The organism is Haloarchaeobius caseinilyticus (assembly GCF_051207395.1).
GTDB lineage: Archaea > Halobacteriota > Halobacteria > Halobacteriales > Natrialbaceae > Haloarchaeobius.
This window is the reverse complement of record NZ_JBPJZC010000005.1, coordinates 339,797-393,799: the sequence shown is the minus strand read 5'-3', so window position 1 is coordinate 393,799 and position 54,003 is coordinate 339,797. Positions and strand designations below refer to the sequence as shown.

Sequence of the window (54,003 nt, the reverse complement as noted above, 5' to 3'; positions counted from 1 at the left end):
GAATCCTCATACGTGGGTGGACGCACCCCGACTGGGGTGTGTCCGAGGCACCCCGTCGCCCGGGGCGCCCTTCACATTATGTACGAATACCCGGTCAATATAAAAGGCCTACGAATCGGGAGCGCCCTGACACGCGAGGACACGACACGACGGAACGTGGGACAGTCACGCGAAAACACATAGTGAGTGTACAATTTCTGTTTTTTGTTTCAGGCACGTGCGCGTGCGGAGGGATGAATATTCAGAACGGGGAGGAGTTAGAGAACGGAGAGCCGCCGAAAAGCGTTAGTTGAGTCGCTCTACGTCGTATCCGTGGTCTTCGATGGCCGTGACGATGCGAGCGGTCTGTTCGTGCCCGCTAGTCTCGATGTGGAAGTCGAGGTACGCCTCGCCGATGTTGAGGTCGTCGACCTCCCGGTCGTGGCGAACCGTTCGGATGTTCGCGCTGTGGTCGGCGATGATGCCCGATACCTCGCTCATCCGGCCGGGTTCGTCGTGGATGAGGACGCGGAGGCGGATGAGCTGTTCACGCGCGGTCAGCGCGTGCGTGACGACGGTCCGGAGCATGGTCATGTCGAGGTTCCCGCCGCACAGAAGCGGCATCACCGTCTCGTCAGAGACGTCGAGGTCGTCACCGAGGATGGCGGCGACAGAGGCCGCGCCCGCCCCTTCGACGACCTGCTTCGCGCGTTCGAGCAGGATGAGGATTGCCCGTGTAATGTCGTCGTCGCTGACGGTGACTACCTCGTCCACGTAGGCGTCGATGTGTTCGTACGTCAGTGGCGCGATACCGCCGGTCGCGATGCCGTCGGCGATGGTGTTCACGTCGTCGAGCGTCTTCGGTTCGCCCTTGTCGAGGCTGTCGGGGACTGTCGCCGCGCCATCGGCCTGCACGCCGACTACGCGCACGTCGGGCGCGAGGTGTTTGAACGCGGTCGCGACGCCCGAGATGAGCCCGCCGCCGCCGATGGGGACGACGACTGTGTCCACGTCGGGGCAGGCTTCGTACATCTCGATGCCGAGCGTGCCCTGCCCCGCGATGATGTCCGGGTCGTCGTAGGCGTGGATGAACGTCGCGTCGCTGTCGGCTGCCATCGACTGGGCGTGCGCCATCGCGGCCTGGAAGTCGCGCCCGTGGAGGACGACATCGGCTCCGTAGTCTCCCGTGGCGTCTATCTTCGTCTGCGGTGCCGTCTTTGGCATCACGATAGTCGACTCGACACCGAGTTCGGTCGCGGCGAGGGCGACACCCTGTGCGTGGTTCCCCGCACTGGCTGCGACCACGGCGTCGACGCCGTCCCCATCTGCCAGTTGCGCGATTTTGTTGTACGCACCGCGAGTCTTGAACGAGCCAGTCCACTGGAGGTGTTCCATCTTCAGGTGGACGTCACCACCGACCAGTTCGGACAGCGACCGACTGTACTCGACCGGCGTGCGCTTGACGACCGAGTCCTCGTCGAGTCGTGTCCGCGCCGCGCGCACGTCTTCGATTCCAATCATGGTTCCGCGTTCGGCCGTCGACCGTTTAACGGGTTCGGCGTCCGCGCTCGCTGCGCGCCGGCCGTCGATACAACCGAAAAACGAGTCTTCAGACTGCAGGGCCGGTGACGTCGCCAGGTTCGGGCTTCTCGGGAAGCCCTTCAGACACGCCGACACCGCGCGCGTAGAGGTACGAGGTGACGGTGATGAGGTAGAACGACACCAGTGCGGCGAAGAAGAATCCGAGCAGCGGAAGCGCGGTGAGGAGGCCGGTCACGGCCCCACCGACGATGCCGACGAGTATCGCGAGCAGCCAAGCGGTGGCGTACGTCGAACTGGTCGCAGCCTGTTTGAACTCACCGAACGCGAAGGCCTTGCCCAACTTTCTGGCCTCGGCGAAGTGGGTGAGTGCGATCGGCTGGAAGTACGCGACGAGCGCCAGCACGAACAGCCCGATACCCAGCATGACGATACTCGCCGTGGTGAACTCGAGGTTCGTAATTGCCCCGGTAGTCGAATCGATGGTCGGGTTGGCCATCGCGATACCGAACGTCAGGAGCAGTATCGGCACGAGACTGTAGACGAACGTAATGACCATGGCCTTGAGCCCGTCGATGCCTAGTTCTTTCCAGTGGTCGAACTCGGGCATGTCGTCGTCGGTCCGGGCGTGCCGGAAGAGTCGAACGTAAAAGCCCAGCAGGAAGACGAGCGGGACGATGAGAATCCCGAGCAGTATGAGTAGTGTGCCGATAGCGAGGGTCTTGGACGAGTCCTCCGATCTCCCGATGTAGGCGAACGCTTCTTGTATCATGTATCTCACCACTGGCCAGCTACGGGTACCTCGCGGTGAGTACCGACACGTGACCAACGTAGTATGTAGGCGCGCTGTGTTTATTTCTTCTATCTATAGTGCATTGAAAGTAGCAAGCGAACGTTGCATCGAACTGGATAGAACGGCGACGACGAACTATCGACCAGTCGTATCAAAGGGGTATCCTTCAGTAACCTACTTGCCGACATACCGTGTATCGAGAGGCATGGACGTCACCGAGGACGGCAAGCTCGAAGTCTGGTGTGCTGGCGAGGAGTGGTGTCCAGTCACCACGACCGCGTCGTTGATCGGGAAGAAGTGGCACCCTGTCATCGTTCATCGACTCCTGAGCAACGGACCACAGGGGTTCAACGACCTGAAAAACGACGTCGACGGTATCTCCAGCAAAGTACTCTCGGACAGCCTCGACGACCTCGCAGAGAAGACGCTCGTCGAGCGAACCGTCATCAGCGAGAAACCGTTTCGAGTCCGATACTCGCTCACCGACCGTGGTGAGTCACTCGAATCCGTCATCATGGAGATGGCGAAGTGGGGAACGGAGCATCTCGAACATCCAGACGAGTCGTCCAACTGACTGCCGAGACACGTCGGCTGAACGGTGACGCAGTGAGACTCACCAGCCAGACGGTGGCGAGACTGGCCGACGAGTGCGCAGAACCGCATCAAACCGCATCAGACAGACTCGACACGTTCTCTGAGTGCCCGTGCCAGCAGTGGATGTAACGAACCGCGGCCGTCGCCGTCGAGACGGGCGAGCGGTTCGCCACCGAGGCGGTCGTCGAGCGTGCCGAGTCGCTTCGTGATGGTCCGTTCGGTGTACCCCGTCCGCTCGGACAGTGTCGCGACAGAGAGCGGTTCGTCGGCCGTCGCCAGTGTTCGGGCGATGTCGAACTCGGACTGGACGTACGCGGTCCCCATCTTCTCGGCGAGCGCTTCGACCGCTGGCGGGACATCGTCGACCATTGCCATGACACATAGGTACACGCCATTCGTAGTAAAAGTCCCGTGCCGGCGGGAGAACGCAGCCGTCGCAACAGAACACTACAGCAGCCGCGGCAGAGCGCTGCCGTCGTTCGTCACTCCGCGTGGAAGTCCCGGAGAATCTTCAGGTCAGTCGCAGTCTGTGCGAACTCCGAGAGTCGCCGCTCGGACCCACAGTGCTTGCAGGTAAACGGCGTCTTCGGACTCGCCAGTTCGACGGGGTCGGACTCCCAGGTTTCCCCACACGCCGAACACTGCAGCTGAATCCAAGCTTTTCGCATGTACTGACATTCGCGCCGACCAAGGAAAACGGTTGCTCGTACCTGTACTGCGCGGTAACCAGTCCTGCGTTGTGGCCCAGTCACGCTACGAATCGGTGCAGAACCGCCTCCCGAGTGGCCGCACCGCACACCTCGTTTCCGGTGTAATCAGCGCGGTCAGCATCGCCCCTCCAATCAGCAGACGTGGTACCGGTGGCTGCCGACTGATCACGCTCGGAAACGACCGAGTGATAGTCGGATGGGGAACAGACGAAACGAGCTATCGCAGCCACCGACAGCCAGACACCGTGTTTCCGGTGAAGACGAGGCGAATTCGGTGGCGAAAACGAAGCACGGCTCGCTGGTGGAGTCGAGAGACGCCATCGTCGACCACAGATGCCGTCGACGATCGCAGAGACGACAGGAGCGATGAACACACCTCGTTTCCGCTGAAACCACCCGAGGGAACCGTGTACGTCGGGCTACATAGCCCTCATTCTTCTTCCGTTTCGGTCAGTACTTTGCGGAGGACTTCGGGGTCTTCCAGCAACTGGTGTTCAGTGTAACTCCCCTCGGCGCTGCCGCCGCTGTGGCGCGACTGCTCGATGATATCGAGGAACGCGTGTTCTTTCAGCAGGTCACGAACTCGACGGAGCGAGAGCGCCGACGTCCCGGCCTGTCTGCAAATTTGCTCGTACATATCGTAGATACGGGTGGTCCTGAACCCACCTTCGTCGGGTTCGTTGAGTGAGAGGACCGTGAGCGCCTGCAAGACGTACCGCGAGTGTGGCGTCGACCCTCGAATGAGTTCACGGAATCGGTCGGTCTCGGCGCGCTCGCGCGCCTCGGTGACGAACCCTTCCCGGACCAGTTCTGCACCCTTCGACTGCGCGATTTCGCCCGCATAGCGCAGCATGTCGATAGCCTTGCGCGCGTCACCGTGTTCCCGGGCGGCGAGTGCAGCAGCGCGTGGGATGACCCCGTCGTCCAGCACGCCCTGTTTGAACGCGTCGCCACGAGCGGTCATTATCTCGCGGAGTTGGGAGGCGTCGTACGGCGGGAAGACGTACTCACGCTCACAGAGGCTAGACTTGACGCGCTCGTCCATCCGGTCTTTGTACTTGATCTTGTTACTGATGCCGATGACGCCGATTTTGCAGTTCGTAATCTTCCCGGCCTCGCCGGCGCGCGAGAGTTGCATCAGGATGTCGTCGTTGTCCAGTTTGTCGATTTCGTCGAGGATGACGAGTGACACGTCGTACAGCTCGTCGAGGATGACCCAGAGTCGCTTGTAGTACGTCGACGTGCTGATGCCCTTATCCGGCACCGAGATGTCGGTCACCTCGGGGTCGTTCAGCGACTTCGCGATGGTCTGGACCGCCTGTGTCTCGGTCGAGTCCTGCGCGCAGTCGACGTAGGCGTACTCGGCGTTGACGCCCTCTTCACCGGCGGTCTCGGTCAGTCGGTTCGAGACGTACTTCGCACACAGCGACTTTCCAGTACCAGTCTTCCCGAAGATGAGCACGTTGCTCGGGCTCTGCCCGAAGATGGCCGGGTTGACCGCGTTCGCCAGGTTCGATATCTCCTCGTCTCGCCCGACGATTCGCCCCTCGTCCGGCAGGTGGTTGATCTCCAGGAGTTCCTTGTTGGCGAAGATAGCATCCTCCCGGACGAACAAATCATCCGCACTCGTCATTTCTGTTGACACCACGTTTCCGGTGAAACGACTTGGCTGTTTCCCAACCGGTGGTGAGGTCGGGCCCGAGACGGCCTGGTCGAAAGGCGGGAGACACACACACCGGGTTTCCGGTGAAACGGGCTCCGAAGGAGGAGAGGGGTTCCAGATGAAATAGTGGTTGTGTCATGTTACCCGTAGACTGCGTCGGGGTGGTACCCGAGACACACACACCGGGTTTCCGGTGAAACGGGCTCCGAAGGTGGGGAGGGTTCCAGATGAAACAGCGGAAACAGTGGAAGCAGACGAACCACCCGAAGTACTCGAAATGCTGGTCGGCCCCACTCACGAAGGGGCTAGTTCACCGTCGAACTTGGGTACTACTGGTCGAGGTCCCGTATGGGATACCGCTCGATAACCATCTTCTGACGGATTGACCGTACGTAGAACGTGTCTGAGTACGGTGACCTATCGACGACCGAACTTGCGTCGGCGAAATTCGATCTGCACCGACATTGTTCCATCTGCACCGACATTGTTCCATCTGCACCGACATTGTTCCATCTGCATCGACGTCCTTCCATCTCGTTCAAAGAGAGTGACGGTCGATGACGAGAAGAAGGGAAGACTTCCACTGTGTCGTTTGCACGACCAGCGAAAGTATTCGCTTCTACGTTTGCGAAAGGGTCAATGGACTTTTCACCCATTAACTATTTAAGTCTAACTAACTTTCTAGTCGGTTTCTAGAGCTGTTTTGGTGGAAACAACGAGTCCGCCTCGGCTGATACCGTGCTGTTACCGGTAGATTTCGCCGCCTCCTGCCACCCTCCCCCTCCCTCGCAACCGATTTCACCGGAAACCCGGTGTGTGTGTCTACTCATCCTCTCCGCCCACTCGTCTCACCACTCGACCCGGGTAACCGGTTCAGAAACCGCTTTCAGAAACTGCTGTTCGTCGCCTCACTGGTTTGGCCCTATTGTCTGCATTGTCTCGTGCGGTGTGTGTCTCACTGTTTCGGCCGCCCTCTCCGCCTCGTTCGTACACCGACCCCGTCTTGCTCATCGACTCAACGCACGGTTTCATCGGAAATGAGGTGTCCTCCACCTCCGACTCTTTTCTTCGGTACCTCTCCTCCGGCCCGTGTTCCATCGGCCGTGTTTCACCGGAAACCCGGTGTGTGTTGGTACACCCATGGTCTTCTCTCTCACCGGGTTCGTCGACCCCGTCGTTTCACCGACCGTGTTTCACCGGAAACCCGGTGTGTGTCTGTTCAGCAATGTCCCGCGAGTTTCCCGCACGTACTTCCGCTGCTCACGTGGTTGGTCACCCAGCGGAGCCGGGCTACTCTAGCGGAGCCAGACCACTGATAACTTTCACCGGAAACGTGGTGTGCCCGCCCGTCCTCGTTTATTTCACCGGAAACGTGGTGTCCAGTCATCGATACGACGCCGCCGAACTGGCGCAGCAATTCGTCGTTCTCGACTGATTCAGTCAGACGTCCGGTAAGATTCACCGGAAACGAGGTGTGTCACCGAACGTCTCTCGTCTCGCCACACTTCTCTCGTTCCACCACTGGAGTGGTGCGATTCTCCGCTGGACTCGTGTCGAGTGTACTCGTCCCGATTCGTCTCGATTCGTGTTGGCTCGTGTCGGTGGGAGCCTCCGCGACGCCGACAGTCGAGGAATGATCGGGCGACGGTCGAGCGATGGCCGAGCACCGATGAACACATAGCGAGAATGTTTATTATCCGGGGTCGTGGAGACGTACCTGTATCCGTATCTATGGCGCTGCTCGATCTCATGGGGGACCTCGAAGGCGAACGGCGGACGCTCACCGTCGTGAATCGGACGGAGGTCGACCTCGTTCAGGAGATGCTCGAAGACCTCTTTACCGACCAACCGGTCGCGCTCGATGAAGTACACATACCGGACGAGCTCGACACCGACCGAATCGTCGTCGGTGCCGGCATCGGCGCAGCCACCACGACAGCCGTCGATGACGAGACGACGCCAACAGTCGATGACAAGTCGACGCCAACAGTCGACAGTGGTAGTGAGCCGGCTTCGACTCACAGTTCGTCGCTCGAATCCGTCGCGGACACGATTCTGTTCGTGAACTCGGACACCTACATCAGTGGTGCGAGAGCTCTCGACCAGGTCGAGACGCCAGAAGCGTTGCTCTCACTCTCAGACATCGTCTTCTCGGTCGTCGGCTACCCTGACACACGAAAACAGAAGTTCCTGCTCATCGAGCTATCGCGGTTCATCGAAGCGCGGGCCTGGCAGGAAGGTGTCGGTGAACTCCACGCTGGCTTCCAGTACCTCTCTCGTATCGAGGACGAGCGCGGGACCGAGAAGGTGTACGAAGCACTCGGCGAGACGGACGTCGCCGTCAACCTCTACGGTGTGCCGGACTGGAGACCGTCGCCGGCCTCGTCCATCGCCATCCACGGTACCGAGGACGACGAGGAACTCCGCCGGTCGTGGTTCGTGGTCTATCAGCACCCGACCGACGAGTCGCTCGACGCCGCGCTCGTCTGCTACGCGACGGGCCAGAACGAGTGGAAGGGGTTCTGGACGTTCGACGCCGACCGGGTCGCCGATGTCGCGGGCTACATCGAGACGGCGTTCCAGTCCGAGGACGGGTCAGCCGGCAAGGATGCGTCCTGAGTGCGGTCTGGAGCGGAACACAGACTGAGACGCCACCTATCACCGACATCCCCGACTCATGCCTAATGACTTCTACGACCATGTCCAATGACTCCCACGACCACCCGTTGTTCGCGGCCGTGTACGACCCGCTCACTCGTCCCTTCGAGTCACGACTCGAACCACATCGTCGCTGGCTGATGGCGGACCTGTCGCGTATCGAGTCGACGACGCCTGATTCGATACTCCGGCCCGATTCGACACTCCGTATTCTCGACGTCGGTAGTGGGACCGGCGCGATGTTTCCGTTCTACGCCGCAGCCTCCTCGTCCGCCACATCGCGCGGTCTCTCCGTCGTCGCCGTCGAACCGGACGCGCACATGCGCGAACGGGCCGAGCGCCGCGCACGGGAGTGTGGTCTCGACGTGACGCTCGTCGACGCCGGGGCCGAATCGCTGCCACTCGCAGACGAGTCGGTCGACGTGGTCGTCGCGTCGCTGGTTCTCTGTACGGTTTCGGACCTCGACGCGGCGCTCGACGAGTTTAGCCGAGTCCTCCGTCCCGGCGGTGAACTCCGCGTGCTGGAACACGTTCGAGCCGACGGCCGACTCGCTCGCGGACAGGAACTACTCACGCCGGCGTGGAAGCACGTCGCGGCTGGCTGCCACCTCGCCCGCCCGACCGGGGAGGTATTGCTCGCGGACGACCGGTTCACGGTCGTCGAGTACGACACACTCGACGTCGGTGTGCCACCGGTCGCGCCGTTCGTTCGGGGACGGTTCAGACGCCGTGGGCCTGTACGTGCTGGTGGCGACGGTGACAGTACCGAAAGCGGTCGAATCTCTCGCTTCGTCGATACGCTCTTGCCGTCGCGGTGACGACGACTGGATATGGTCCGGGACACGACCGTCCGCGTCCTCTCGATTCCACCGTCGTTCGCCCGCGAGGCCACCGAGTACGCGCTGCGCGACGTGTTTTCGCACTTCGACCCCGACGCTGTCTTCGTCCCGAGCCACGCACCGGACCGGCGCGCGCAGTCCGCGCTCGCCCGGGTCGCAGACGACCGGCCGCTGCTCGTCCCGGGTGACCCGACGCGCGGCGGTGGGCTCGTCTCGCTGCCGCCCACGGATAGTGGAGAACGACACGACGAATCCGATTCCGGCTCTGAACGCGGTCCCGACTCCGACCCCGGTTCCGACTCCGGCCCCGGTCCCGAGCCTGAACCTGGTTCCGAACCCAAGTCCGTATCCGAACCTGAACCCAAGTCCGTATCCGAACCCCGGTCTGAAATCGAACTCGACGAGTCTGCGATTCGTCCACAACTCTTCGTCGCTCCGGACGTGGAGACGTTGTCGACCGTCTCCGACCACGAGCGTGAGGGCTCGCTCGACCCGCGGACCGAGACGTACGTGCTGAGCAACCTGCTCGACGTGTCGCTCGACACGACGACGCTCTCTGCATCACTCGAAGGCCAGCCTGTGTACGAGGCGGCGCTCGCCGACGCTACCGGCCACTACACCCACGTCTCCGGTGTCCTTCCGAGTGACTACAGACGTGACTGGGATGGATTCGTCGTCCACGGCGCAGGCGGTGGCGAGGGTGGCACTGGCGGCACCGCCGGCGGCGACAGCTATCAACTCACGTGTCTCACGCTCGCCGCCGACGGAACGGTCTCGACCGAGACGGTTCGCACGACGAGGCTCGGTCTCCGGGCGCTCTCCGGTGTCGGCGCGCGCCGGGCGAGAGCACTCCGCAGTGCTGGCTTTCGCACCCGAGAGGCAGTCGCCAAGGCTTCCCCGGCCGACATCGCGGCCATCGATGGTTTCGGCGAGTCGGTCGCTCAGTCCGTCTCACAGGCGGCCACCGCGATGGCCGAGGGGCGGGTCGTCTACACGGGCGACGGCGCACTTCCCGAGGCCGACCCCGTCTTCATCGACATCGAGACGGACGGACTCGCCCCGAGCGCCATCTGGCTAATCGGCGTCCTCGACGCGGCGACCGGCGACTACACGAGGTTCAGACAGCGCGACCCCGACGACCCGGGTGAACCGGTCGAGGCGTTCGCTGCGTGGTACGCGGCGAACGCTCGCGGGCGGCCCGTCGTCGCGTACAACGGCTGGGGCTTCGACTTCGAGGCACTCCACGACCAGATAGTCGACCACTGCCCGTCCTACCGCGACCTGTGGACCGCGACGTATCGCTTCGACCCGTACGAGTGGGCCGTAAAGGACGGGAACGCTATCCTGCCCGGTCTCACCAATCGACTCGGCGACGTGGCGACAGCGCTCGGCTGGGACGGCGACGACACCGGTCTCGACGGCGCGACCGTCGCTCGCCGATATCGGGAGTGGGTCGCAGACCCCGTCAAAATCGACCCAGACTGGGACGCGTACGAGACGTACTGTGAAGACGACGTTCGTTCGCTGGCGTACGTGTACGACGCTATCGACGACGCTGGCCGACTCCTCGGCGGCGGGCGGTCACGCCAGCGCGATGCGGGGAGACAGGGGTCGCTCACGGAGTGGTAGTCGATTCGCGGTCCGTTAGTCGATTCGTGGTCCGTCTACTACTCGGCCGTGCTCACCCTGCATTACCCACAATATTTTCACGATTCCGCGAATTTTCGACGCCTCAACGCTTCTCTGTGTGGTGAGAATTAAGGGCAACGAACTGAAATGGGGGGTATCGACGGCATCGAATGAGTTCCGACACGCCACAGCGAGACCGGCCCGTCAGCGGGCGAACACTCGCCGACTCCTACCCAGGCTACGCCGACCAGATTACGCACGTCGCCACGCAGGCGGCGCAGTCGGCTGTCCGCGTCCCGGCCGACGACGTTCTCGGCGAGCCACTCGCGAGCAGCCTCCCGTTCGACCCGTACTCGCATCAGGCGACGGCGCTCGACCGGCTCGAAGCCGGTGAGAACGTCTGTGTGGCGACTTCTACGTCCTCGGGCAAGACGTGGGTGTACGCGCTGCAAATCGCTCGGAACCACCTCGCCGACCCGAACTCGACGTCGCTCCTCGTCTACCCGACGAAGGCGCTCTCTCGCGACCAGGAACGACAGCTGAACGACCTGTTCGCCGACCTCGGCCTCGACCTCACGGTCGCGGTGTACGACGGCGACACGCCCTCGGACCAGCGAAAGCACATCCGCGAGACGGCCGACGTCATCATCACGAACTTCGCCGGCGTCAACGTCTACCTCGGCCATCACCGCCGCTGGTTCGACTTCTTCGCGAACTGCGACCTACTCGTCATCGACGAGTCACACACGTACACCGGTGTCCACGGGATGCACGTCGCGTGGACCATCCGCCGACTCCGGCGCGTCCTCGCGCACCACGACAGCGACCCCCAGATAGTCTGCACGAGCGCGACCATCGGCAACCCGGCCGAACACTCCGCTCGGCTCACGGGCAAACCGTTCGCCGTCGTGGATAACGACGGCAGCCCCCACGGGGCCCGTGACATCGTCTTCTGGAACCCACCGCTCGACACCGACGACCTGCCGGCGGACGCCGACTGGGAAGAGTACATGCGCGCCCGGACGAGTGCTGGCGAGGAAGCGTCGGCCATCACAGCCCACCTCGGGCTCAACGGGGTGCAGACCCTCGCCTTCACCCGGTCTCGACAGGGCACCGAAATCAGCGCGAAACAGGCGTCACGCGTGGCTGGTGGGCACCCGAAAGGCGGCCGCGGTCGTCTCGACGTACAGCCGTATCACGCGGGCCACGGCAAGGAGACTCGCCGCGGCACCGAAGCACAGCTCAAATCGGGGGACCTCGACGCGGTGTTCTCGACGAACGCGCTGGAACTCGGCATCGACATCGGGAGCGTCGACGCCACGGTCATGACGGGCTACCCCGGCACGCGACAGTCGTTCTGGCAGCAACTCGGGCGCTCCGGGCGGGGCGACGCCGACGCACTCTCCGTCCTCGTGGCCCGCGCCGACGCCATCGACCAGTACATCCTCGACAACCCGGAGTACCTGCTCGGCGACGCCGTCGAGGACGCGGTCATCGGGCTGGAGAACAATCCAGTCTATGCCCAGCACGTCCGTTGTGCGGCCCACGAACTCCCGCTCACGACCGACGACCGACGCTGGTTCGACGGCGAGCGACTCGACCGCGCGGTCGCGATGTGGCTCGATGCCGGCGAACTGGTCGGCGACCTCGGCCACGGCGTCACCTACGACGGCGGCCCGCGCCCGCAGATGGACATCTCGATGTACAACGCGGGCAACGTCCAGTTCGATGTGCATCGCGTCGACGGCGACATCGACATGGAACCCATCGACCGCGAGCGGGCCTACCGCGAGTTCCACGAGGGCGCACTCGTGCTGCACGACGGCGTGGAGTTCGAAGTAGTGGACTTCGACGAGTCCGGCCCGAATCCCTCGGTCACGCTCCAGCGCGCCCGGACGAACGAGTACAGCGAGACGCGCTCGTCCACCGAGATTCACGACTTGGAAGTCGAGGACTCGACCGACCTCGGCGACGGCTGGCGGGTCTGCTGGGGTACCGGCGTGGTCGACGTGCACTACAGCCACTATCGGCGGCGCGAGATTCAGACCGGCAAGGTCACACAGGAGATTCAGCCGACCGGCCTCGGCCCGCTGTCGATGCGCACGCAACTCGTCTGGGTCGAACTTCCGCACTCGCTACAGGAGCAGTGTGTCCGACACGTCGTCGAGGACTACGAGGACCTCTCCGGGGTGGAGAGCGACCGCGTGTTCGCCGGTGGGCTCCACGGCGCGGAACACGGCATGATCAAACTCGCGCCGCTGGAACTCATGATGGACAAATCGGATCTCGGCGGTATCTCGATGCTTCGGCACGAAGAGACCGAAGGCCCGACGTGGTTCATCTACGACGGCGTCGCCGGCGGTCTCGGCTTCGCGAAGGCCATCTACGACGTCGTCGGCCGCCTCGCCCGGACGACCCGAAACCGGGTGTACGGCTGTTCCTGTACTGGAACCCGCGGCTGTCCCGCCTGCATCATGGACAGCCAATGCGGCAGCGACAACGACCCGCTGCACACCGACGCGGCGGTGTACGTGCTGAACGCGTTGTTGGCGCGGTTGGGCGTGTGAGTTCGATACTGAAAAACGAAACTGTCGTGGAGGACGTATCCAATCTGGTGTCCGTTATTCTTCTACGACATCGATTTCGACGTCTCTGAAGACATCACGAATCGGTTCGATATCTTGATGCTCCCGTTCGAGATGTAGTGTGAGCTTGCTAATCCGAAATTCTGGGTGGAGTAGCGTGATTTCGTCTCTGTCTATACGGTTACGCGATAATCTGACCTCTGTTATCTTCTGCACTGGAATCTCGTCAGGGAGTTCCACATAAACCGCGAGTATGAGTTGAAATATGAACATCAACCCGAACACCCCAGCAGTCAACAGTGCTGGATTCACCCCGAGTGCCCTATCAAAACCAGAAATCCGTAGTAATATGCAAACCATCACTACTGACACCAATAATTTTCCCAACTGGCGAGAGTCCGTCCAGTTCTCTATCGCTGCGGCCTTCTTGTTGTTGTCGACCCGTAATGTTCCATCGTCGACCCAGAGACGACCACCTACTATACTGATTTCGTCCACACCACCCCGTATCATGTCTGAGAATATGTATTATCGGCCATTTCTGGCCGCTTTCTGCGTTGGTGTTCCTCCGCCGCTACTACGTAGTATACGGCTGCCCAAACTCCACCCTTCTCACCCTGACGCAAAGCCACTTTTGACGATTCCTCGTCAAACACTATTAGTTTCCGACAGCAATCCACACACATGGCTGGCTCTCCATCACCGCCCGTCCGGTCGTTCGATGGGCTCGGCGACGCAGTCCCGCGCTACGAGTCGTTCTTCACCGTCACCGAACACCGCGAGCGCGGTCGCGAACTCGCCGACGAGTACGACCACGTCACGTACGAGGAACACGGGGAGAGCGCCGACGGTGAGACGCTATGGACCGTCACGGTCGGTGAGGGCGACCGGAGCGCGCTCCTGTTCGGCGCGCCCCACCCGAACGAACCGATGGGCTCGATGACCATCGACTTCCTCACCCACGAACTCGCCGCGAACGACGACTTGCGGGCGTCACTCGACTACGAGTTCATTTGTATGCCGGTCGCCGACCCCGACGGTGTCCGGCGGAATCAGGGCTGGTTCGACGGCCCGTTCACGCTCTCGAACTACGCACAGAACTTCTACCGACCGCCGCCGGACGAGCAGGTCGAAGCCACGTTCCCCATCGAGCACGAAGACTACGCCTTCGACGAGCCGATACCCGCGACGACGGTACTGGCCGAGGTCATCGACGAGCACAGCCCCGAGTTCATCTACAGCCTCCACAACACCGCCTTCGGCGGGTGCTACTACTACCTCACCGAACCCCTCGAACCGATTCACGACCTACTGCTCTCGATTCCGGGCGACTACGACGTGCCGCTCGACCGGGGCGAACCCGAGGCCTTCGACACCGAGGTCTACGACGACGCGATTTACGAACTGTTCACCTTCGACGACATGTACGAGAGTGTCCGGGGCGACGGGCCGAGCCTCGAAGAGGTACTGTTCGGGGGGAACGCCTACGACTACGCCAGCCGACGCGACGGCGACAGCGACGTGGTCCAGTTCGTCGCCGAGCTACCGTACTTTTTGGACCCACGGGTTCAGGACCAGACCGAACTGGACCGCAGTCGAGAAGCCGTCATCCGCGAAGGGGTACAGCACAGGCGGACGCTACTCCGAGAACTCCGCGCCGCGGCCCAGTCCATCGCAGAGTACCTGCCAGACACTGCGATGGCGGAAGAGGCGGTCGGTGCCATCTACCACTTCGACCGTGTGTGTGACGACAAACTCGAATGGGCAGCCGAGGCCGAGGAGACGAACGAACCGGCGACAGTCGCCACGCACGTCGACGAGCGATTCCTCCGGCAGTACCACCTGCTCACGTACCTCGGGATGTTGCTCCGCGTCATCGACCAGGCCGCGATGGGTGCTGACGAAGACGTACGCAGCCGGTTGATGGACACGAAAGCCGCGCTCGAAGCAGTTCTCACCGACCGACTCGGGGAGATGCAGTCGAATCTCGACTACGAGACCATCCCTATCTGGAAACTGGTCGCGATTCAGGCGCGTGCCGGACTCGTCTGTCTGGACTACCGCCAGCACCGTTCCGAGGAGTGAATCCGGTCGCTTCGATGGCGGCCACTCGACGTTCAAAGGCTTCGCGGTAGCCGTCGCCGCTCACCGCTTGCCCTACGTTTTCGCCGACGGCGACCGACGTTTCTCTCCCCTGTCCCCTCTCCTCGCGCTCCTCACCCCTGACCCCTCTCTGCCGCCACAGCCTCAGCCCTAGCGCTCGGGCCTCGCTCCCGGTACGCCGCGCGTCGCGGAGACTGCTCCAGCGACGGCTAGCAGGGGCTTCGTGGGTAGTGTGCGAAAAAATGTGTGCCCGAACGTGGGTGCCTCCCACGTCGTCGAGGTGTGCCCACCTCGAACCGTATCCGGCCCCTCGTACCTGTCGGCAGCGGGACCGTGCGTATGTACGACTGTTTACGCTTCTGCGGTTTCCATCTGGTCGACGTACTGTGCTTCCCACTCCTGGCGCGCGTCGATCTCGCGGCGACCGCGGCGCGTCAGCGTGTAGAAGTTCGTACGGCGGTCGAGTTCACCCTTCTCCACGAGGCCCTTGTCGACGAGGGTGTCGAGGTTGGGGTAGAGTCGGCCGTGGTGAATCTCGGATTCGTAGTACTCTTCGAGTTCGTCCTTGATTGCGAGCCCATGCGGGTCGTCGAGGCCAGCGATGACGTACAGCAGGTCCCGCTGGAATCCAGTCAGGTCGTACATACATAGCCAAAAGTATGCCGTTGAAATGAACGTTTTGTTTCTTGATTGATTTTGGGGGATTCGATTGCCGGATGTTTTACGACGAGTGGTTTCGACACTCTCCGGAGTATCTGGACTGAGACAATTAGGTCCAGAAGTCTTTAGAGCGGAATAATGGACTATCTAGAATTTCTCGAATTGGCGAAAATCGCACGACGTGACGGTCACCAGTCGCCGGAGCCGCTCTTGGACAGTCGTTACACAGGCGTGGGAAGTTGGGCCGTAAAAAGACTCTGATTGGATTCTGTCCTTACTGACACACCACTTTCGACAGGCGTGGTAACTTTCCACCCCGAACGTATCGGTCTTCAATTCGAGGACTATCCCGACAGTCGTGAAAATACGAATACAGAGTAGCCAAATCGTTCTGCAAAATCTACTACTCTACGATATGACTCTGTTGTATCTGTAGAGATATTACGACAAACGTCGATTCTTCGGATGGAACGGTCACCATCTGTGGCGACGGTTCGGGAATCGACGTGCCGTATTCAGAGGATGCAGTTGTGGAACGCGGTAGAGTTGGCCGGTCCACCTCCGTCGTGTTCCGATGTTTTTGCTACCGTGTCGTCGCGTGGCAGCATCTCGCTGTCGCCCGTCGCAGCCATACTCACGTACACTTCGCAGTCACTGGGGTCGCAGTCACGAAGACTGTGCCTTGCTTGCTGTTTCGTAGCCAGTGATGTTCTCTAACTTGGTCTCTTCCCAGGTGTGTCGAGCCATGAGGTCGTCGACACCTGTTCGTGTCAACTCGTAGTAGTTCGTGCGACGGTCTTTTTGTCCTTTTCGAACGAGTCCCTCGTCGACGAGCACATCGAGGTTCGGATACAGCCGACCCTCGTTGATGCGCTTGCCGTAGTATCGTTCCAGTTCTCGTTTTATCGCCAGGCCGTGTGGCCTGTCGAGACTGGCGATGATGTAGAGGAGATCCCGCTGGAATCCACTAAGGTCTTGCATCCACTTCGATATTAGTCACAAGTATATTTATCATCTACACACAGTGTCAGCACACCGAATAACACTCATGTATCTCAGTTACGATTGATGTAGTGAGTGACCTATTGCTGACTCCGCGATGCAATGTTGGTTGTTAACAATTCACTATCCAAACCGGCGTTCTCAGCGACGGATTCGCCAGACTACGGCGTGGTATGACACGACTTCTCACAATTTTAAAAACTCAAATCTAAGCGATTAAATCCCAACTTATTATTGGAAATGTGACTTTCTGTGAAATAGATTTAAGGCAAACCCCCCGATATCCCCAGTGTAGCTCAGTTTCAGACTGAGACTGAGAACGCCGTGGTTACCCAGTTCCCCCCGGGTAACCGGTGCAAACAACAAATGAGCAGCAAGCGAACTTCACGCAGACGAGTACTGCAAAGTATAGGCGGCGGTGTGGTCGCCGCAGAAATAATCGGCACGGCCGCAGCCCGAGGGTCGGGCACTACACGCAAACGTCGTGTCGTCGGAACCAAAGGACTGTTCGGTATCGAGGCGGCGAAGAACGAGGCTGATTCTGTCGACAACGAGATTGACTTCGGAGACCGCGGTGACGTCATCGTCGGTTCGTTCTCCGACGAGGCCGTCGCTCGCCTGGAGAAGAAGAGCGACGTCCGATACGTCGAAGACGACATCGAGGTCTACGCGCTCGAACAGACCAAACCGTGGGGCATCGACCGCGTCGACGCGGACGTCGTCCACGGGAACGGCAAGACCGGTGAGGGTGCGCACATCGCCATCCTCGACACGGGTATCGACTCCGACCACCCCGACCTGCAGGCCAACGTCGGTGAGGGTTACGCAGTGGAGGAGTGTTCCGGTGGCGACTGTAACGAGGACTGGGACGACGACCACAGCCACGGCACGCACTGTGCCGGTATCGCCAACGCGGTGGACAACGGCAAAGGTGTCGTCGGCGTCTCGACCGAAGCGACCCTGCACGCGGTGAAGGTGCTCTCCGGTGAGGGCTCCGGGTCCGCGAGCGGTGTCGCGGAGGGCATCAAGTGGGCCGCAGACCAGGGCTACGGCGTCCTCAGCATGAGCCTGGGCGCGTCGTCTGGCTCTTCGACCATTCAGGACGCGCTCCAGTACGCACAGGAGCGAGACTGCGTCATCATCGCCGCAGCAGGGAACGCAGGCCCGTGTACCGACTGTGTGCACTACCCCGGTGCGTACCCCGAAGCGATGGCGGTCGGGTCGACGGCTGAGGGCGACGCGATGTCCGAGTTCTCTTCGACCGGTGAAGAGGTCGAAATCTGTGCGCCCGGGTCCGACGTCCTCTCGTGTGTCAAAGACGGTGACTACAAGAAGTACTCCGGCACGTCGATGGCGACGCCCCACGTCGCCGGTGCGGCCGGACTGCTTCGCGCACAGGGCCTCAGCGCCGAGGAGACGCGAAAGCGACTCACCGAGACGGCCGAGGACCTCGGCCACGACTCGAACGAACAGGGTGCCGGTCTGCTCAACGTCGAGAAAGCCGTCGGCGACGGCGGTGGCGGCGACGAGCCGGACGAACCCGACGAGCCCGAACCGACGCCGCTCGGCGTCGAGACTGGCTCGGTGACGGAACTCGGCGAGACCGAGGCGACGCTCGGCGGTAACCTGACCGGACTCGGCGACTCTTCGTCCGCGACGGTCGGCTTCCGCTACTGGGAGTCCGGCGACCGCGAGGGCACGGAACAGACCGTCGAGGTCGGCTCGCGCGACGCCACCGGCGAGTTCTCGCAGGCGGTCACGGGCCTCACCGCAGAGGTCTCGTACCAGTTCCTCGCGTACGCCACCGACGGCGACAGCGAGGTTACCGGCGCAGCAGTCGAGTTCACGACGGGCAGCGGCCTGAACGTCTCGACCGCCCCGGCGACGAACGTCGGCGGGAACACGGCCACGCTCGTCGGGAACCTGCAGGGTCTCGGCGACTTCGACGAGGCCGACGTCGGCTTCCACTACTGGGCAGAGGGCAAGAAGAAGGCGACGCTCGAAATCCGCGAGGTCGGCGAGCGCACGAGTCCCGGCGAGTTCACGTTCGACATCAGTGACCTCCGCACGGACACGACCTACGTGTTCGTCGCGTACGGTGACCCCGACTGGAGCGAGGCAGAGGACTTCGGCAGTGAACTCACGTTCACGACCGGTTCGACGGACGACCCGGACGAGCCCGATGAGCCGGACGAGCCCGACGAACCCGACGAGCCGGACGAGCCGAACCCGGACGCGCCGTTCGCCGTCGAGGCGACGGGCACCGACTGGGTCACCCGTGGTGCAGCGAAGCTCGTCGGTGAGCTCACCCGGATGGACGACGGTGTCGGCCGCGTCCAGACCGAGTTCCAGTACTGGATGAAAGGGAACAAGTCCTCGACGTTCGCTGTCGACGACGCCGACACCCTCTACCGCCCCGGCGAGATCGACGAGATGGTCTGGGGCCTGCGCCGCGGCGAGACGCACGTCAGCCGCATCCGCGCCTGGGACGACAACGGCAACGAGGTCTTCAGCGACGAGTTCGAGTTCGTCACGCAGAGCTAAGAAGGGAGAACGAAGGGAGTTTGCAGTAGGGGAGAACGGTCACCCTCGCGGGCAGAGTGAGGCGGTGCAGCCGCCTCGACGCGGACGGCGTCGCCGTCCGCTCGAATCGGTCTGGCCACGTCGGCCACTCCGGCCACGCTACCATCATCTCGGCCACCGCGCCGATTCGTGCCACACGACGTGGCAGCCGCGAGAGACCGTATTGCGTTACACGATTACGGCTGTAACGCGGGGGTAGGTGACGTACCACGGATATAGCTGCTCTTTTAAATTTTAGTCGCGCGTAGTATACGCTGAGGGACGGTTCCCGACGTGGAACGGCCCTCGCGGACCGAGTACGGTGAGCAGTTCATGGTATCGACGAGTGCACGGCCACAGGAGATTCTCTGGAAGTACCTGGGGTCGTCACTCGCTCGTGTGTTCGGGTGGGTCGCGTTCTGGCTCGCAATTATGTTACCGATTCCCCTTTGTTTCCTGATGGTACTCGGCATTACGACCCCAACGACGCTGATTGCGTTTCTCGGGACACTGGTGGTGAACGTCGCCGCACTGGTCGCCGGGCATCGACACGCCAAACAGTAGCGTATCGGTTCGCGGCTCTCACAGGCGGTAAGTGGTCCCACTGTTCCTTTCGGCGGCGTTACTATTCGTGTTATCCTTGTGTAGTGAGTAGAATACACACGGAGAAGCTATGACTACTAAACGTTACGTGGGAGTGATTTCGACCGACCGAGAGCCGCCGGTTCTGCCGATGCTCGTCGGTGGGTTGGCTGGTGGTGTCGTGATGGGACTGTTGTTGCAGTACTCCACAGAGACCATGACGATGGTGGGCGGACTGGCAGGACAGGAGAGCGTGACGATGGGCTGGCTGGTCCACCTCCTGTTGAGCCTCGTCTTCGCCATCGTGTTCGGACTGGTGCTGACCTACACTCCGATGCACCGGTATCTGGCGTCGACGTTGGCCGTCGGCGCGCTGGGGATGACGTACAGCATCGGCCTCTGGTTCGTCGGTGCGGGTGTCCTCATGCCGATGTGGCTCGACTCGATGGGCGTGATGGCCGACCCGACGATTCCCGCACTCGACGGGATGGGCCTGCTCGTCCACCTCGTCTACGGTCTCGTGTTGGCAGGCGCGTACATGTTGGCTTACGTGCGCTCACAGCCCGAACCGTCCAAACTGACTGGACAGGCCTGAGTCGGTCGTGCGCGGTCAGACGGTCGTCACTCCGGCGTGACTCGGTCGTGAGACGTTTTTCGATTCGTGTGGCTGTCCTACTATTCGTGCGGCTGTTCCACTACTCGTATCGTTGTCTACTACGCGTGCGGCTGTTTCACTACTCGTGGTACTAATTCTGGCCTTCGTGTACACGCCCGGTGCCGTGGCTCGGTTCGACGACGCTAGTCCATAGTCCACGCCTGCACCACGATTGCTGTCCGATTACGCCGCGCTGGCTGGCATCCCCCCGACCTGAAAGAGGAGGTTGAGGGTATCGGCGCTGTCGTGTATCTCTGCGATCTTCCCGTCGACGACCGTGGCGAACGCCACGCCACGCATCTCGACCGAGCGATTCGATGCTGGGACGCCGAGCAAGTCTGCTTCGTGAGTCCCACGCATGGTGTAACGGGCGGCGACGACACCGCCGTCGGCGACGATGTCGTCGAGGCCGAATCGGATATCTGGGAAGGCGACCCGGAACTGTTCGACGGTCTCCCGGTAGGCGTCGACACCACGCGACGGTTGGGGTGGCCCGGGAAGGAAGGAGACGACGTCCTCGGCCAAGAGGTCGTCGAGGACAGTGAGGTCACCCAGTGTCCATACTTCCTCGTACAGTCTTCGCACCACGTGCTCGACCGCTGCCGTGGTGGCTTGTTGTTTCGTCATATTGTACATCGACTCACGATGCGACGCATCACGTTGCTACGCGCTATCACTGCGGAGTGAGCCTAGCTACACTAACGCTGCTCGACATCTTAGCTATTTTTTATGTCTATCTGGCAACTCGGTCGCTGTCCGCTCACTGTTCGCTAGCGGACCACGGCGAGTTCGACCAAGATTTGTACGCCGGAGACGACGCCGAGGGCGACGACACCGGTCAGGAGCAACAGCGCGACCGGCGTCGTCGACAGTTCCTCACTATCGAAGCTTCCGGCGACGACGAAGGCGATGACGGCGTGCAGCAGGACGAACGGCCACGCGGTCTGTGTGACGCTCGTCACCGCCGCAGGAAGCAGCCAGCCGGTCAGGGCGAGGACGCCGTGTTCGACCGCACCGGGTTCGTACGCGACCGTCCCGAAGCCGAGCTGCCTGGTCCAGTCGAGTGCGACCACGGTCGCGACCCCGCGGAGCAGGAACGCCCAGAACACCACGAGTCCCATCGCGCCGATGCCGAAGACGACCTGGGGCGAGACGCGTGCGAGCAGCGCCCAGAGGGCCACGGCCAGCAGTGTCGTGACGACCAGCACGACGACCGCCCCCTGGATTGGGTGTGGTGCCGATTCGACGCGGCTGGCGTGGGCACTCACCAGCCCCAACACGACGACGAGGACGGTGGCGGCGACGGCCAGCGAGAAGCGGTCGTAGCGGGCCAGCACGCCGCGGTCGACCAGCACTGCCCCGACTGTGACGGTCACCAGTGCCAGCGTGAACACGACGAAGTGCGTCACCGGTGGGACGAGGACCAGATTGAGCGGGTAGCGAAGCAGTCCACTCGGGCCATCGGGCAGTCTGTTGGTCGCCTCTGCGAGCGCCAGCAGCGCACCAGCGACCACCATGAACGGGACGAACGCGTAGACGAACTGCTGGCCGGCGCGGTCGTCGAGCCACGAGACGAGCAAGAACGTCCCGAGTAACAGGAACAAGAGGACGACCGCGAGGACGAGCGCGCCGAGGACGGATAGTTCACGGGTGGCGGCGAAGCCGCCGACTGGGGCGATACAGGGCTCGGCCGTGTAGCGGAAGCGACTGCCGTCGAGGAGGGCACACTGGACGTTCGCACCACGCGCGGTGATGGGACCGACGAGCGAGGGCCAGAGGACCCCCATCACGGTCGGCCTCGTCGCGGGGTGTCGGATAGTCACCGCGAGCGTGAGTGTTCCCACGAGGGCAGTAGTCACCCAGAGGAAAAACGGGTGAACGTCGACATCGAGGCGCTGGCGTAACTGGTGCATAGTGTCACCTAATATGTACTGAAAGCGGAGGAACGAGGGTCATCGCCGGCGGTCACCCGGACCGGCTTGCAGCGCCGCGGCGAGTGACTCGCCGAGGTTTCGCTGCCAGCGTTCGAGGTTGGTCAACCGGGCTGCCACGGTGGCCGCCTCGGCGTCCTCGGCCTCGACGACTGACGCGAGTCGGTCGACCTCGTCCGAGATGGTGAGGAGCGCGTCGCGGTTGCCGCGCTCGACACGCTCGACGCGGTCGGCCACGTCCGCCACCTGCGCGGCGAGTTGTGCATCCGCGACGGACGTGACGAGCTGTGTCTCCAGTGCGTCGACGAAGGCTTCGAGTGCGCCGACGCGCCGGTTCATCTCCGCCAACCGTTCGCTGGTCGCGCGGTCGAAGTGCGACGCGAGAATCGCCACCGCCTCCTCGTCGACGGTGCCCGCGGCCAGTTCGGCCGCGAGCGCGTTCGCGACGCTTGGCGGGGTCGCTGAGGTCGCCGCCGTGTTTGCGTCTGCGACCTCGACGGCTGCTTCGGACTCGGGGGCCGGTTCGTCGGCGTTCGCCGCCGTCTCGACAGCCTGCCAGTCGTCGGCATCGCTGTCGGTGGCAGCGGCCGCCGTGTCAGCAGTGGCCGCCGCGTCGTCGACTCCAGCTGCGGTCGGTCGGTCGTCGACCTCGTCGAACCGGATGTGTCGCTCGACCGGATGCGGCCGTTCCGGGTCGTCGAACGTAATCACGGGCGTGTCCGACTCGTCGTCGGCTTCCGGTCGGTCGGCCTCGGCTACTGGCTGTCGCTCAGTGTCCGCGACCGGCCGCCACTCGACCGTCGCCTGCTCGTCGCTTCCCGGGTCGGTGTCGTCACTCGTGCGTGCGGACACGTCCCCGACGATGCCCCGGTGCAGTCGCTCGATGAGACCGGGGCGGTCGGCCGGGTCCGGCTCAGACGAGTCGGGCCTCGAAGTCACCACCAGCCTCCCAGTCGAGGTGGATACCGAAGCCTCGGAATTCGAGGTCGCCCCGCAGGGCGTCGAATTCGAGCAGGAACTCGCCCTTGACCTCGAGGTCACGGCGGTCGTAGTCGAACTCTAAGTCGATGTAGTAGCCGCGGTACTCGATCTCCGAGTAGTCGTCCTCGAACTTCTCGGCACCGCCGGCCGTCTCGAACTCGACTTCGTTCCCGTCGATTTCGAGGTCGACGTAGTCGGTCGGAGTCTCGATGGTGAGTTCGACTTTCGCCCCGTTGGCCTTGGTCTCTAAGTCGAGGTAGATGAACCCGTTGTCGACCAGGAACTCGACGTCTTCGTCGTAGTGCTTGGTCTCGAAGTCCATCCCGAGCCAGGTGAAGTCGATGTTCCCGTCGTCGTCGCGCTCGAAGTCGAGTAGGTCACCCACCACGTACGGACCCTGGCCAGGGCTGCCACCATCGCCGGGACCGCCGATGTCCGGGTCACCGCCGTCGCCGGGGTCGACAGCACCGTCACCGGGGCCGCCGTCACCGGGGTCGACGGCACCGGAGCCACCGTCGCCGGGGCCGCCGGTGTTGCCACCACCGGTGTTACCGCCACCAGTGTTGCCACCGCCGTTGTTGCCGCCGCCGGTGTTGCCACCGCCGACGTCACCGGGGTTGTCACCACCCGGTGGAGTCACGTCGCCGGGGTTCGTCCCGGGGTCTACGGCTGCCGGCTTGTTACCCGATATGAGTAACCCGCCCGTCGCGAGCGCGAGTGCCCCGAGCGAAGCTCCGGCTAACTTCAAGTAGTCTCGCTTCGTCAGTTGCTCAAGTTCCTCCATACTCTACCATTCACAAGTAAGTCTGTGACGGCAATAAACAATCAACTATCTGCCACGTAAGGTGTGGTCGGGTTGGTGTGGTTCCTACGCCTGAGGGAGTGACTGACCCCGTCGTTCGCCACTTACGCTTCGACCACTGACCGACGAAACCCCCACCGAGCGGTACGAAACGTAGTGAGTCGCGCCACATGCGCACGGGTATCGGTTTTTAGCTCATCAGCACTAGTTCACTAGTGTATGGAGGAGACGACAGACAATCCGGAACTCTGGTATAAGAGTGATGACTGGTGTTCCATCACGGCGGCCAGCAACGTGCTGGGAAAGAAGTGGGTCCCGGCCATCGTCCACCGGCTGCTCTCGAACGACGAGCTCGGTTTCTCGGCGTTGCGCGAGGAGATATACGGCGTGTCGAGCAAGGTTCTCTCTGAGAACCTGAGCGAGATGGAACGACTCGGACTGGTCGAACGACGCATCGTCAGCGACCGACCCTTCCGAGTGCAGTACTCGTTGACAGAACGCGGGCGGGACCTCGAACCGGTCATCGACAGTATGGCCCAGTGGGGCGAGAAACACCTCGTCCCCGAAATGCTCACCGAAGACCAGCAGGCTGGCGTCGACTTCTGAACGGTCTCCTTCTCGGTCTCCGCTACAGTTCACGAGCGAGCGCTATCGCTCGCTGTTTTTCGCTGTTTTCCCTTTCCTTCGAGCGTCAGTGTCGTCGGCTGTCCGCATCGTCCGTCGTCCATCGACTGTGGCTGACCGAGCGTCGGGCCATCGTCGGGCCATCGTCGCCGGTACGACGCTGGACCTGTCGCCGCCAGTACGATGCTGGAGCAGTCGCCGTCGTCGCGACACTGTGGAATCGTCGTTGTCGCGATGCTGGACCCGTCGTCGATACGATCGACACTGGAACCGTCGCCGAACGCGACCGCTAGTGCGATAGCTCGTCGGTCACGAATATCGCCGAAAAAGTGCAGTGAATGTGTCCACGTCGTGTCCCCCCATCCCCCCAGGATAGGCCACGAACTGAACGTGGTTAAACGGAACTCTGGCGGGCGGCCTCGATGACCGGCGTGAGTGCTTGCCCACGCTCCGTCAGCGAGTACTCCACGCGGAACGGCTTCTCGCAGACGACCGCACGCGAGATGAGTTCTTTCTCTTCTAGGTCCGAGAGGCTCTCGGACAGGACTTTGCTCGAGATGCCCCCGATCTGTCGCTGCAGCGCACTGAACCCCTGCGGACCCCCTTCCAACAGTTCGTCCAGAATCACGAGGTGCCACTTACGTCCGAGCAGCGTCGCCACCGCGGTCAACGGGTTCGCTGTCTCGAACGACTCACGGACCGCTGCTTCAGCCGCTGCGCGCTCCCGAACCGAATTGTAATCGCCAAATGACCTGTTCATGCCTATCTCTCCCTTCTATCTATAGCCCCAAGGGGGATTAGCGCAGACCCTCCACTCGTCGGCATATTTCGCAGGTCAGAATAGAACTGCCTGGTGCCTCCGTGGCTGATACCGAGAGGAGTCGGTAGCCAAAAATTGACACGTCGTACTGAGGGGTAATCGAGGACGGAGAAACCGAGACAATCAGGGTTTTTCGAACAACGAGACCAGTAGTTTCTGCAGGCCGATACGAACGTGCTGGTGGAACGTCGATGACGCGATATCGAGTCGGTCAGCCACTTCCTCGGCGGTGCTCCGCCGCGGCCAGTCGAAGTACCCCTCGACGTAGGCAGTCTGGAGACTCGCCTGTTGCCGGTCGGTGAGTGACGACAGCAGCAGGTGGCGACACTCGTTGACCGTTTTGACGGGTTGGCTGCGCTCGTGGATGGCGACGACCTCGGTCTCGGGGAAGCGGTCGACCAGCAAGTCGACCACGTCACGGATGTCTTCGTGCGTCGGGGCCTCGGCGACGATGCGCGTCGTCCCGTCGGAGACGTGCTGTTCGCGGACTCGGATGCCGTAGCTCACGAGTGCGTGGACGAGTGAACCGCCCGAGAAGTCGAACGCGAGCAGCGATTCGCCGTTGCGCTCGCTGATGACTTCGACGCGCTCGACGCCGGGGTCTTCGCTCACTCGCTCGATGACGGCCGCCGCCGGCGCGTCTTCGAGCAGGTAGTAGTAGCGCGTCCCGTCGTCGCCGTCCGCGACGATGCCCGCGAGGGACAACGTGCAGTCGAGGTCGGCCGTGACGGCGACGAGTGCCGCGTGCTGGTCGTAGCTCTCGAACTCGACTTCGACGAGCGAGTCGCTGAACAGCAACTCGCGGTCGGTCGTCGCCCGGATAGCGTAGCCGACCAGTTCCCCGAGCATCGCGAACAGTTCGGTCTCGAACTCGCCGAAGGCGTCGGGGTGGCTGGCGATGACGACCAGTCCGCCGTAGTTCCGTCCTTCGTAGGTCAGCGGGACGGCGATGGCCTCTTCGAAGCCGCGTTCGAACGCGGCCCGCCGGACCGGTTCGTGCAACCGAACGTCGCCCTCGATGCCGCGGACGACCTGTACCTCGCTGGATTCGATAGCGACGTCGAGTGCGCGCTGTTCGGCGTCGGTGGGCTGTATCTGTGCGATTTCGTCGAGCAGTCCTTCGTCGACGCCTGCGGCGGCACGGGGGACGATGCGGCCGCGGCCGGGACTGTACTGACCGATCCACGCGAAGTGGTACAGTTCCGAGTTGGCCAGTTGCTCACAGACGGTCCGCTCGATGTCTGCTCGGTTGGTCGCGCGCAGGGTCGCGTCCGCGATGTCGCTCACGAGTTCGCTGACCCCGAGCAACATCGACTGTTTATCGCGCTGGGTCAGGAGTTCGTCGCGCTGGGCGGCGAGACTGGTCTGCATCTCGCGCAGCGTTCGCTCGCGGGTCGCCTGCCGCAGGGCGACGGTGACGTTCGCGGCCAACAGTTCCGCGAGGTCGATTTGCGCCCGTTCGAACCCGCTGGGGGCGGTGGTACCGATACTGACGACGCCGTGGTCGCCGAGCGGGACGTAGATACTCTCGGAGAGTGGGTAGCGACCGTACTGGTCACCCTCGTCGACGACGGTGATGACGGTCTCGTCGGTCTGGAACGCGCGGCCGGCCGGCGTCGTTGCAACGTCGTACACCGGGCGCGGCCCGAGTGCATCGGCGACGGTGTCGGGCGCTTCGGCCAGCACCAGCGTCTCCGAGTCGGCGTCGTAGCGTCGAATCGCGTGGAGGGGGAGGCCGATGATTTCCGTGATTGCCCGGCTACCGAGTGCGAGAACCGCCGCTTCCGACTCGGCTTCCATCAGTTCCCGGGTCACTTCGTTCAGGTCGCGGAATCGCTGCAGTTGGTCTTTCCGGTCGCTGATGTCTCTGACCACACAGACGAGGCTGCCGTCGTCGAGCTCACTCAGGGAGAGTTCCTGTGGGAACGTCGCGCCGTCGGTCCGTTGCCCGGTTGCCTCGCCGCGCCAGCCACCGTCGCGTTCGACGACTGGGACGACCTGCCAGGCGAGTCGCCGCCACTCCTCCTCGGTGTAGTGGGCCTGCCAGTTCGACCCGACCACGTCGTCGAGTCCCGACCCGTGCAGCGACGCGAACGCCCGATTCGCGTATGTCACGGTGTAGTTGGCGTCCAGCAAGGCCATTCCGTCGAGTGCTGCGTCCATCGCTCGGAGGTGTCGCTGGCTCTCGCGAGCGTAGTGTTCTCGCTCCGAGATGTCTTTGACGAACGTGAGAACGACTGGCTGGTCGTCGACGGTGACGACCGACCCGGCCAGTTCCGCTCTGAACCGCCGGCCGTCGTTGGTGACACAGTCGAGTTCGTCGGTCCACGACGACTCGGCCTCGCGAGTACGCTCGAAGAACGTGGGCTCGCCGGTCGCGACGACGAGGTCGTCCGGTGACCGGCCGACCAGCGCCGCACAATCGTATCCGAACAGTTCACACGCGCGAGGGTTCACGTCACGGATGGTGTCCCTGCCGGTGTCGACGAGCAACACCGCGTCGGGGCTCCGGGTGAACACGTCTCGGTACCACGTCGGTTGCTCGCTGTCGTCGTTGGTGTCTGTCGATGGAGTCGACGCTTCGGCCTCGGCCGTCGTCGCTGTTCTACCGTCGCCGGTCGGCATCTTGTCGTCGCCGGTCGGCATCTTGTCGTCGCCGGTCGGTGCGTGGACGACGACGGTGTACTCTACTTCGCTCTCGTCGTCGAGTCGACTCGCGGAGACCGAAAGCGGGAGTACGTGCCCGTCGTGATGTCGGTGCGGGACCGCCACGGTCACGTCGACGGCGGCGATGTGTGCGAGTCGACTGAGTGCCGACTCGACGGTCTCCTCCGAAAACAGGGCCGACACCGGTCTGCCCACGAGTGCGTCGGATTCGTACCCGAGCGCGCTCGTGACGACCGGTGTGGTAGTCACTATCGTTCCTGTACCGTCTACTTCGATTAGCCCGATGCCTGACTCAGCGAGTGCTCGGTCGACCGTCGAGTACTCGGCCGTGTCGTGAGGCGATGCGAGCCGCTCCCCCCGGTGGGCTCTGTTGAATTCCTCTTCCAACCCCCCTCACCTACCCGTAGAATAGTCTCTGTATCTATTTAAGTATAGCACGGTGAGGTATCAAAAAACATGCACTTTACGCTGCCTGTAATGCGTCGAGATGCCGGCCCACGGGGGTCGTGCAGGCCGACCCGATGTCAGAGGGAGTACCGCTGCCCCGGCACTGTGTGCCCGGCTCAGGCTCGGCGAGCTTCGAACTCGCCTCTCCCATAGTTGAAGCCGGACTCCCAGTCGAGTTGGACACTGAGCCCGCGATACTCCAGTTCGTGGTGCTCGTACGAGTTACAGTTCCACTCGAGTTTCGCGCCGTCGATGACCAGTTCGAGGTCCTTACTGACCGGGTCCCACTCGAGGTCGATGAACCCACCGCGATACTCGATTTCGTTGTTGTCGTCTTCGAACTTGCCGACGGGCCCGGCCGCCTCGAACTCCACTTCCCAGTTCTCGTCGACTTCGAGGTCGACGTAGTCGGGACCGACGACCGCGGTCAGTTCGAGACTGGTCCCACCGTACTTCGTCTCGAAGTCGATGAAGATGCCCACGTCGTCGACGACGAATTCGACGTCGATGTCGCCGCCGTTCGTCTCGAACGTCATGCCGTCCCAGTCGAAGTCGACGTTGCCGTAGTCGTCGCGCTCGTAGTCGAGCGGCCCGACGTAGCCCGCGGCACAGCAATCCCCGTAGGGTTCGGTCCCCTGTGGGTTGGTCGCCGCCGCGTCACCACTGGGTCCTGCGGACGCTGCGGCGGGTGGGGCCGTCTTGTCGCCCGCCGGGCTGGCGGCCGGAGTCGACCCACTGCCACCGGGCTTGGCCGCCGGCGAGACTTCACTCGTCGCTGCCACGTTCGATGTGAGTGCGGTGTCGGCGGCGAGCTTGCCACCCACGCCGAGTGAGACCGCCGCGAGGGACGCGCCGGCCAACCGCAGATACTGCCGTTTTGAACTGGTAACCATTCACTGCCTCCACTCTGTACCTAGCCGGAATCACGGATAAAGCAGGAAATATCCGCCCCCACATCACGTGAGTACTACGAGATACCGTTTCGCTCACGTGGTTTCGTTACGCGTTCTCCCTGGTCAGATGAGACGAGCGTCGAACCCTTTCACGGGGTCACCGCCGGTTTCCCAGTCGAGGACGACTTCGAGGCCCCAGTAGTCGAACTGGTCGCCGTCCCACTCCAGATTGACGAGTCCCTTCACTTCGAGCATGTGGTCGTCGCGGTGCCACTCCAGGTCGACGAGTGCGCCCTCGTACTCTAGCTCGTCCGGGTCGTGTTCGACCCTGAGACCGTCGCGGACCACGTAGAGTTCGACGTTGCGGCCGTTCACGTCGAGCGTCACCTCGGTGTCGGCTTCGACCAGCGTGAACTCCAGATTCGACCCGTCCTCGGTCGACTCGAAGTCGACGTAGACGCCGCCGTCGGTGGCGGTAAACTCCACGTCTCGGTCACCCTCGTGGGTCTGAAAGCGCATGCCGCGCCAGTAGAAGTCGATGTCGCCGTTCGGTTTGCGCTCGTAGTCGATGTACCCGTCTGGACCGACCCGCCCGAGATATGGGTCGACCGGTGTCTGCGGCTCGACTGCCGCTTGCTGGTCGACCGGTCGCTGCTCGGGGGCCGCTGCAGGGGAGGATTTGGTAGGTCGCTCGGCGTCGTTCTGGCTGGCTCGGTCGACTGCCAGTTTGCCACCCACGCCGAGGGTGACGGCCGCGAGCGCCGCGCCCGCGTAGCCGAGGAACTGTCGCTTCGATTGGTCTGCCATGGTGCTACCTCATCGTGAGAGAGGCGTGGAACGCGCATAAAGCATCAAATAACTGTGGGGTTGTGCGGTAACCGGACAGAGACGAGTGCCCGGGAACACTGTCCGTGGAAACAGTGTACTCGATCGCTCTCGTCCACGAAAACAGGTGGTTGCGAGTTCCGAATTTCCTCAGCGCAATCGGGCTTCGAACTCGCCGACTTTCCAGTCGTGGTGGCCGGGCGTCCCCTCGCTGGCTTCCCAGTCCAGTCGTACGTCCAGGCCGCGGTACTCGAACTCGTCGCCGTCCCAGTCGAGGTTCACGACACCGCGAATCTTCAGTTGGTGGCGGTACGGGTCCCACTCCAGTTGGATGAGTGCACTGTCGAAGTCGATTTCGTCGTCGGCGTCGCGCTCGAAGCTGTGGCCCGACCCGACGGCGTCGAACTCGACGTTGTCGTAGCCGTCGACCTCCAACTCGATGGCGTCGCCGTCGACGACCATCACCAAATCGAGGTCGTGGCCGTCCTGACTCGTCTCGAAGTCGATGTAGATGCCCGGCTCCTCGGCGTAGAACTCGATGTCTTTGTCACCCTCGTCGGTCTCGAACTCGATGAGTCCCCACATGAAGTCGATGTTGCCGTCGTCGGCGTCGCGCTCGAACTCCAGTGGGGTCCCGTAGACGTTGTGTCCCAGATTCTCGGCCTCGTCGCCACCCGCATCGACGGCCGGTGCCGGGTCGTCAGGGGTGACACCGTCGGGCGCGGGGCTGTCGGGCGTGTGCCCATCGCTCACGAGTCCGCCGTCCAGTTCCGTCTCGACTGGTGGGGTGTCGACCGACGCGGACCCGGGTGTCGTCGTCTGTTCGATGGCCAACTTCCCCCCGACGCCGAAGACGAGCGTCGCCAGTCCGATACCGGCGTACTTCAGGTACTCTCGCTTCGAATTGGAAACCATCTGCCTCTACAGATATCTGAGGAGTCCGACGTGGATAAAGTGTCAAATTACGCAGTGGTAGGACCGTTACCGCGCCGAGACGTCGTCTCCGTGCGTTGGTCGAGAGAAGAATTCAGTCGCCGGTTCGTCGTCTCTGCCGCCGAAGCGAACTCGGTGGACGACGTGTCGTCGTCCGGTGTCAGAGGCAGCGATGTTCGCTCAGAGGTGTCGTGCTTCGAACTCGTCGTCCACGCCGCGGGTCACGTAGTCCCACTCGAGGTAGACGGTCTCACCGACGTACTCGAGGTCGAGCGAGCCGACGTCGAGGTCGATGCCGATGCGGCCGTCGTCGTAGTCGAGGTCCATGTCTCCGTTGGTCTCCAGTTCGAGGTCGAACTTGATCGCACCCTTGATTTCGAGACTGCGGGCGTCGTCGTCGAATTCGAAGTCGATGAAGTATCCACGGTACTGGATGTCCTTGCCCTGGCCGTCGTCCTCGAACTTGTCGCCAGCACCAGATGCTTCGAACTCCACGTCACCGTTGCCGTTGTACTCGAAGTCGATCCACTCGTCGCCGATGGCGACGGTCAGCTCGTAGCGAGTGTCCTTGGCCTTGCCACCGCGGTAGTGGTAGCCCCGGTCCATGGTCGCTTCGAGGTCGAAGAACAGCGCACCACAGTCACAGTCGAGGTCCTCGATGAGGATTTCGAGGCTGTCGACGGCGTCGTCGGTGCCCTTGCCGTATCGGTGGTTGTAGCTGCCGGAGAGGTCGACTTCGATGTCGACACCGAGGTCGTCGATTTCGATGCTGCCGTCTTCTTCAGACTCGAACGAGAGGAAGCCCCAGTCGAATTCGACGCTGCCGTCCTCTTTGCGCTCGTAGTCGAGGACGTCACCGGCTTGGACGCCACGGTAGTACGGCTCGGGAGCCGCTTCGGAGCCGGGGTTGGCTGCCGGTGCCACTTCGGTGGTCCCGGCTACGTTCGATGAGAGTGCGCCATCGGCGGCGAGCTTGCCACCCACGCCGAGGGAGAGGGCGGCCATGCCCGCTCCGGCGTACTTCAGGTACTGTCGCTTGGAAAGGTCTGCCATTTCAGTGCCTCAACTCTACGAAGGCTACGTTCGGATATGAAGTATCAAATTACTGTTTGGTTTGGTCGTTACCACGTCGAACTGGCACAGGTTCGAACGCCTCGACCAGCCGAGCAGCGGCTGTGCTTGCTGTAACGTCACAGAAAAACCGAAGGGTCGTCGTCCGTGCCGGGTGGCACGGCGGGCAATCGTCTCAGAGGTGGCGTGCTTCGAACTCGTCGTCGACGCCGCGGGTCACGTAGTCCCACTCGAGGTAGACGGTCTCACCGACGTATTCGAGGTCGAGCGAGCCGACGTCGAGGTCGACGGCGATACGACCGTCGTCGTAGTCGAGGTCGAGGTTGCCGAAGTTGTCGAGCTCGAGGTCGAGCTTGATAGCGCCCTTGATCTCGAGTTCCTGCGCCTCGGAGTCGTACTCGAAGTCGATGAAGTAGCCGCGGTACTCGATGTCGGTACCCGGGCCATCGTCTTCGAACTTGTCGCCGTGGCCGGACGCCTCGAACTCGACGTCACCACCCTTGTACTCGAAGTCGATCCACTCGTCGGCGATAGCGATGGTCAGCTCGAAGTCGACGTCGCTCTTCTTGGCGTTGCCGTAGTGGTGGTGGTAGCCGTTCCGCATCATCGCTTCGAGGTCGAAGAACAGCGCACCACAGTCACAGTCGAGGTCCTCGATGGTCATCTCGAGGCTATCGACGTCGTCGTCGGAGCCCTTGCCGTGGCGGCGGTGGTAGCTGCCTGCGAGGTCGACTTCGATGTCGACGCCGAGGTCGGAGATTTCGATGCTGCCGTCTTCCTCAGACTCGAAGTCGAGGAAGTCCCAGGTGAACTCGACGCTGCCGTCTTCCTTGCGCTCGTAGTCGAGCACGTCACCAGCTTGGACGCCACGGTAGTACGGCTCGGGAGCTGCCTCGGAGCCGGGGTTGGCTGCCGGGGCGACCTCAGAGGTCTCAGCGACGTTCGAGACGAGCGAACCGTCGGCCGCCAGCTTCCCACCCACACCGAGTGAGAGGGCAGCCATGCCCGCTCCTGCGTACTTCAGATACTGCCGTTTGGAAAGGTCTGCCATTTCAGTGCCTCACTCCTACAGAAGCCAGCACCAGCAATTAAGTATCAAATTTCGAACTGGTTGCTACGTTACCGCCGACACGGTGACTATCCGTACAGACAGGACGTACCCGGAAACTGACGTAGGGAGGCGGTCTCTGCAGTCGTCTGTACGTGAATCTTCGTCTCCCGTCACCACTGTCCTCGGTGTGCCGACAGTCGCGTCACGTCGGTCTCGTCACGTCACACCGGTCTCGGCGTGTCGGTCACATCACGTCGTCGACCGTCGCCGTCGCTCTCGGTTGCAGTGGCTGAAAAATCGAACCGTTTGTCTCGAACGACAGTACCGTGAGGTACGTGTCGCCGCCTAGAGGTGGCGGGCTTCGAACTCGTCGTCGACGCCGCGGGTTACGTACTCCCACTCGAGGTAGACGGTCTCACCGATGTACTCGAGGTCGAGTGAGCCGACGTCGAGGTCGACACCGATGCGACCGTCGTCGTAGTCGAGGTCGAGGTTGCCGTTGGCGTCGAACTCGAGGTCGAGCTTGATGGCACCCTTGATTTCGAGACTCTGGCCGTTGTCATCGAACTCGAAGTCGATGAAGTAGCCGCGGTACTCGATGTCGGTACCCTGGCCGTCGTCTTCGAACTTGTCGCCAGCGCCGGAGGCTTCGAACTCCACGTCGCCGTTGCCGTTGTACTCGAAGTCGATCCACTCGTCGCCGATGGCGACGGTCAGCTCGTAGCGAGTCTGGGTCTTGCCACCGCGGTGGTGGTAGCCGTGTTCCATCTCTGCTTCGAGGTCGAAGAACAGGTCACCGTCCTCGATGAGCATCTCTAGCTTGTCGACGTCGTCGTCGCTGCCACCGTAGTAGCGGCTGTTGTAGCTGCCTGCGAGGTCGACTTCGATGTCGACACCGAGGTCGGAGATTTCGATGCTACCGTCTTCCTCAGACTCGAAGTCGAGGAAGCCCCAGGTGAACTCGACGCTGCCGTCTTCCTTGCGCTCGTAGTCGAGGACGTCACCGGCCTGGACGCCGCGGTAGTACGGCTCGGGAGCCGCCTCGGAGCCGGGCTTGGCTGCCGGCGCCACTTCGGTCGTCTCAGCGACGTTCGAGACGAGCGAGCCGTCGGCGGCCAGCTTCCCGCCCACACCGAGCGAGAGCGCGGCCATCGACGCGCCTGCATACTTCAGATACTGCCGTTTGGAAAGGTCTGCCATTTCAGTGCCTCACTCCTACAGAAGTTCGCTTCGAAGATTAAGTGTCAAATTACGTGCCAGTCGGTACGTTACTCGCACCACGTTCCCTTTCCGTCTCGGTCGGTCGTGATGGAACACGGCTACCACCACCGCGGTTGGTACTCTCGCGTGTGTGGCCAGCGTTCGCCGTCGGCTTCCGCTCTTCACGCCGAGGGGAAAGACGACAGTGTCACCGACACAGAACCGGCTCTGTGTCGGAGTGCAACTGCGTCAGAAAAACCGAACCGGCCCGTGTCGGACGACAGTACCGGGGGGTACGTGTCTGCTGTTTGTTCGCCTCAGAGGTGGCGGGCTTCGAACTCGTCGTCGACACCGCGCTGGATGTACTCCCACTCGAAGGCCACGCTCTCGCCGATGTATTCGAGGTCGAGCGAGCCAGTGTCGAGGTCGACGCCGATGCGGCCGTCGTCGTAGTCGAGGTCCACGTCGTTGAACTCGTTGATGTCCAGGTCGAGTTTGATTGCGCCCTTTATCTCCAGACTGTGCGAGGCCTCCTCGTACTCGAAGTCGATGAAGTAACCACGGTACTCGATGTCGGTCCCCGGGCCGTCGTCTTCGAACTGGTCGCCGTGGCCAGACGCTTCGAACTCCACGTCGGCGGGCTCGTAGCCGTTGCCCTTGTACTCGAAGTCGATCCACTCGTCGCCGATGGCGATGCTCAGTTCGAATTCGGTGTAGGCGCTCCCGCGTCCGCCCGCACGAGCGTGGCCACCACCGCCGGCGTGCTTCGCTTCGAGGTCGAAGAACAGTTCGGCGTCCTCGACGAGCATGTCCAGGCTCTCGAAGTTGCCGTAGCCGTCCTGCGTCATCTCGATGTCGACGCCGAGGTCGGAGATTTCGAACCCACCGAACTCGTCGGACTCGAACGAGAGCAGGTCCCAGTCGAACTCGATGCTACCGAATTCGTCCCGCTCGTAGTCGAGGACGTCGCCGCTCGCAGCGCCGCGGACGATGGGTTCGGGGGCGGCTTCAGACCCGGGCTTGGCAGCCGGGGAGATTTCGGTGGTCTGGGCGACGTTCGAGACGAGTGTCCCGTCGGCGGCGAGTTTCCCACCGACACCGAGCGAGAGTGCTGCCATCGACGCGCCTGCGTACTTCAGATACTGCCGTTTGGAAAGGTCTGCCATCTTGCTGCCTCACTCAAAGGAAAGTCAGTTTCCGATATGAAGGACAAAATTACAGACACGAAATATTGTGAGGGCGAGGTAGTCACCTCCCGGTAGCGGGCGCTCTAGTCCTCGAAAACGGTCGGCGGCGTCGGCGACAGGCCGGTGGCGTCAGTTGCGCCGACCCGCGGGCGTCACCTTCCACGTCGTCCCCGACGAGTAGCCCCACTTCTCGATGTGGAGGCCCACGTCGCGGTCGTTCTGGAGTATCTGTGCGAGGTTCGCACCGACCTCCTTGGCGGAGAGGCCGACTGCCTCTCCGATGAGCCGCGACTTGAAGTACGTCTGACTACCTGCGTGTGCCCGCAAGTAGCCGACGATGCGTCGTTGTTTCTCGGTCATCCCCGCGTCTGCGTGTCCGACGTTTACGTGAATCGTCGTTTCGGTCACTGTTTCTCCCCCAGAACGACACGTCGTGTCTGTGTCGCGCTTCGATGACGAGAGTACGTCTCACGAGAGCATAAGTATCTTCTAACCGACCTGTTACTGACTTACGCGGCTCGAACGACGTGCAGCGACGATAGCCCGTCGACAGCGACACTCCATCGCCGATAGCGGCGTGTGCTGCGTCGACGCGAAAAATCCGAACTGACGAACCGAACTGAACAAAGGGTGCGTCTGTCGGTCCAGTGACCGACCACCCGGATGGCCAACCGGGTACGAGACGCACCCGGCACCATGACGACAGGCGAATCAGCGACTGGGGTTGCGAGACGGCACTGCGACCGTACACGCTCCCCGTCGTCTAGTTTGTCCGCTCCAGATTTATACCAGCACGAACCCGTCAGTTCACGCCTTACACCAGTGTTAGCTGCTCTCATAGACAGTTCACTGTCGTGAGGTCATCCCCGGGCCAGTCCCCCATAGCACCGCGACTCGGGCCGTGGTGACCGTCCCGCGACGACCGTCGACCGCACTCTCGGTGACTGGATGGTGAGAACCGGCCAGCGGCTACCCTGTCGTAAGGCGAATATGATATACTCCGGTCGCATACAGGATACCAGTACGACGCACACGAGTGCGACCGGTCGCTGGGCTCTACAGCCGACCGAGGAATCTCACAATGCTATCGAATAGACTCTGGGAGGGGGTGGCGTCACTGTCGACCGGAGCGGCCGGGACACCGTTACTCGACATCAACATGGCCACCAGCGCGATTGCGCTGTTCGTCAACGCGTTCAACGTCGTCGGAACGGCACCGTTCCACACGCTCACGCTAGTACTCGCCGTGGCTCGGGTGTTCGTCCTCATGCGGGCGAAAGAACTCCGCGTGACCGAAGACCTCGTGCTGGCGTTCTTCCCGTGGGTCGCCGTCGCGGCGGCGCTGCTCGTCTTCGGTGAGGTCGTCGTCCTCCCCGAGGTCGTCCTGCCGTTCCTCGACTCGCCGCTCGCGTATCTGACCGCGTTCGTCATCGGGGCAGAGCTCTGGTTGTTCGTCTCGACATCGGAGAAGTCCTCACGCGAAGTCGCAGAAGCAGTCGCTATCGGCGGCGTCCTCTGTCTCGCGCCCATCACCGGCGCGACGCTCGCCCTGAGCGGCCGGGAGGTCCACCCGCTCTGGTCACTCGTGGCGGTCCTCGTCGCCGTCTCGTTCTCCATCCTGCTCTGGGCGTACATCGACGAGTATCACCCCGGCGTCACCGGGTCGTCGGGGCTGCTCGGCCTCGCCGTGGTGTTCGGCCACCTGCTCGACGCGAGCACGACCGTCATCGGCATCGACATCTTCGGGCTGGCCGAGCAGACGCCGCTCTCGCGCGAGATCATGGAGTTCGCGGCGACCCTCCCGACCGCGCCCGTACTCGGGCAGGCGTGGCTGTTCCTCGTCGTGAAGGTCGTCATCGCGATGGCCATCGTCTACGTCTTCAGTCACAGTATCACGGACGCGCGCCACCGCGCCATCGTCCTCGGTATTGCGGCGACTGCAGGCCTCGGCCCGGCGCTGCACAACCTCTTCCTGTACGCGATTCTCTGAGTCGCACATCGGCGTTACTGCTGGCACTTTCTCGGCTATGCACCCCCCTCGTTCAGAGTGATAGCGAGAACGGATTACCATCGGTCAGTCGCCGGCGTTTCGGTCGTCGGCTTCGCGCCGTCGCGTTTCTGGCTTCGCCCATGACGGCCTCGTCCGCCGGCTCTCGGTCCGTTTCGAAGGTGCAGCGCGTACACCGCTAGCCCGGCGCTCGCCGCCAGCCAGCCGCCGCCGAGGACGGTCACGAGGGCGTGGAGCGGCCGCACGACGAGGCTGGTTCCAGTCCCGTGTGAGACGAACAGCACCGCGTACACGTCGACGAGCGGCTGGACGAGCAGTATCGGTAGCAGTGCGAAGGGTGCGCCGACCGCGACGGCCCAACCGACCGGATGCGGAATCGCACGCTCGTGGGCGTGTCGCGCGACCAGCCAGCAGACGAGTGCACTGACGGGTATCGAGAAGAGGGTGACCAGCACGTCGAGACCGGCGGGGACGGGATGGGGCATCTGGTGTCGTTGTTCGTCGTGCTGGGCTGTCAATCTTGTTCGCTAGCAGTTGTGGTCGTCGTTTCGAACGTGGGTTGTGTGAGGCTGTTTCTTCGTGCTCCTTCGTCGTCGCCGGTGTTGGTTCCGGGAAGCAGGCCACGACTGCCGGCGGAACATGACCGCACCGCCGCTTCCCCCGCGCCTCGCCACAACCACCCCAACCGATTCGCGTCACTCACTCTGCTCACGGGTCGGTTCACTCCCCGTTCGCTTCGGAGGCGACTGCATCGCCTCTCGCTCGGCACGCTCACGAGCGCGCGCCAGACCGGCTGTGGAGGAATCGTCGCCACCGACGAGTTGGCAGTCGTCGAAACGCAGAAACTGTCCAGTCGGGCGAAAATCCGGCGACGGAAAACGAGTCTGAGGGGGACAGGCCGAGAGGGGATACGTGCAGCGTAAGTTCTGCGTGTCTTCAGGCGGTGAAGCCGGCGTACTCCGGCGTCGCCTCCAAGAGTTCTTTGTAGCGGGTCCGAATCGTCACCGTGCTCATGTTGGCGACTTCCGAGATGTCTCGCTGGGTGATGTCTTCGTCGGTGACGACGGAGGCTGCGTAGACGGCCGCCGCGGCGAGCGTGACGGGGCTCTTGCCGCTGTCGAGGCCCTTCGACTGGGCGTTTTCGAGCAGCAGGTGGGCGATTCGCTCGCCCTCGCTGGAGAGGCTCAGTTCCGAGGCGTACCGGCGTACGTAGTCGTGTGGGTCGGCCAGTTGGACGACGAGGTTGAGTTCGCGCACAAGCGTGCGGTACGCCCGGCGGAAGTCGCGGTCGGCGATGCGACTCACCATGACGATTTCGTCGATGGTTCGCGGGATTCCGACCTGTCGGGCCGCGATGTACAGCGACGCGGTCGCCATCGACTCGATGGAGCGCCCGGGGAGGAGGTCCTCTTCGAGCGCGCGCCGATAGATGACCGAGGCGGTCTCGCGCACGTCACTCGGCAGACCGAGGGCGCTGGCCATCCGGTCGATTTCGCCGAGGGCCTGGCGGAGGTTGCGCTTTCGGGAGTTCTCCATAGTGAAGCGCTGGTTCCACACGCGGAGGCGCTCCATCTGTCGGCGTTGGTTGTGGCTCAGGGGTGTCCCACTGCTGTCGGCGTTCTTCCAGTCGATGGTCGTCGACAGGCCTTTGTCGTGCCAGAGGACGGAGACTGGCGCGCCCACCCGGGAACGCTGGTCTGATTCGTCGGCGGAGAACGCCTGCCACTCCGGTCCGTGGTCGATTTCTTTCTCGGCGACGACGAGCCCACAGTCGCGACAGATGGTCTCACCGTGTGCTTCGTCGTCCAGAAGGTCCCCCGAACACTCCGGACACTGGAGTGGTGCGTTCTCTCGGCCGGACGGAACGTCGTATTCGCTGCTGTCCTTTGCTGTCATAGCTAGATAGTCCTTGGTCGGGCTGGTCGACGCGCCACCCAGGGCTCGTCGCTGTCCCCCTCGCGCGGTGACCACTCGCTGTTCAGTCGTCGATACCCGTCGCTACGCGACCGGTCGCCGAGCCGAGCGGTGGTCTCTCCGCCCTTGGGAGGACTTAGTTACAGAGCATCTTAACCTTCTTCTAACCCCGAAGAGACTACAGAGAGTAGTCTCGTCACCCGGGGGAACCGGGCTAACTGTGTGTGAACGAATACTTGCGCGATGTGAGGCGAGATACAGGTGCCTTAGTAACAATGTTGTAAGCTAGCAGTTAACATGGTCCGTCGCGTATGTATCAGTACGCACTCTGGCAGACAGCCCGGGGGGACGACATGAGATACTCGAAGAAGAAGCGAGAAACCGTAGTGACTGCCGACACGACCAGCGGCCTACCGGACACGATCCCGCCCTATGCTTCGCTCTTGCTCACACAAGGCGAGGTCATTATCTACGACACGACCAACCACAAGGCGTGGATTCAGTCCACACTCGCACTCGGGCTCGAAGACGCCCGGTGACCCGGCCGCAGACCGACTCGGTTCGAGAAATCAGATTCCGCTTTCTTACCGCATCAAATCTCCGTGACGCGCTCGTATCCGTCGTCGAGCGCCGCGGCGTCTTCTGGCAACAACGCGACGACGAGGTGCGTCGCGTAGTCGGCGAAGTAGTCCACGAGCGTGGCGATACGCGCCGAGTCGATGGCTTCGAGCGAGTCCAGCAGGACGAACGGGACGTGGTCGTACGCCTCGTGGACGAGGAAGCCTGCGAGGGCGAACACCAGTCCGATGACCTCACGTTCGGACTCGCTCAGGTGGTCGACGCTGTCTTCGTACACCTCGCCGGCGTCGGTCTGGCGCACGACGTGCAGGTCGAACGTCGTGCCGGTCGTCTCTGCGAGTCGTTCGATCCACACTCTATCGACGTTTTCGTACGCCAGCAGGTCGAGGACGGTCGCCATGTGGTCGTTGAACTGTTCGACCGCGTCGCCCTCGATACGCTCGATACGCCGGCGCAGGTCCGCCAGTTCGTCGGTCACACGCTCGTGCTCGTCGGCGAGTGAGTCACGGGCGTCGAGTTTCTGGACGACTTCGGTTCGCTCGTCCTCGATTTCGCGCCGTTCCTTCTCCAGACGCTCTATCTCGAACTGTTTGCGGTTCGCCTCGCGGTGGTTCTCGAGTAGCGCGTCGTACTCGTCACGTTCGAGCGATTCGACCGTCTCCTCCAGTTCCTCGATGCGGTCGTGCACGGCCAGTTCGTCGTGTTTGCGGTCGGCCAGCCGCGACTCGTGTTCGCCGAGTTCGTCGCCGATACGTTCGAGTTCGTTCACCACTGTCTCGCGTCGGTCGCGGCGGTCGCGACGCTCGGCCAGTCTCGCCTCCAGTTCGTCGATGTTCTCGTCGACCTCGCGGCGTTCGGCCAGTTTCTCTTCTCGGAGGTCGGTCAACAGGTCGACCGTCTCACGGATGGCTGTGGTGGTCGCTTCGTTCCCACAGGTCCAGCAGACGAGTCGGTCCGCGGTGTCGTCGACGAGCGCGTCGGTCACGCCGCCACTGCCGTCGGCTTTGGCCCCGTCGTCGGCGAGCGACTCGAACACTCCCGAACTCGACTCGTCGAGTTGCTCACGGTTGAACTGGACGACGGTCTGGAGGCGCGTCACCGTCGAGTTCACCTCGCGCTTTCGTTCGTGCAATCGGTCGACACGGCCGGCGAGGTCGTCGAGTCCGGTACCCGGTTCGTCGGCGAGTTCTTCCCGCTCGGCTTCCAGTTCGCCCTGTCGTGCGCGGAGCGCGTTCAGACTCTCGTGTTCCGTCTCCTGCTCGTACCGGATGTCTTCCAGTCTGGCGCGGGCGTCGCGCAACTCGTCGAGTGCCGCCTCCAGTTCGGCGGCTTCGTCGCCCGAGGCCGACAGTGACACGTCGGTCTCGTCGATGTCGGCTTCGACGGCGGCCAGTGCCTCGCGCTCTGTGTCGAGTTCATCCGCGAGCGTCTCTAGCCGACTGTCGAGGCGGTCCAGCGTTCGTTCGAGGTCGTCTCGTTCGTCCAGTTGCTCGTCGAGCTGGCGCTTTCTGGCTTCGAGTCGCGTCACTTCGGCTCGGATGGCCGCGGTGTCGACGGGACGCATGATGAGTTCGTGGAGGTCGTCACCGCGCGCGACTGCGCGGCGCGCCTCGTTCGACTCCAGCAAGAAGGCGTACAGGTCGGCCAGCGTCGGGTCGTCGAGGTAGGGCTCGCCTCCCGTGACGACCCCGTCGTCGGTCCGGGTGAGTTCGCGTGTGTACGTCTCTCCGGCCAGTGTCAGGTCGACCCGACCCGACTCGGCATCGGCCTTCAGCGACGCCCGGTCGCTGCCGAGGCCGGCCATCAGCGCTTGCAAGAACGAGGTCCGATTCGTGGCGTTTCGCCCAGCCAGCACCGTCACCCCGGGTGAGAACTCTACGGTGGTCTCGTCGATGCCGCCCACGTTCGACGCGCGGACGGTGACCCGTTCGACGGTCTCCTGCGCACTCATTCGGCCAGAAATTACCGGGCGGGTACAAATATCCTGTGGCTGGTTAGCGGTATCGGTAAGTGCTGACGGTGTACAATCTGTGCCGGCTGGGCACACACTGTTACGGCGTTACAGCTGTAACGGATTTGGCTGTCACTCGCTCGGTTCGCCACACGCACAGTGGCCGCGCGCGAGCAGGTCCGAGAAATCGTAGGAACGACCACAGTCCGTACAGAGGACGGTCACGTCGACCAGGACCTCGGTGTCGCCGACGGTCAGGTCGTCCGCCGCTGCCAGTCGGTCGAGGTTCGACGCCGCGACCGCAGTCGTCCGACTGGCCAGTCGTTGCATCGCTTGGCTCGCCGACGCCGTGCGGTCACGGTCGGAGTCGCTCGTCTCGTGGTCGACGCCACGGTAGTTCGTCAAGTAGCGATACACGGTCTGGTGCGAGACGAAGTCGCGCGTAACACCCTCGACGTCGACGCCGTCGCGTTCGAGACCGCGGCGGACCTGTGTGCGAGCGCTCGGACTCACGTCGTCACCGGCGAGCAGGTCGTACTTCGTCGCCACCTCGGCGTCGGGGAGTGAGACATCGGCCCGCGCCAGTGCTGCTGCCAGCAGCCGGCGGTTCACCCGGTCGGCGAGGTCGCGCAGACTGGCCTGTTCGCTCCCGGTGCCAGTCCACGCTCGTTCGAGTTCGTCGCCGAGGCCAGAGAGGTCGTACTCGTCGACGAGTCGTCCGACTTTCCCGTGGTCGCGTTCGTCGCTCTCGGTACTGGTCGAAGTCACGCGCTGTGCTTCCCGTGTTCGGAACAAATAGCTACCGACGCGATGTCGGTCGGAGTCGCTTCGATGCTGCTACTGGTCGTCCCCGAGGTCGAGTTCGACCGTCGAGCCGGCCACGACGTCGTGGCTGGCCGCCCAACCCTGGTTCAGGGCGATGACGTACTGGACCGCGTCACCGCTCTCGTAGCGGGTGAGATCTGCGTCCGCCACGCCCGGTTCGGGGCTGGCTTCAGCGACGTTCGTGACGGTCCCGTCACTCTTGACGAAGATGAGGTCGAGCGGAATGTTCGTGTCCTTCATCCACATCGAGACGAAGTATTCCTGGTCGAAGACGAACACCATCCCGGTGCCCGGAGCGAGTTCGGTCCGGCCACCGAGGCCGGCCTCTAGCTCGGCGGGCGTGTCTGCGACCTCTAGCTCGGCGCTACCGACGGTGAAGCCATCGACGACGAAGATGGCCGTCCCTTCGGGAGCGGTCGGGTCGTCAGTGGTGGGGTCGGTGACGTTGCTGTCGTTGTCGGTGGCCGGGTCGGTCACGTTGTCCCCAGCGTCCGTGGTGGGGTCAGCGACGTCGCCACCGTCGCCAGTAGTGGGGTCGGTGACACCGTCACCAGCACCGGTGGTGGGGTCAGAAACACCGTCACCAGCGCCAGTGGTCGGGTCTGTCACGCCGTCTCCAGCGCTACCGCTATCGCCCGCATCGTTCCCGGTGTCGCCAGTGGCGGGGTCACCCACGTCGCCGACGACCCCGTCGTCACCGACGTCTGGCGAGCCGTCTCCCGCCGGGTCGTTCGGTGTATCCGGTACCTCGGTCGCGGGGTCTGCTGCGGAGCTGCCGCCTTGCAGTATCACTGCGCCAATCAACACGACGACGATGGCGACGAGTAGTACTGACTCGGTTCGCACCTTCATGCCCCTATCTACTGTCGGGAACGAGAAAAGCGCGCGATAACCGACAGGTCAGGGACAAACGGGTATCTGAGCAACCACACAGTGTGTGCTGCAACGGGTGTCCTCACGGGGTCAGAAGACGAAAAACGAACGTGTAGTGGCGGCGGCATACCGCCACGAAAGAGAGTGGCACCGAAATGGCAGACAGGTCGGACACCGAGCGACCGGGCGGGACGCTCAGTAGTAGTACCGGCGGCGTCCGTAGTACGGACGGTAGTACCCGCCACCGGGGCTGTCGACCGTGATGCGCCCGCCGTCGGCGTAGGTGATGTCGAGTTCACCGTCTGCTTCGTCAACCTGGAAGTTGACGATGGGGCTCGGGCCGTCGAGAATCTCGACGTCGAGACCGCTGGAGTCACACTCGATGATGATGTCGAGGCTGGTGAAGCGGAAGCCGTCGTAGTCGACCTCGAAGACGGCCGGACCGTACGGACCGAACCACTCGATGTCGGTCCCTTCGACCCAGGTGTCCCAGGCGAAGTTCGTCGAGTCGAAGTCGAACGCGGTCCCAGTCCCGCCGTAGTTGAAGATGCGGAACTCGAAGGCGTTGTTGTACCACCAGTACCGGCGAGAGTAGGCGTACCCACGGCCGTATCCGCGGCGATAGCCGTAGTAGTTGCTGGCGGCAGCCGACCCGGTGCTCGCCGCAGCGGTGCCGGCCGTGGAGGCCGCTCCACCGAGTGAGAGCAGCCCGAGGCCGACGGTCTTGATCAGCGAACGACGCGTGCATCGAGAGTTGTTTGTGCTGTCCATTGGGTGATTTCCTCCTTCTCACTTACTCATAGGTGGTTTCCGCTCATAATAGGTCGACTATCCGACCAGTTATGATACAACGTCGAAGTTGTACAGTGGTCTGGAACAATCGGCTGATCGGGCAATCGTGAGAAATTGAGTGTTTCCACGCTCGACCCATCGTCTGTGGTGGCAGTGTGGGTCTCGACCGTCGACGAACGAGTGGTTCGAACGTGCTTGACCGGCCGAATCGACTGTTCGACGTTGTGGCGAGGCGAACCCTCGGACCCAGTGATAGCTGGAACTGCTGACACTCGGACTGCATCATGCTGTCACTCGGGCTGCATCACGGCTGGAGTCGGTCGTAACTCGGACTCGCCCTGGGTCTGTCGCTCGCGCGAGTTCGACCCTGTGCGCAGTCGCTCTGTGTGTGATGTTCGGTAGAAGGAACGAACGTGTCGGTTCGGGTGGCAGCCCGTCGCGACAGCGTGTGGTGGGTGATGGGGCCTTTCCTTCCCATCGCCGCACCGGGACTGAATGGCAGTTCAGTTCGGTCGTGTCGGGCGTTCCCGACGTGGTAGAGTCGAGGAGGCTGCGGCGGTGTGGCCGCGTCAGTGTGTCCCCGTGTCGTTGGGACGGGGTAGTTTCCTCCCTCTCACTTACCCATAGGTGGTTTCCACGTATAAAATGTCCACTGGCAGACTGGTTACCCGGCTACCGACCGGTCACCCCGAATACGCCGTCTCCCAATACGCAACACCCCGAATACGTCATCGACGCTGACTCGGCGAGAGCTACCGTCGACGACATCGACGAGCAAGGGGTTCGACGTGCAGTCGGCTCTCCGGGCAGAACGTGTTGGACACGCGAGGCATGACAGTCGAAGAGACACTCGATGTCGGGACGAAGTGAAACAGACCGACAAAAGGAACTGGTCCGTCGCGCCGGGTGGCAGCCCGGAACGACAGGTGTTGCGGGCGGTGGGGCCTTTCCTTCCCACCGGCCGCGACTGTGACTGAATGGCAGTTCAGTTGGGGTGTGTCGAGGGGTCCCCGACGCGTGGTAGAGTCAGTGACGCGGCGACGGCGGTCGGGCCGTCAGTGCGCCCCACTGTCGTTGGGACGGGGTAGTTTCCTCCCTCTCACTTACCCATACGTGGTTTCTCCGTATAACTGGTCGACTTTCCGAGAAGAAACGGGGCTTCCGTGGCGTTACCTGTCGGTCGTCAGGTCGAAGTCGTCCGAAAATGGGTCAAAAGTGTCGTAATCGGTCGGGTAGACGGAGGATACGGCGTCACACCTAGAAGCAGACGTCGTAGTCCACTTCGACTTCGTCGTAGTCGACCTCGAACTTGCGGATGCGGCAGTAGCCCAGCGACTCGTACTCTATCTCGCCCGTGTAGGCGTCGTACTCGAAGTCGACCTCGCCGCTCTCGAACTCGACGCTGCCGTCGAAGTCGCGCTCGTACTCGAAGCCACCCGCGAGGATGTCACCACGTGCTTCGACCTCGTCGTAGTCGAACTCGAACTTCCCGCCGGGGGCGGCGTACGGTCCGGCGTACGGTCCATAGTACGGGGATGGAGCGGGGCCGTAGCCACCGGCGGCGACGTCCACATCGGGGCCACCGTACGGGTTGCGACCGAAGCGGGCGTATCGGCCACCACGCCGGAGCGAGCGGTTCGGGCGACCAGCGCGGAGGCTCCGGTTGCGTCGACTTCGCACGTAGTTGCTGTCCTGCCCGGCCGCAGCCACGGTCTGGCTGCCGACGCCGAGCGCGAGTAAGCCAGTCCCGACGGTCTTGAGCAGCGTTCGCCGCGAGGTGTTGTGAGTCATCGTTGTTTTCCTCTCAGTGACAAGATAGGGATTGTTAAAGAATATACCTTAGCTAATAATAAAGTCACCCGGGTACCACTGAGTTGCGCGACGACACGGAATTACCGACCTGAATGCACTTGTCGAGAGGGAGTTACGACCTGGTTGTGAGGCCGGAGCGCGTTCGTTCCCGCCCGGTTCGTTTCGCCGCGGTTGGTCCGACGACGACACCTGTGGCTCGTCGACGGGCACGCGATTCACGAAAGAATGGGCCGGTCGCGGTCGACCGGGTGGTCACGACGACGCAATCCCTACTGTTCAGTACCAGTAGTAGCTGTAGTACGGCCCGTAGCCGTAGGAGTACGGATAGTAGTACGGGTAGCCGTAGTAGATCCTGACGTCGTCGTCGTAGTACCGGCGTCTGCCGTAGTAGCGACGCCCACCGTAGTACCCACCGCCGTGGTACCGGCGGCCACCGTAGTAGCGACGTCCGCCACCGTGATACCGACGGCTCCCACCGTGGTACCGACGACCGCTACCACCGTAGCGACGGCCGCCTCCGCCGTGATACCGACGACCGCCACCGCCGTAGCGACGGCCACCACCGTTTCCACCACGACCCCGGCCGCGGCCGTGTTGGAACTGACCGCTTTCGCCGGTGGGTTCGATGGCCGGGCTCTGGGTTCGGCCTTCGGCAGCGCTCGCTGCGCCGCTCCCCAGCCCAACTGCGAGCAAGCCGAGTCCGACGGTTTTCAGCACTTTTCGTCGATACAGTTCTCGCTCCTGTGGTCTATACATTGACTACTCCCTCCCTCGGTGAGAATTAGGATTTATTTCCGGATAATGAGTGGGTAATTTGGACGTTACTCGGCTACTACGAAGTTACTCGACGATACGTCGTTACGTGGTGGTACGTCCGCCACGTTCGCACGTTTCTGTGAACAGTCGAACCGCGGGTCGCCGATAGTTCTCGAAAAACACATGGTCGGACTGCGCCGACCGTCAGTACAGGAGGTAGCCGTCGAAGTCGACGTAGCCACAGCGGCCGTAGTCGAGTTCGATTACTTCGTTCACGTAGTCGATGCCAGTAATCTGGCACGGCTGGCCACGGACCCAGACGACGTCGAGGTCGGTGTCGTCGTAGTAGACGAGGATGGTCGACCGGCGACGGGGGCCGTAGTTCTTGTACGTGTGGCGGCCACGCCAGTAGTTCCGGTGTTTGCTGCCCGCACGGCGGTGTCGTCCTCGACCACGACCTCTACGCCAGTCGTCATCGTCCCAGCCACCGCGGCGGCCACGGTCACGACCTCTGCGCCAGTCGTCGTCCCAGCCACCGCGGCGGCCACGGTCACGACCTCTGCGCCAGTCGTCGTCCCAGCCACCGCGGCGGCCACGGTCACGACCTCTGCGCCAGTCGTCGTCCCAACCGCCGCGGTGCCCACGGTCACGACCTCTGCGCCAGTCGTCGTCCCAACCGCCGCGGTGCCCACGGTCACGACCTCTGCGCCAGTCGTCGTCCCAACCGCCGCGGCGGCCACGGCCACCACGCCGGTCGTCGTCCCAGCCACCGTGGTTGCCTCGGCGGCCGCCGCCGCGGTGACCACTGTTTCCACCGCGATGTCCGCCACCGCCGCCACCGCCGCGACGACCACGTCCATCGTGTCCACCGCCACCGCCGCCACGGCTGCGTCCACCGTCACTACCGCGTCGGCCCCTGCCCTCCTGAGCAGCTGCGGTTCCGACGCCGCCCCCGACGGCGAGTAGGCCCACGCCGACGGTTTTGACCAATCGTCGTCGTGAGCGATCTGACGCTGCGTTAGTTGACATCTTCAGGTGAACCTCCTTCGACCGTAGTAGGTCACTCCGGGGGATAATTACGCGCTGATAACTACGTTACCGAGACACCACGGAGTTATTCAACGAAACGTAGTTTCGTACCCGAAGGTACCTTCCGGTATGTGTTCGATATCGACACGAAGTGGTCGTTTCGCTCACTGTCGGCACTCGCGACGACTACGCGACACTAAAAATGGCAGGAGACTGTACGATGACGGCTGGACAGCAGACCGTCACCACGTCGGATTATCCGATGCGGATGCGGGTCCCGTAGAACCCACGGCGGTAGCCGAAGTAGCCGCGGCGGCCGTAGAGTCGGCGACCGTAGATGCCGCCAGAGAGCTGGCTGCACGGGTCGGCGCACGGGTCGACGGCGCACGGGTCGACGGCACACGGGTCAGCACACGGGTCGACATCGGCGCACGGATCGACGGCGCACGGGTCAGCACATGGGTCGACGAGGATTTCACCGCACGGGTCTGCACACGGGTCGACGGCTGCACAACACGGGTTGGCACCGTAGTAGCCGAAGCGGCGGCCGTGGAGACCGCGGTAGCCGTAGGTGCGGCGTGCCTTGGCGAAGCCACGGCGGCCAACCCAGGCGTTCTGGCCGTGGGCGGCGCTCTGTCCCTCAGCTGCGGATGCAGCACCACTGCCAACACCCAGCGCGAGCAGGCCCACACCGACGGTCTTGATCATACGACGTCGCGACAGCATTGAATCTTGTTTCATCTGAATTTCAACCCCCAATGACAGTGTATGTGTTATTAAGACATAACTGCGAGGTAATAACACAGTAACTGGACTACTACGGAATCACACGACAATACTGAGTTACCAGTCAGAGATTACGATGCAGTGTCGAAATCTCCCTCCACGCGCGCGAGCGCCCAACTACGCGGTATCGATGCGTTGCGGAAGCACTCGGCGACGGTTTCGGATGAAAAAGAACGCTGTGAGTTCTCGGTCGATTCGGCGCTCAGTAGAGGACGGGACGGACGCGAGGTCCGTAGAACCGGCGACCGTAGACTAAGCCACCTGCACACGGGTCAGCGCACGGGTCGACTTCTGCACACGGGTCGGCGCATGGGTCGATTTCCGCACACGGGTCAGCGCATGGGTCAACCGCAGCACAGCACGGGTCGACGCCGTAGTAGCGGAAGCGGGCACCGTAGAACCGGCGACCGTAGAAGCGACGGCCGTGGAAGCGGCGACCGTAGAAGCGGCGGCCGTGGAAGCGGCGGCCGTAGAATCGACCACGGTAGCCGTAGGCGCGGCGCGCTCTGGCGAAGCCGCGGCGGCGCACCCAGTAGTTCTGGCCATCGGCGGCGCTCTGTCCTTCAGCGGCGGATGCAGCACCACTGCCGACCCCCAGGGCGAGCAGACCGACACCGACGGTCTTGATCATTCGTCGTCGCGACAGCGTTGGATCTCTGGTCATCTGTATTTCAACCCCCTCGTCATCGTAGGGGTTATTAATTAATAGCTTCGAGGTAATAACACGGTAACTTGACTACCACGAAATCACACGACGATACTGAGTTACCAGCACGAAATTACGTGGCGGTGTGAGGTCGATGTGTGTGGTCAGTGCTCGACTGGAGCGGACGACTTCGGAGCGGTCGCTCACGGGACTCTCGACCGTGAACCGTCGCAAAAAGGCCGCTTCGAGTTTCGAGTCGTCGAGCGCGTCGGCGACTGAGTTAGTAGTACCGCACCCGGACCCGGCCGCCGCGGGCGCGGACCGAGATTCCACCGTAGTACGGCCCGTAACCGTAGTAGCCGCGGTAGTACGGCCGATAGTACCCACGGTAGTACGGACGGTAGTACCCCCGGTAGCCATACGGGCGGTAACCGTAGCCACGGTAGCCGTAACCACGCCAGTACGGACGGTAATACTCCTCGGTCGCTCCCGTGCCGGGTGCGACGGCCGGACTTCGGCTCTCGGCCGCGCTGGCCGCACCGCTGCCGGCCCCCAGGGCGAGCAGGCCGAGGCCGACGGTCTTGATCACACGGCGACGCGACAGCTGTGAGTGTTGAGTCATCGTTGTTTTCAACCCCCTAACCTAGGTAGGGTAGTTCGTTCGATAACCTCGCGGTAATCTCACAGTTACGAGACTACCACGAAATCACCCGACGATACTGAGTTACCAGTACGAAATTACGACCGGGTATCTGGTCGGTCAGAGCGTCAGCAGACGTCGGCGTCGCCCGTGACGCACCACGTGGAGTGACACTGTGAATACGGTCGCATCTCGACGACGCTCCGAATCAAAAAAGACGGATGGTGTGTGGTCAGCTCGACGACTCGGGTCAGTTCTCGCTGGCGGTATTTCCGCCCTGGCTGTAACTTCGACCGTAGCCGTAGCCGCCGCGGCCGTAGCCGCCGTGGCCATAGCCACCTCGGCCGTAGCCATAGCCGCCGTGGCCATAGCCACCTCGGCCGTAGCCATAGCCGCCGCGACCGTAGCCACCTCGGCCGTAGCCATAGCCGCCGCGACCGTAGCCACCGCGACCGTATCCGTAGCCACCTCGACCGTAGCCGTAGCCGCCGCGGCCATAGCCACCTCGGCCGTAGCCGTAGCCGCCGCGGCCATAGCCACCCTGGCCGTAACCGCCGCGACCGTATCCATAGCCGCCGCGACCATAGCCGTATCCGCTGTTGCCACTGCGTGTGGCGCCTCGGTCGTATCCACCGGTGTCGTCGCCGTCGTATCCACCGGTGTCGTCGCCGTCGTACCCACTGGTGTCGTCACGGCCGTATCCACCGGTGTCGTCACGGTCGTATCCGTCAGTTTCGCTGCCGTAGTCTGGCTCCTGCGAGGGGTCGAGATAGACGTTCTCGGGAGTGTCGTAGACGGACTCGTCTTCCTGTTCGTCCTCCTGCTCCTCGTCTTGCTCGCCCTCTCGGTAGAAGTCGTCAGCGGGAGACCGCTCCTGCCCGGGGGCGTCTGCTCGCTCCCGGGTCTCTCCCTCGAGTGCGCTGACAGCTCCGCTGCCAGCCCCCAGTGCGAGCAGGCCGACACCGACGGTCTTGAGCGTTCGCCGCCGCGACAGGATTGAATCGTAAGTCATGTGAATTTCAGCTCCTCACCGAGAGTATAGGGAGTGATTGGTGATAACCTATTGGTAATATTACAGTAGCCCGGGTACTACGAAATCAAACCACTTAGTTGACTTTCGTGAGTAAAATAATACAATCCTATACTAAAATTGCCATAGTGAACTTGGGTCTCTCCGCGTCTCGACGAACTGGTCCGTGAACGGACAGTGGTTGCACCCGTCGATGTCGAAAGCGACCGGCGCAGTGAGCGCAAAAAAGAGGGCAAAGATGTAGAGTTGACAACGACGTACTCTACTCTCGGTTGGTCGATTCTATCAGTAGTAGAGTCGGGGACCGTAGATGCCTCGGCGGTAGATGCCACGGCGGTAGACGAGGCCACCCGCGCACGGGTCAGCACACGGGTCGACCTCGGCGCAGGGGTCTGCGCACGGGTCGACGGCTGCACAGCACGGGTTCGCACCGTACACACCGATGCCGGTGCCGTAGAAGCCACGTCCGTAGAAGCCGCGGTAGCCGTAGCCACCCCAGTACGGGCGGTAGCCGTAGCCGCGGTAGCCATAGCCGTAGAAGCCACGTCCGTAGAAGCGGCGACCGTAGAAGCCACGTCCGTAGAAGCGGCGACCGTAGAAGCCACGTCCGTAGAAGCGGCGGCCGTAGAAGCCACGGCCGTAGTAGTATCCCTCAGTGGGTGCCTGTCCCTTTCCAGGCATGATCGACGGGCTCGACGTTCGACCTTCGGCTGCAGCGGCGGCACCACTGCTGACCCCCAGGGCGAGCAGACCGACACCGACGGTCTTGATCATTCGGCGACGCGACAGCATTGATTCTTGGGTCATCTGTGTTTCAACCCCGACGTACCATAGGGAGTTACGGGTGATAACCTATCGGTAATCATGCAGTTACTCAGATACCACGAAATCGCACGAAGAAACGAAGTTACTCGCACGAAATTACTATCTGGTACCATTATTTTGTCCTAATATACATCCGTCACATCACAGCGTCGCTTGAACACCGGTCGGTAACTTGTAGTACTGAATTACCTCTCCGCTAGAAGGAAGGTCGCGCGATGGCACACGAGAAAGGTAGCACACTCGTCGAGTTGCAGGTACGGCACTAAATCCCGACGCAGCGACGAAGTTCTCCGTGGATGGCGTTCCCGCTGCGCTGGTGGAGATTCTTTGTCGTACACGCGTAGCGACGTCGAGGATTCCAGAACGACGTCTGCTATCGGCGTCGTTCGAGCAGCGTACGTAGACGGCGCTATCGCGTGGAACTTGGTCGCTCGCAAAAGAAACTGTTCGTCGTTCGATCTGCCGTCCCGGGGTTCAGTAGCCGTGTGTGCCGAGACAGCGATCGTCGTCGAAGTTACCGACGTACCGGCCTAGAGGCACGGGTCAGCGCACGGGTCGACGAGGACGTCAGCACACGGGTCGGCGCAGGGGTCGACACAGGGGTCGACCAGGATTTCACCGCACGGGTCGGCGCAGGGGTCGATGCAGGGGTCGACGCAGGGGTCGACCAGGATGTCCGCACACGGGTCAGCACACGGGTCGACGCAGGGGTCGACCAGGATGTCTGCACAGGGGTCAGCGCACGGGTCGAAGCACGGGTCGAAGCAGCCACCGTAGCCACCGTATGGGCCGTAGCCGCCGTAGCCACCGTACGGGCCGTAGCCACGGTACGAGAAGGCGAGGCGCGCTCTGGCGAAGCCGCGGCGCGGGACCCAGTAGTTCTGGCCCGGCGAACCCACCTGTGCTGCGGAGACAGCACTGCTTCCGAGACCGATCGCGAGCAGACCGACACCGACGTTCTTGAGCATTCGACGACGCGACTGCATTGAATCTTGAGTCATGTAGTTCAACTCCCTCATCAGTATCAAAGGGAGGCATCAGTGATAACGTATCGGTAATCACACAGTTACTTGGGCACCACAAAATCAAGAGATGAAACGAAGTTTTAGATACGAAATTACGTAGTACTGTAAATATAATTTACTAAAAAGGCCCGCGTCGCTCCGTGTTCGTTCGACTGGCATCACCGACTCGTCGCACCGTCTCGTCGAGCGGACCGCGCACGAACTGTTCGAGACAGTAACGTCCTGATGAAATGAAGGAATGAGAAAAGGGAAGGCTGTCGAGTTGTCAACCAAGTTCTCGACAGCCGGGGATTGAATGTCCCTTTGCTGTTACCCGTTGCCACGGCGAGACGGAGCTACCCCGCCTGCACCGTGGTCGTCGCCGTCGGACCGGCGTACTGTGGCGAGCCGCGGCCGGGGACCCAGTCGTTCTGGTTTGTCCGGGTGTGGGGCCGGGTACTGTCCCTCGGCTGCAGTGCCAGTAGTGGTTCCGACGGCGTTTGTCGCTTTAGGTCGCGACACCAGGAGATCTTTTACCATTCGTGTTT

The 54,003-nt window shown here is 62.6% G+C and carries 49 protein-coding genes; 12 read left to right on the top strand and 37 right to left on the bottom strand.

All coding sequences use genetic code 11. The features are described 5' to 3' along the window. Positions 1-285: 285 nt before the first annotated feature. A complete protein-coding gene (gene ilvA / locus ACSC1P_RS21635) occupies positions 286-1,500 on the bottom strand; it encodes a threonine ammonia-lyase (RefSeq protein ID WP_435362299.1) in 1,215 nt (404 codons plus the stop codon). Positions 1,501-1,588: 88 nt separating this feature from the next. Next, positions 1,589-2,290, bottom strand: coding sequence for a DUF4013 domain-containing protein (locus ACSC1P_RS21630; protein WP_435362298.1), 702 nt, complete (start codon positions 2,288-2,290; stop codon positions 1,589-1,591). A 226-nt stretch (positions 2,291-2,516) separates the two neighbouring features. On the opposite strand from ACSC1P_RS21630, the gene ACSC1P_RS21625 reads away from it, so the two are divergent. Continuing rightward, positions 2,517-2,885: a winged helix-turn-helix transcriptional regulator gene (locus tag ACSC1P_RS21625; protein WP_435362297.1), complete on the top strand. Its 369-nt coding sequence runs from the start codon at positions 2,517-2,519 to the stop codon at positions 2,883-2,885. Positions 2,886-2,983: 98 nt separating this feature from the next. On the opposite strand, the gene ACSC1P_RS21620 is transcribed toward ACSC1P_RS21625, so the two are convergent. The 3 genes from ACSC1P_RS21620 to ACSC1P_RS21610 all read right to left on the bottom strand — a co-directional run bounded on the left by ACSC1P_RS21620 (position 2,984) and on the right by ACSC1P_RS21610 (position 5,248). After that, on the bottom strand, positions 2,984-3,280 hold the full coding sequence (locus ACSC1P_RS21620) for a hypothetical protein (protein ID WP_435362296.1): 297 nt from the start codon (positions 3,278-3,280) through the stop codon (positions 2,984-2,986). Between the two features lie 107 nt (positions 3,281-3,387). Next, on the bottom strand, positions 3,388-3,573 hold the full coding sequence (locus ACSC1P_RS21615; RefSeq protein ID WP_435362295.1) for a DUF7836 family putative zinc-binding protein: 186 nt from the start codon (positions 3,571-3,573) through the stop codon (positions 3,388-3,390). 472 nt (positions 3,574-4,045) lie between these two features. Then, positions 4,046-5,248 (bottom strand): Cdc6/Cdc18 family protein, encoded by a 1,203-nt coding sequence (locus tag ACSC1P_RS21610; protein ID WP_435362294.1) that lies wholly within the window; start codon positions 5,246-5,248, stop codon positions 4,046-4,048. A 1,761-nt stretch (positions 5,249-7,009) separates the two neighbouring features. Here ACSC1P_RS21610 and ACSC1P_RS21605 point away from each other — a divergent pair. The 4 genes from ACSC1P_RS21605 (at position 7,010) to ACSC1P_RS21590 (ending at position 12,971) form a co-directional block, all read left to right on the top strand. Continuing rightward, complete coding sequence (locus tag ACSC1P_RS21605; RefSeq protein ID WP_435362293.1) at positions 7,010-7,897, top strand: DICT sensory domain-containing protein; 888 nt, start codon at positions 7,010-7,012, stop codon at positions 7,895-7,897. Positions 7,898-7,962: 65 nt separating this feature from the next. Beyond that, on the top strand, positions 7,963-8,754 hold the full coding sequence (locus ACSC1P_RS21600; protein ID WP_435362292.1) for a class I SAM-dependent methyltransferase: 792 nt from the start codon (positions 7,963-7,965) through the stop codon (positions 8,752-8,754). A gap of 12 nt (positions 8,755-8,766) precedes the next feature. Beyond that, positions 8,767-10,404, top strand: a complete 1,638-nt coding sequence (locus tag ACSC1P_RS21595) for a ribonuclease H-like domain-containing protein (protein WP_435362291.1) — start codon at positions 8,767-8,769, stop codon at positions 10,402-10,404. A gap of 170 nt (positions 10,405-10,574) precedes the next feature. Further along, on the top strand, positions 10,575-12,971 hold the full coding sequence (locus ACSC1P_RS21590) for a DEAD/DEAH box helicase (protein WP_435362290.1): 2,397 nt from the start codon (positions 10,575-10,577) through the stop codon (positions 12,969-12,971). Between the two features lie 54 nt (positions 12,972-13,025). On the opposite strand, the gene ACSC1P_RS21585 is transcribed toward ACSC1P_RS21590, so the two are convergent. Beyond that, the gene (locus ACSC1P_RS21585; RefSeq protein WP_435362289.1) at positions 13,026-13,487 is read right to left on the bottom strand and encodes a hypothetical protein; all 462 of its coding nucleotides are present in this window, start codon (positions 13,485-13,487) and stop codon (positions 13,026-13,028) included. A 186-nt stretch (positions 13,488-13,673) separates the two neighbouring features. Between ACSC1P_RS21585 and ACSC1P_RS21580 the strand changes: the two genes are divergently transcribed. After that, complete coding sequence (locus tag ACSC1P_RS21580; RefSeq protein WP_435362288.1) at positions 13,674-15,074, top strand: M14 family zinc carboxypeptidase; 1,401 nt, start codon at positions 13,674-13,676, stop codon at positions 15,072-15,074. 369 nt (positions 15,075-15,443) lie between these two features. Here the strand turns inward: ACSC1P_RS21580 and ACSC1P_RS21575 are convergent, their stop codons facing one another. Together ACSC1P_RS21575 and ACSC1P_RS21570 are read right to left on the bottom strand one after the other, a co-directional pair. Next, positions 15,444-15,737 carry a PadR family transcriptional regulator gene (locus ACSC1P_RS21575; protein WP_435362287.1) on the bottom strand — a complete coding sequence of 98 codons (294 nt, stop codon included), beginning with the start codon at positions 15,735-15,737 and terminating at the stop codon, positions 15,444-15,446. A 681-nt stretch (positions 15,738-16,418) separates the two neighbouring features. Next, positions 16,419-16,733, bottom strand: coding sequence for a helix-turn-helix transcriptional regulator (locus ACSC1P_RS21570; RefSeq protein ID WP_435362286.1), 315 nt, complete (start codon positions 16,731-16,733; stop codon positions 16,419-16,421). 441 nt (positions 16,734-17,174) lie between these two features. Here ACSC1P_RS21570 and ACSC1P_RS21565 point away from each other — a divergent pair, with 441 nt between their 5' ends. The 3 genes from ACSC1P_RS21565 to ACSC1P_RS21560 all read left to right on the top strand — a co-directional run bounded on the left by ACSC1P_RS21565 (position 17,175) and on the right by ACSC1P_RS21560 (position 20,493). Continuing rightward, entirely contained in the window at positions 17,175-19,298 is a 2,124-nt protein-coding gene (locus ACSC1P_RS21565; RefSeq protein ID WP_435362285.1) for a S8 family peptidase, read from the top strand. A 351-nt stretch (positions 19,299-19,649) separates the two neighbouring features. Further along, positions 19,650-19,880: a DUF8028 family protein gene (locus ACSC1P_RS22130; protein WP_492764737.1), complete on the top strand. Its 231-nt coding sequence runs from the start codon at positions 19,650-19,652 to the stop codon at positions 19,878-19,880. A gap of 109 nt (positions 19,881-19,989) precedes the next feature. Next, entirely contained in the window at positions 19,990-20,493 is a 504-nt protein-coding gene (locus tag ACSC1P_RS21560) for a hypothetical protein (RefSeq protein WP_435362284.1), read from the top strand. 243 nt (positions 20,494-20,736) lie between these two features. Here ACSC1P_RS21560 and ACSC1P_RS21555 read toward each other — a convergent pair whose 3' ends face one another. The 4 genes from ACSC1P_RS21555 to ACSC1P_RS21540 form a co-directional block, all read right to left on the bottom strand. Continuing rightward, on the bottom strand, positions 20,737-21,180 hold the full coding sequence (locus ACSC1P_RS21555) for an ester cyclase (protein WP_435362283.1): 444 nt from the start codon (positions 21,178-21,180) through the stop codon (positions 20,737-20,739). 143 nt (positions 21,181-21,323) lie between these two features. Then, complete coding sequence (locus ACSC1P_RS21550; protein WP_435362282.1) at positions 21,324-22,466, bottom strand: DUF63 family protein; 1,143 nt, start codon at positions 22,464-22,466, stop codon at positions 21,324-21,326. A 39-nt stretch (positions 22,467-22,505) separates the two neighbouring features. Further along, the gene (locus ACSC1P_RS21545) at positions 22,506-23,423 is read right to left on the bottom strand and encodes a hypothetical protein (protein ID WP_435362281.1); all 918 of its coding nucleotides are present in this window, start codon (positions 23,421-23,423) and stop codon (positions 22,506-22,508) included. After that, on the bottom strand, positions 23,398-24,249 hold the full coding sequence (locus ACSC1P_RS21540; RefSeq protein WP_435362280.1) for a hypothetical protein: 852 nt from the start codon (positions 24,247-24,249) through the stop codon (positions 23,398-23,400). Before ACSC1P_RS21540 ends, ACSC1P_RS21545 begins: the two co-directional genes overlap by 26 nt. Before the next feature lie 237 nt (positions 24,250-24,486). On the opposite strand from ACSC1P_RS21540, the gene ACSC1P_RS21535 reads away from it, so the two are divergent. Then, a complete protein-coding gene (locus tag ACSC1P_RS21535) occupies positions 24,487-24,873 on the top strand; it encodes a winged helix-turn-helix transcriptional regulator (protein ID WP_435362279.1) in 387 nt (128 codons plus the stop codon). A 412-nt stretch (positions 24,874-25,285) separates the two neighbouring features. Here the strand turns inward: ACSC1P_RS21535 and ACSC1P_RS21530 are convergent, their stop codons facing one another. From ACSC1P_RS21530 to ACSC1P_RS21485, 10 genes are all read right to left on the bottom strand, one after another. Further along, positions 25,286-25,651 (bottom strand): winged helix-turn-helix transcriptional regulator, encoded by a 366-nt coding sequence (locus tag ACSC1P_RS21530; protein WP_435362278.1) that lies wholly within the window; start codon positions 25,649-25,651, stop codon positions 25,286-25,288. A 183-nt stretch (positions 25,652-25,834) separates the two neighbouring features. Further along, positions 25,835-28,765, bottom strand: coding sequence for a PAS domain S-box protein (locus tag ACSC1P_RS21525; protein ID WP_435362277.1), 2,931 nt, complete (start codon positions 28,763-28,765; stop codon positions 25,835-25,837). Positions 28,766-28,941: 176 nt separating this feature from the next. Then, entirely contained in the window at positions 28,942-29,718 is a 777-nt protein-coding gene (locus ACSC1P_RS21520) for a hypothetical protein (protein ID WP_435362276.1), read from the bottom strand. 123 nt (positions 29,719-29,841) lie between these two features. Continuing rightward, entirely contained in the window at positions 29,842-30,525 is a 684-nt protein-coding gene (locus tag ACSC1P_RS21515) for a hypothetical protein (RefSeq protein WP_435362275.1), read from the bottom strand. 168 nt (positions 30,526-30,693) lie between these two features. After that, a complete protein-coding gene (locus ACSC1P_RS21510) occupies positions 30,694-31,458 on the bottom strand; it encodes a hypothetical protein (protein ID WP_435362274.1) in 765 nt (254 codons plus the stop codon). Positions 31,459-31,656: 198 nt separating this feature from the next. Next, on the bottom strand, positions 31,657-32,529 hold the full coding sequence (locus ACSC1P_RS21505) for a hypothetical protein (RefSeq protein WP_435362273.1): 873 nt from the start codon (positions 32,527-32,529) through the stop codon (positions 31,657-31,659). A gap of 193 nt (positions 32,530-32,722) precedes the next feature. Then, positions 32,723-33,598, bottom strand: a complete 876-nt coding sequence (locus ACSC1P_RS21500; protein WP_435362272.1) for a hypothetical protein — start codon at positions 33,596-33,598, stop codon at positions 32,723-32,725. Positions 33,599-33,943: 345 nt separating this feature from the next. Further along, complete coding sequence (locus ACSC1P_RS21495) at positions 33,944-34,798, bottom strand: hypothetical protein (protein WP_435362271.1); 855 nt, start codon at positions 34,796-34,798, stop codon at positions 33,944-33,946. A gap of 317 nt (positions 34,799-35,115) precedes the next feature. Next, positions 35,116-35,964 carry a hypothetical protein gene (locus tag ACSC1P_RS21490; protein WP_435362270.1) on the bottom strand — a complete coding sequence of 283 codons (849 nt, stop codon included), beginning with the start codon at positions 35,962-35,964 and terminating at the stop codon, positions 35,116-35,118. 150 nt (positions 35,965-36,114) lie between these two features. After that, a complete protein-coding gene (locus ACSC1P_RS21485; RefSeq protein WP_435362303.1) occupies positions 36,115-36,345 on the bottom strand; it encodes a DUF7123 family protein in 231 nt (76 codons plus the stop codon). A gap of 721 nt (positions 36,346-37,066) precedes the next feature. Here ACSC1P_RS21485 and ACSC1P_RS21480 point away from each other — a divergent pair. After that, positions 37,067-37,975, top strand: a complete 909-nt coding sequence (locus ACSC1P_RS21480) for a DUF63 family protein (protein ID WP_435362269.1) — start codon at positions 37,067-37,069, stop codon at positions 37,973-37,975. Between the two features lie 74 nt (positions 37,976-38,049). On the opposite strand, the gene ACSC1P_RS21475 is transcribed toward ACSC1P_RS21480, so the two are convergent. Continuing rightward, the gene (locus ACSC1P_RS21475; protein WP_435362268.1) at positions 38,050-38,478 is read right to left on the bottom strand and encodes a hypothetical protein; all 429 of its coding nucleotides are present in this window, start codon (positions 38,476-38,478) and stop codon (positions 38,050-38,052) included. A gap of 451 nt (positions 38,479-38,929) precedes the next feature. Continuing rightward, positions 38,930-39,889, bottom strand: coding sequence for a transcription initiation factor IIB (locus ACSC1P_RS21470; RefSeq protein ID WP_435362267.1), 960 nt, complete (start codon positions 39,887-39,889; stop codon positions 38,930-38,932). Positions 39,890-40,293: 404 nt separating this feature from the next. On the opposite strand from ACSC1P_RS21470, the gene ACSC1P_RS21465 reads away from it, so the two are divergent. After that, positions 40,294-40,446, top strand: coding sequence for a DUF7331 family protein (locus tag ACSC1P_RS21465; protein ID WP_435362266.1), 153 nt, complete (start codon positions 40,294-40,296; stop codon positions 40,444-40,446). A 53-nt stretch (positions 40,447-40,499) separates the two neighbouring features. Here the strand turns inward: ACSC1P_RS21465 and ACSC1P_RS21460 are convergent, their stop codons facing one another. The 13 genes from ACSC1P_RS21460 to ACSC1P_RS21400 all read right to left on the bottom strand — a co-directional run bounded on the left by ACSC1P_RS21460 (position 40,500) and on the right by ACSC1P_RS21400 (position 53,452). Next, a complete protein-coding gene (locus tag ACSC1P_RS21460) occupies positions 40,500-42,437 on the bottom strand; it encodes an archaea-specific SMC-related protein (protein WP_435362265.1) in 1,938 nt (645 codons plus the stop codon). Positions 42,438-42,569: 132 nt separating this feature from the next. Further along, a complete protein-coding gene (gene rdfA / locus ACSC1P_RS21455; protein WP_435362264.1) occupies positions 42,570-43,205 on the bottom strand; it encodes a rod-determining factor RdfA in 636 nt (211 codons plus the stop codon). Between the two features lie 69 nt (positions 43,206-43,274). Then, entirely contained in the window at positions 43,275-44,114 is an 840-nt protein-coding gene (locus ACSC1P_RS21450; protein ID WP_435362263.1) for a DUF192 domain-containing protein, read from the bottom strand. Positions 44,115-44,330: 216 nt separating this feature from the next. Next, positions 44,331-44,906, bottom strand: a complete 576-nt coding sequence (locus ACSC1P_RS21445; protein WP_435362262.1) for a hypothetical protein — start codon at positions 44,904-44,906, stop codon at positions 44,331-44,333. Between the two features lie 1,278 nt (positions 44,907-46,184). Beyond that, entirely contained in the window at positions 46,185-46,718 is a 534-nt protein-coding gene (locus tag ACSC1P_RS21440) for a hypothetical protein (protein WP_435362261.1), read from the bottom strand. A 297-nt stretch (positions 46,719-47,015) separates the two neighbouring features. Beyond that, positions 47,016-47,495, bottom strand: a complete 480-nt coding sequence (locus ACSC1P_RS21435) for a hypothetical protein (RefSeq protein ID WP_435362260.1) — start codon at positions 47,493-47,495, stop codon at positions 47,016-47,018. A gap of 204 nt (positions 47,496-47,699) precedes the next feature. Further along, positions 47,700-48,524 carry a hypothetical protein gene (locus ACSC1P_RS21430; RefSeq protein ID WP_435362259.1) on the bottom strand — a complete coding sequence of 275 codons (825 nt, stop codon included), beginning with the start codon at positions 48,522-48,524 and terminating at the stop codon, positions 47,700-47,702. A 255-nt stretch (positions 48,525-48,779) separates the two neighbouring features. Further along, positions 48,780-49,265, bottom strand: a complete 486-nt coding sequence (locus ACSC1P_RS21425; protein ID WP_435362258.1) for a hypothetical protein — start codon at positions 49,263-49,265, stop codon at positions 48,780-48,782. Between the two features lie 247 nt (positions 49,266-49,512). Next, positions 49,513-49,974: a hypothetical protein gene (locus ACSC1P_RS21420; protein ID WP_435362257.1), complete on the bottom strand. Its 462-nt coding sequence runs from the start codon at positions 49,972-49,974 to the stop codon at positions 49,513-49,515. Between the two features lie 262 nt (positions 49,975-50,236). Next, entirely contained in the window at positions 50,237-50,578 is a 342-nt protein-coding gene (locus ACSC1P_RS21415; protein ID WP_435362256.1) for a hypothetical protein, read from the bottom strand. A gap of 268 nt (positions 50,579-50,846) precedes the next feature. Further along, the gene (locus ACSC1P_RS21410) at positions 50,847-51,608 is read right to left on the bottom strand and encodes a hypothetical protein (protein ID WP_435362255.1); all 762 of its coding nucleotides are present in this window, start codon (positions 51,606-51,608) and stop codon (positions 50,847-50,849) included. Positions 51,609-51,911: 303 nt separating this feature from the next. Beyond that, positions 51,912-52,433, bottom strand: a complete 522-nt coding sequence (locus ACSC1P_RS21405; RefSeq protein WP_435362254.1) for a hypothetical protein — start codon at positions 52,431-52,433, stop codon at positions 51,912-51,914. A 548-nt stretch (positions 52,434-52,981) separates the two neighbouring features. Continuing rightward, positions 52,982-53,452, bottom strand: coding sequence for a hypothetical protein (locus ACSC1P_RS21400; RefSeq protein ID WP_435362253.1), 471 nt, complete (start codon positions 53,450-53,452; stop codon positions 52,982-52,984). Positions 53,453-54,003: the final 551 nt, after the last annotated feature.

Coding starts and splice junctions, on each gene's coding strand:
- ACSC1P_RS21485 (WP_435362303.1), bottom strand. CDS start 36,345: ATGACCGAGAAACAACGACGCATCGTCGGCTACTTGCGGGCACACGCA.
- ACSC1P_RS21595 (WP_435362291.1), top strand. CDS start 8,767: ATGGTCCGGGACACGACCGTCCGCGTCCTCTCGATTCCACCGTCGTTC.
- ACSC1P_RS21530 (WP_435362278.1), bottom strand. CDS start 25,651: ATGAACAGGTCATTTGGCGATTACAATTCGGTTCGGGAGCGCGCAGCG.
- ACSC1P_RS21405 (WP_435362254.1), bottom strand. CDS start 52,433: ATGACCCAAGAATCAATGCTGTCGCGTCGCCGAATGATCAAGACCGTC.
- ACSC1P_RS21590 (WP_435362290.1), top strand. CDS start 10,575: ATGAGTTCCGACACGCCACAGCGAGACCGGCCCGTCAGCGGGCGAACA.
- ACSC1P_RS21440 (WP_435362261.1), bottom strand. CDS start 46,718: ATGACTCACAACACCTCGCGGCGAACGCTGCTCAAGACCGTCGGGACT.
- ACSC1P_RS21560 (WP_435362284.1), top strand. CDS start 19,990: ATGACTACTAAACGTTACGTGGGAGTGATTTCGACCGACCGAGAGCCG.
- ACSC1P_RS21450 (WP_435362263.1), bottom strand. CDS start 44,114: ATGAAGGTGCGAACCGAGTCAGTACTACTCGTCGCCATCGTCGTCGTG.
- ACSC1P_RS21515 (WP_435362275.1), bottom strand. CDS start 30,525: ATGGCAGACCAATCGAAGCGACAGTTCCTCGGCTACGCGGGCGCGGCG.
- ACSC1P_RS21430 (WP_435362259.1), bottom strand. CDS start 48,524: ATGTCAACTAACGCAGCGTCAGATCGCTCACGACGACGATTGGTCAAA.
- ACSC1P_RS22130 (WP_492764737.1), top strand. CDS start 19,650: ATGGTATCGACGAGTGCACGGCCACAGGAGATTCTCTGGAAGTACCTG.
- ACSC1P_RS21460 (WP_435362265.1), bottom strand. CDS start 42,437: ATGAGTGCGCAGGAGACCGTCGAACGGGTCACCGTCCGCGCGTCGAAC.
- ACSC1P_RS21580 (WP_435362288.1), top strand. CDS start 13,674: ATGGCTGGCTCTCCATCACCGCCCGTCCGGTCGTTCGATGGGCTCGGC.
- ACSC1P_RS21540 (WP_435362280.1), bottom strand. CDS start 24,249: ATGGAGGAACTTGAGCAACTGACGAAGCGAGACTACTTGAAGTTAGCC.
- ACSC1P_RS21520 (WP_435362276.1), bottom strand. CDS start 29,718: ATGGTTACCAGTTCAAAACGGCAGTATCTGCGGTTGGCCGGCGCGTCC.
- ACSC1P_RS21630 (WP_435362298.1), bottom strand. CDS start 2,290: ATGATACAAGAAGCGTTCGCCTACATCGGGAGATCGGAGGACTCGTCC.
- ACSC1P_RS21575 (WP_435362287.1), bottom strand. CDS start 15,737: ATGTACGACCTGACTGGATTCCAGCGGGACCTGCTGTACGTCATCGCT.
- ACSC1P_RS21510 (WP_435362274.1), bottom strand. CDS start 31,458: ATGGTTTCCAATTCGAAGCGAGAGTACCTGAAGTACGCCGGTATCGGA.
- ACSC1P_RS21570 (WP_435362286.1), bottom strand. CDS start 16,733: ATGCAAGACCTTAGTGGATTCCAGCGGGATCTCCTCTACATCATCGCC.
- ACSC1P_RS21475 (WP_435362268.1), bottom strand. CDS start 38,478: ATGCCCCATCCCGTCCCCGCCGGTCTCGACGTGCTGGTCACCCTCTTC.
- ilvA (WP_435362299.1), bottom strand. CDS start 1,500: ATGATTGGAATCGAAGACGTGCGCGCGGCGCGGACACGACTCGACGAG.
- ACSC1P_RS21490 (WP_435362270.1), bottom strand. CDS start 35,964: ATGGCAGACCTTTCCAAACGGCAGTATCTGAAGTACGCAGGCGCGTCG.
- ACSC1P_RS21620 (WP_435362296.1), bottom strand. CDS start 3,280: ATGGCAATGGTCGACGATGTCCCGCCAGCGGTCGAAGCGCTCGCCGAG.
- ACSC1P_RS21500 (WP_435362272.1), bottom strand. CDS start 33,598: ATGGCAGACCTTTCCAAACGGCAGTATCTGAAGTACGCAGGAGCGGGC.
- ACSC1P_RS21505 (WP_435362273.1), bottom strand. CDS start 32,529: ATGGCAGACCTTTCCAAGCGACAGTACCTGAAGTACGCCGGAGCGGGC.
- ACSC1P_RS21495 (WP_435362271.1), bottom strand. CDS start 34,798: ATGGCAGACCTTTCCAAACGGCAGTATCTGAAGTATGCAGGCGCGTCG.
- ACSC1P_RS21555 (WP_435362283.1), bottom strand. CDS start 21,180: ATGACGAAACAACAAGCCACCACGGCAGCGGTCGAGCACGTGGTGCGA.
- ACSC1P_RS21605 (WP_435362293.1), top strand. CDS start 7,010: ATGGCGCTGCTCGATCTCATGGGGGACCTCGAAGGCGAACGGCGGACG.
- ACSC1P_RS21425 (WP_435362258.1), bottom strand. CDS start 49,265: ATGAAACAAGATTCAATGCTGTCGCGACGTCGTATGATCAAGACCGTC.
- ACSC1P_RS21550 (WP_435362282.1), bottom strand. CDS start 22,466: ATGCACCAGTTACGCCAGCGCCTCGATGTCGACGTTCACCCGTTTTTC.
- ACSC1P_RS21600 (WP_435362292.1), top strand. CDS start 7,963: ATGACTTCTACGACCATGTCCAATGACTCCCACGACCACCCGTTGTTC.
- ACSC1P_RS21610 (WP_435362294.1), bottom strand. CDS start 5,248: ATGACGAGTGCGGATGATTTGTTCGTCCGGGAGGATGCTATCTTCGCC.
- ACSC1P_RS21400 (WP_435362253.1), bottom strand. CDS start 53,452: ATGACTCAAGATTCAATGCAGTCGCGTCGTCGAATGCTCAAGAACGTC.
- ACSC1P_RS21415 (WP_435362256.1), bottom strand. CDS start 50,578: ATGACTCAACACTCACAGCTGTCGCGTCGCCGTGTGATCAAGACCGTC.
- ACSC1P_RS21420 (WP_435362257.1), bottom strand. CDS start 49,974: ATGACCAGAGATCCAACGCTGTCGCGACGACGAATGATCAAGACCGTC.
- ACSC1P_RS21480 (WP_435362269.1), top strand. CDS start 37,067: ATGCTATCGAATAGACTCTGGGAGGGGGTGGCGTCACTGTCGACCGGA.
- ACSC1P_RS21535 (WP_435362279.1), top strand. CDS start 24,487: ATGGAGGAGACGACAGACAATCCGGAACTCTGGTATAAGAGTGATGAC.
- ACSC1P_RS21410 (WP_435362255.1), bottom strand. CDS start 51,608: ATGACTTACGATTCAATCCTGTCGCGGCGGCGAACGCTCAAGACCGTC.
- ACSC1P_RS21445 (WP_435362262.1), bottom strand. CDS start 44,906: ATGGACAGCACAAACAACTCTCGATGCACGCGTCGTTCGCTGATCAAG.
- ACSC1P_RS21625 (WP_435362297.1), top strand. CDS start 2,517: ATGGACGTCACCGAGGACGGCAAGCTCGAAGTCTGGTGTGCTGGCGAG.
- ACSC1P_RS21435 (WP_435362260.1), bottom strand. CDS start 47,495: ATGTATAGACCACAGGAGCGAGAACTGTATCGACGAAAAGTGCTGAAA.
- ACSC1P_RS21470 (WP_435362267.1), bottom strand. CDS start 39,889: ATGACAGCAAAGGACAGCAGCGAATACGACGTTCCGTCCGGCCGAGAG.
- ACSC1P_RS21615 (WP_435362295.1), bottom strand. CDS start 3,573: ATGCGAAAAGCTTGGATTCAGCTGCAGTGTTCGGCGTGTGGGGAAACC.